Annotated in this window: 53 protein-coding genes and 3 pseudogenes (1 of these 56 cut by a window edge); 31 read left to right on the plus strand and 25 right to left on the minus strand. The window is 67.6% G+C overall.

Annotated features, from left to right (window positions below; all coding sequences use genetic code 11):
* Positions 1-25: 25 nt before the first annotated feature.
* The 3 genes from DIE15_RS12970 to DIE15_RS12980 all read right to left on the minus strand — a co-directional run bounded on the left by DIE15_RS12970 (position 26) and on the right by DIE15_RS12980 (position 3419).
* Positions 26-1498, minus strand: coding sequence for a benzaldehyde dehydrogenase (locus tag DIE15_RS12970; RefSeq protein WP_124833434.1), 1473 nt, complete (start codon positions 1496-1498; stop codon positions 26-28).
* A gap of 457 nt (positions 1499-1955) precedes the next feature.
* Positions 1956-2381, minus strand: a complete 426-nt coding sequence (locus DIE15_RS12975) for a heme-binding protein (protein ID WP_124833435.1) — start codon at positions 2379-2381, stop codon at positions 1956-1958.
* A gap of 24 nt (positions 2382-2405) precedes the next feature.
* Entirely contained in the window at positions 2406-3419 is a 1014-nt protein-coding gene (locus DIE15_RS12980; RefSeq protein ID WP_124833436.1) for a zinc-binding alcohol dehydrogenase family protein, read from the minus strand.
* 97 nt (positions 3420-3516) lie between these two features.
* On the opposite strand from DIE15_RS12980, the pseudogene DIE15_RS12985 reads away from it, so the two are divergent.
* The 9 genes and pseudogenes from DIE15_RS12985 (at position 3517) to DIE15_RS13030 (ending at position 11752) form a co-directional block, all read left to right on the plus strand.
* Positions 3517-4454: pseudogene (locus DIE15_RS12985) on the plus strand (LysR family transcriptional regulator).
* Positions 4455-4959: 505 nt separating this feature from the next.
* Positions 4960-6096: a muconate/chloromuconate family cycloisomerase gene (locus DIE15_RS12995; protein ID WP_124833437.1), complete on the plus strand. Its 1137-nt coding sequence runs from the start codon at positions 4960-4962 to the stop codon at positions 6094-6096.
* 35 nt (positions 6097-6131) lie between these two features.
* Entirely contained in the window at positions 6132-6422 is a 291-nt protein-coding gene (catC, locus tag DIE15_RS13000) for a muconolactone Delta-isomerase (RefSeq protein WP_124833438.1), read from the plus strand.
* A 74-nt stretch (positions 6423-6496) separates the two neighbouring features.
* A complete protein-coding gene (catA, locus tag DIE15_RS13005; protein ID WP_057927024.1) occupies positions 6497-7441 on the plus strand; it encodes a catechol 1,2-dioxygenase in 945 nt (314 codons plus the stop codon).
* A 116-nt stretch (positions 7442-7557) separates the two neighbouring features.
* Positions 7558-8916 (plus strand): Rieske 2Fe-2S domain-containing protein, encoded by a 1359-nt coding sequence (locus DIE15_RS13010; protein ID WP_124833439.1) that lies wholly within the window; start codon positions 7558-7560, stop codon positions 8914-8916.
* Positions 8913-9401, plus strand: coding sequence for a benzoate 1,2-dioxygenase small subunit (benB, locus tag DIE15_RS13015; RefSeq protein WP_057927022.1), 489 nt, complete (start codon positions 8913-8915; stop codon positions 9399-9401). The genes DIE15_RS13010 and benB overlap by 4 nt, the downstream gene beginning before the upstream one ends.
* A 39-nt stretch (positions 9402-9440) precedes the next feature.
* Entirely contained in the window at positions 9441-10463 is a 1023-nt protein-coding gene (benC, locus tag DIE15_RS13020; protein WP_124833440.1) for a benzoate 1,2-dioxygenase electron transfer component BenC, read from the plus strand.
* Positions 10460-11236 carry a benzoate diol dehydrogenase BenD gene (gene benD, locus DIE15_RS13025; protein WP_057927020.1) on the plus strand — a complete coding sequence of 259 codons (777 nt, stop codon included), beginning with the start codon at positions 10460-10462 and terminating at the stop codon, positions 11234-11236. Before benC ends, benD begins: the two co-directional genes overlap by 4 nt.
* A gap of 123 nt (positions 11237-11359) precedes the next feature.
* Positions 11360-11752 carry a RidA family protein gene (locus DIE15_RS13030; protein WP_124833441.1) on the plus strand — a complete coding sequence of 131 codons (393 nt, stop codon included), beginning with the start codon at positions 11360-11362 and terminating at the stop codon, positions 11750-11752.
* Between the two features lie 122 nt (positions 11753-11874).
* On the opposite strand, the gene DIE15_RS13035 is transcribed toward DIE15_RS13030, so the two are convergent.
* The 4 genes from DIE15_RS13035 to DIE15_RS13050 form a co-directional block, all read right to left on the minus strand.
* Entirely contained in the window at positions 11875-12681 is an 807-nt protein-coding gene (locus DIE15_RS13035) for an oxidoreductase (protein WP_124833442.1), read from the minus strand.
* A gap of 35 nt (positions 12682-12716) precedes the next feature.
* Positions 12717-15854 carry an efflux RND transporter permease subunit gene (locus DIE15_RS13040; protein ID WP_124833443.1) on the minus strand — a complete coding sequence of 1046 codons (3138 nt, stop codon included), beginning with the start codon at positions 15852-15854 and terminating at the stop codon, positions 12717-12719.
* The gene (locus tag DIE15_RS13045) at positions 15851-16960 is read right to left on the minus strand and encodes an efflux RND transporter periplasmic adaptor subunit (RefSeq protein ID WP_124833444.1); all 1110 of its coding nucleotides are present in this window, start codon (positions 16958-16960) and stop codon (positions 15851-15853) included. Before DIE15_RS13045 ends, DIE15_RS13040 begins: the two co-directional genes overlap by 4 nt.
* A gap of 82 nt (positions 16961-17042) precedes the next feature.
* On the minus strand, positions 17043-17660 hold the full coding sequence (locus tag DIE15_RS13050) for a TetR/AcrR family transcriptional regulator (RefSeq protein WP_124833445.1): 618 nt from the start codon (positions 17658-17660) through the stop codon (positions 17043-17045).
* Positions 17661-17737: 77 nt separating this feature from the next.
* On the opposite strand from DIE15_RS13050, the gene DIE15_RS13055 reads away from it, so the two are divergent.
* The 3 genes from DIE15_RS13055 to DIE15_RS13065 all read left to right on the plus strand — a co-directional run bounded on the left by DIE15_RS13055 (position 17738) and on the right by DIE15_RS13065 (position 20016).
* Entirely contained in the window at positions 17738-19198 is a 1461-nt protein-coding gene (locus DIE15_RS13055; RefSeq protein WP_124833446.1) for an efflux transporter outer membrane subunit, read from the plus strand.
* Between the two features lie 153 nt (positions 19199-19351).
* Positions 19352-19648, plus strand: a complete 297-nt coding sequence (locus DIE15_RS13060; protein WP_185734453.1) for a type II toxin-antitoxin system RelE/ParE family toxin — start codon at positions 19352-19354, stop codon at positions 19646-19648.
* Positions 19649-19650: 2 nt separating this feature from the next.
* Positions 19651-20016 carry an addiction module antidote protein gene (locus DIE15_RS13065; protein ID WP_124833448.1) on the plus strand — a complete coding sequence of 122 codons (366 nt, stop codon included), beginning with the start codon at positions 19651-19653 and terminating at the stop codon, positions 20014-20016.
* A gap of 67 nt (positions 20017-20083) precedes the next feature.
* On the opposite strand, the gene DIE15_RS13070 is transcribed toward DIE15_RS13065, so the two are convergent.
* Genes DIE15_RS13070 through coxB form a run of 4 tightly spaced genes read right to left on the minus strand, consistent with a single transcriptional unit; the run spans position 20084 to position 25758 of the window.
* Complete coding sequence (locus DIE15_RS13070) at positions 20084-21667, minus strand: cytochrome c (protein WP_124833449.1); 1584 nt, start codon at positions 21665-21667, stop codon at positions 20084-20086.
* Complete coding sequence (locus tag DIE15_RS13075) at positions 21658-22059, minus strand: cytochrome C oxidase subunit I (protein WP_124833450.1); 402 nt, start codon at positions 22057-22059, stop codon at positions 21658-21660. The genes DIE15_RS13070 and DIE15_RS13075 overlap by 10 nt, the downstream gene beginning before the upstream one ends.
* Positions 22056-24695: a cytochrome c oxidase subunit I gene (gene ctaD, locus DIE15_RS13080; RefSeq protein WP_124833451.1), complete on the minus strand. Its 2640-nt coding sequence runs from the start codon at positions 24693-24695 to the stop codon at positions 22056-22058. Before ctaD ends, DIE15_RS13075 begins: the two co-directional genes overlap by 4 nt.
* A gap of 16 nt (positions 24696-24711) precedes the next feature.
* A complete protein-coding gene (coxB, locus tag DIE15_RS13085; protein WP_124833452.1) occupies positions 24712-25758 on the minus strand; it encodes a cytochrome c oxidase subunit II in 1047 nt (348 codons plus the stop codon).
* 247 nt (positions 25759-26005) lie between these two features.
* On the opposite strand from coxB, the gene DIE15_RS13090 reads away from it, so the two are divergent.
* Positions 26006-26989: an SDR family oxidoreductase gene (locus tag DIE15_RS13090; RefSeq protein WP_124833453.1), complete on the plus strand. Its 984-nt coding sequence runs from the start codon at positions 26006-26008 to the stop codon at positions 26987-26989.
* A 5-nt stretch (positions 26990-26994) separates the two neighbouring features.
* On the plus strand, positions 26995-28773 hold the full coding sequence (locus DIE15_RS13095) for a glycoside hydrolase family 15 protein (RefSeq protein ID WP_124833454.1): 1779 nt from the start codon (positions 26995-26997) through the stop codon (positions 28771-28773).
* A 69-nt stretch (positions 28774-28842) separates the two neighbouring features.
* On the opposite strand, the gene DIE15_RS13100 is transcribed toward DIE15_RS13095, so the two are convergent.
* Entirely contained in the window at positions 28843-30669 is a 1827-nt protein-coding gene (locus DIE15_RS13100; RefSeq protein ID WP_124833455.1) for a thiamine pyrophosphate-requiring protein, read from the minus strand.
* A 167-nt stretch (positions 30670-30836) separates the two neighbouring features.
* On the opposite strand from DIE15_RS13100, the gene DIE15_RS13105 reads away from it, so the two are divergent.
* The 5 genes from DIE15_RS13105 to DIE15_RS13125 are packed head-to-tail and all read left to right on the plus strand — an operon-like array spanning position 30837 to position 35612.
* On the plus strand, positions 30837-31937 hold the full coding sequence (locus tag DIE15_RS13105; protein ID WP_124833456.1) for an enolase C-terminal domain-like protein: 1101 nt from the start codon (positions 30837-30839) through the stop codon (positions 31935-31937).
* Between the two features lie 49 nt (positions 31938-31986).
* A complete protein-coding gene (locus tag DIE15_RS13110) occupies positions 31987-32838 on the plus strand; it encodes a hypothetical protein (RefSeq protein WP_124833457.1) in 852 nt (283 codons plus the stop codon).
* Positions 32835-33494 (plus strand): gluconate 2-dehydrogenase subunit 3 family protein, encoded by a 660-nt coding sequence (locus tag DIE15_RS13115; protein WP_124833458.1) that lies wholly within the window; start codon positions 32835-32837, stop codon positions 33492-33494. Before DIE15_RS13110 ends, DIE15_RS13115 begins: the two co-directional genes overlap by 4 nt.
* The gene (locus DIE15_RS13120) at positions 33484-35154 is read left to right on the plus strand and encodes a GMC family oxidoreductase (RefSeq protein ID WP_124833459.1); all 1671 of its coding nucleotides are present in this window, start codon (positions 33484-33486) and stop codon (positions 35152-35154) included. The genes DIE15_RS13115 and DIE15_RS13120 overlap by 11 nt, the downstream gene beginning before the upstream one ends.
* Before the next feature lie 59 nt (positions 35155-35213).
* Positions 35214-35612, plus strand: a complete 399-nt coding sequence (locus DIE15_RS13125) for a DUF305 domain-containing protein (RefSeq protein ID WP_124833460.1) — start codon at positions 35214-35216, stop codon at positions 35610-35612.
* Positions 35613-35921: 309 nt separating this feature from the next.
* On the opposite strand, the gene DIE15_RS13130 is transcribed toward DIE15_RS13125, so the two are convergent.
* Positions 35922-36185: a hypothetical protein gene (locus DIE15_RS13130; protein ID WP_124833461.1), complete on the minus strand. Its 264-nt coding sequence runs from the start codon at positions 36183-36185 to the stop codon at positions 35922-35924.
* A gap of 637 nt (positions 36186-36822) precedes the next feature.
* Between DIE15_RS13130 and DIE15_RS13135 the strand changes: the two are divergent.
* Positions 36823-37140: pseudogene (locus DIE15_RS13135) on the plus strand (TolC family protein); the annotation flags it as partial.
* 33 nt (positions 37141-37173) lie between these two features.
* Here DIE15_RS13135 and DIE15_RS13140 read toward each other — a convergent pair.
* The 3 genes from DIE15_RS13140 to DIE15_RS13150 form a co-directional block, all read right to left on the minus strand.
* Positions 37174-37728, minus strand: coding sequence for a GNAT family N-acetyltransferase (locus DIE15_RS13140; protein ID WP_242431826.1), 555 nt, complete (start codon positions 37726-37728; stop codon positions 37174-37176).
* Between the two features lie 351 nt (positions 37729-38079).
* Positions 38080-38301 carry a hypothetical protein gene (locus tag DIE15_RS13145; RefSeq protein ID WP_057927012.1) on the minus strand — a complete coding sequence of 74 codons (222 nt, stop codon included), beginning with the start codon at positions 38299-38301 and terminating at the stop codon, positions 38080-38082.
* A 65-nt stretch (positions 38302-38366) separates the two neighbouring features.
* Positions 38367-38735: an HPr family phosphocarrier protein gene (locus DIE15_RS13150; protein WP_242431825.1), complete on the minus strand. Its 369-nt coding sequence runs from the start codon at positions 38733-38735 to the stop codon at positions 38367-38369.
* A 261-nt stretch (positions 38736-38996) separates the two neighbouring features.
* Between DIE15_RS13150 and DIE15_RS13155 the strand changes: the two genes are divergently transcribed.
* Together DIE15_RS13155 and DIE15_RS13160 are read left to right on the plus strand one after the other, a co-directional pair.
* On the plus strand, positions 38997-39341 hold the full coding sequence (locus tag DIE15_RS13155) for a zinc ribbon domain-containing protein YjdM (protein ID WP_044843445.1): 345 nt from the start codon (positions 38997-38999) through the stop codon (positions 39339-39341).
* A 46-nt stretch (positions 39342-39387) separates the two neighbouring features.
* Positions 39388-40224: a hypothetical protein gene (locus tag DIE15_RS13160; RefSeq protein ID WP_057927011.1), complete on the plus strand. Its 837-nt coding sequence runs from the start codon at positions 39388-39390 to the stop codon at positions 40222-40224.
* A 23-nt stretch (positions 40225-40247) separates the two neighbouring features.
* On the opposite strand, the gene DIE15_RS13165 is transcribed toward DIE15_RS13160, so the two are convergent.
* Positions 40248-40433 carry a ribbon-helix-helix protein, CopG family gene (locus tag DIE15_RS13165; RefSeq protein WP_057927010.1) on the minus strand — a complete coding sequence of 62 codons (186 nt, stop codon included), beginning with the start codon at positions 40431-40433 and terminating at the stop codon, positions 40248-40250.
* A 377-nt stretch (positions 40434-40810) separates the two neighbouring features.
* On the opposite strand from DIE15_RS13165, the gene DIE15_RS13170 reads away from it, so the two are divergent.
* Together DIE15_RS13170 and DIE15_RS13175 are read left to right on the plus strand one after the other, a co-directional pair.
* Entirely contained in the window at positions 40811-41161 is a 351-nt protein-coding gene (locus DIE15_RS13170) for a hypothetical protein (RefSeq protein ID WP_057927009.1), read from the plus strand.
* On the plus strand, positions 41158-41370 hold the full coding sequence (locus DIE15_RS13175) for a DUF2909 domain-containing protein (RefSeq protein WP_044843449.1): 213 nt from the start codon (positions 41158-41160) through the stop codon (positions 41368-41370). Before DIE15_RS13170 ends, DIE15_RS13175 begins: the two co-directional genes overlap by 4 nt.
* Before the next feature lie 175 nt (positions 41371-41545).
* Here the strand turns inward: DIE15_RS13175 and DIE15_RS13180 are convergent, their stop codons facing one another.
* The 7 genes from DIE15_RS13180 to hyfB all read right to left on the minus strand — a co-directional run bounded on the left by DIE15_RS13180 (position 41546) and on the right by hyfB (position 49087).
* A complete protein-coding gene (locus tag DIE15_RS13180; RefSeq protein ID WP_124833462.1) occupies positions 41546-41743 on the minus strand; it encodes a DUF2970 domain-containing protein in 198 nt (65 codons plus the stop codon).
* Between the two features lie 196 nt (positions 41744-41939).
* A complete protein-coding gene (locus DIE15_RS13185) occupies positions 41940-42455 on the minus strand; it encodes an NADH-quinone oxidoreductase subunit B family protein (protein ID WP_057927007.1) in 516 nt (171 codons plus the stop codon).
* Positions 42455-44017: an NADH-quinone oxidoreductase subunit C gene (locus DIE15_RS13190; RefSeq protein ID WP_124833463.1), complete on the minus strand. Its 1563-nt coding sequence runs from the start codon at positions 44015-44017 to the stop codon at positions 42455-42457. Before DIE15_RS13190 ends, DIE15_RS13185 begins: the two co-directional genes overlap by 1 nt.
* Positions 44018-44020: 3 nt before the next feature.
* Complete coding sequence (locus tag DIE15_RS13195; RefSeq protein WP_124833464.1) at positions 44021-45484, minus strand: hydrogenase 4 subunit F; 1464 nt, start codon at positions 45482-45484, stop codon at positions 44021-44023.
* A complete protein-coding gene (locus DIE15_RS13200) occupies positions 45477-46136 on the minus strand; it encodes a formate hydrogenlyase (protein ID WP_124833465.1) in 660 nt (219 codons plus the stop codon). The genes DIE15_RS13195 and DIE15_RS13200 overlap by 8 nt, the downstream gene beginning before the upstream one ends.
* Entirely contained in the window at positions 46137-47087 is a 951-nt protein-coding gene (locus DIE15_RS13205; RefSeq protein ID WP_057927003.1) for a respiratory chain complex I subunit 1 family protein, read from the minus strand.
* A complete protein-coding gene (hyfB, locus tag DIE15_RS13210) occupies positions 47081-49087 on the minus strand; it encodes a hydrogenase 4 subunit B (protein WP_124833466.1) in 2007 nt (668 codons plus the stop codon). Before hyfB ends, DIE15_RS13205 begins: the two co-directional genes overlap by 7 nt.
* Positions 49088-49332: 245 nt before the next feature.
* Here hyfB and DIE15_RS13215 point away from each other — a divergent pair, with 245 nt between their 5' ends.
* The 4 genes and pseudogenes from DIE15_RS13215 to DIE15_RS38045 all read left to right on the plus strand — a co-directional run.
* Positions 49333-50100, plus strand: a complete 768-nt coding sequence (locus DIE15_RS13215; RefSeq protein WP_057927001.1) for a YoaK family protein — start codon at positions 49333-49335, stop codon at positions 50098-50100.
* A 169-nt stretch (positions 50101-50269) separates the two neighbouring features.
* The gene (locus tag DIE15_RS13220) at positions 50270-50467 is read left to right on the plus strand and encodes a ribbon-helix-helix protein, CopG family (RefSeq protein WP_124833467.1); all 198 of its coding nucleotides are present in this window, start codon (positions 50270-50272) and stop codon (positions 50465-50467) included.
* A gap of 376 nt (positions 50468-50843) precedes the next feature.
* Entirely contained in the window at positions 50844-51266 is a 423-nt protein-coding gene (locus DIE15_RS13230) for an amino acid-binding protein (RefSeq protein WP_124833468.1), read from the plus strand.
* 54 nt (positions 51267-51320) lie between these two features.
* Positions 51321-51422 (plus strand): annotated as a pseudogene (locus DIE15_RS38045) (OsmC family peroxiredoxin); the annotation flags it as partial.
* Positions 51423-51852: 430 nt separating this feature from the next.
* On the opposite strand, the gene DIE15_RS13240 reads toward DIE15_RS38045, so the two are convergent.
* Entirely contained in the window at positions 51853-52812 is a 960-nt protein-coding gene (locus tag DIE15_RS13240; RefSeq protein ID WP_057926998.1) for a LysR family transcriptional regulator, read from the minus strand.
* Between the two features lie 153 nt (positions 52813-52965).
* On the opposite strand from DIE15_RS13240, the gene DIE15_RS13245 reads away from it, so the two are divergent.
* From DIE15_RS13245 to DIE15_RS13255, 3 genes are all read left to right on the plus strand, one after another.
* Positions 52966-54171, plus strand: coding sequence for a fumarylacetoacetate hydrolase family protein (locus DIE15_RS13245; protein WP_124833469.1), 1206 nt, complete (start codon positions 52966-52968; stop codon positions 54169-54171).
* Between the two features lie 101 nt (positions 54172-54272).
* Positions 54273-55604 (plus strand): MFS transporter, encoded by a 1332-nt coding sequence (locus DIE15_RS13250; protein WP_124833470.1) that lies wholly within the window; start codon positions 54273-54275, stop codon positions 55602-55604.
* Between the two features lie 37 nt (positions 55605-55641).
* Positions 55642-55657 carry the 5' portion of an aldehyde dehydrogenase (NADP(+)) gene (locus DIE15_RS13255; RefSeq protein ID WP_124833471.1) on the plus strand. 1586 nt of this gene lie beyond the right edge of the window, so the window shows 16 of its 1602 coding nt (coding positions 1-16); it begins with the start codon at positions 55642-55644; the stop codon falls past the right edge of the window.

Genomic DNA, 55657 nt, shown 5'->3' on the forward strand with positions numbered 1-55657 from the left:
GTCGGTCTCCTTGTTAAAGCCTTCGTTAAAGCGGATACAACGGCGCGTCGCCCTTGATGGTCAGCCACTGCCACTGCGTGAATTCTTCCCAGTTCGCGCTGCCGCCGATGCTCGAGCCGTTGCCCGATGCGCCGACACCGCCGAACGGGTTGATCACTTCATCGTTGACCGTCTGGTCGTTGATGTGCAGCAGGCCGGTGTTCAACCGCTCGCCGATCCTGAGCGCGCGGCCGACGTCGGCGGACAGGATCGCCATCGACAACCCGTATTCGGTCTGGTTCGCGAGCGCGATCGCCTCTTCGTCGGTATCGAACGGCACGACGATCGCGACCGGCCCGAAGATCTCCTCGTCGAACGCCGGATTGCCCGGCGCGACGCCGCTCAGCACGGTCGGCTCGAAGAACAGGCCGCGATGGCCGCCGCCCGTCTCGACGCGTGCGCCCGCGCGACGGGCCGCGTCGACCAGGTTCGCCGCATGGTCGCGTTGCGCGGCATTGATCAGCGGGCCGAGGCCGACGTCCGCGGTCGCTGGATCGCCGACGCGCAGGCCTTGCGCCTTCTCGACGAGCTTCGCGACGAAGCGGTCGTGAATCGCGCGCTGCACGAGCACGCGGCCCGTGGCCATGCAGATCTGGCCTTGATGCAGATACGCGCCCCAGGCGGTGTTGGCGACGGCGCGGTCGAGATCGGCGTCGTCGAGCACGATCAGCGAGTTCTTGCCGCCGAGTTCGAGCGACACCTTCTTCAGGTAGCGGCCCGCCGCTTCGCCGACCTTGCGTCCGGCCGCGGTGGAGCCGGTGAACTGGATCATCGCGACGTGCGGATCGGCGACCAGCGCCGCACCGGCCGCGCCGTCGCCGGGCAGCACGTGCAGCACGCCTTGCGGCAAGCCGGCGAGCTCGAACACGCGCGCGATCGCGACGCCGCCGCACACGGCGGTGCGCGGATCGGGTTTCAGCACGACCGCGTTGCCGAGCGCGAGCGCCGGCGCGACCGCGCGCACCGCGAGGTACAGCGGGAAGTTGAACGGCGAGATCACGCCGACCACGCCGCGCGGGCGGCGCCGCGCGAGCGACAGCCGGCCGGGCGTCGACGGCAGCACTTCGCCGGCTGCGCGCGATGGCAACCCGGCCGCCTCGTGCAGGGCCTTGATCGTGACGGCGGTTTCGAACGACGCCTTCGCGCGCGTCGAGCCGCTTTCGCGCACGAGCCAGTCGACGATCGCATCGAAGTGCGTTTCGGCGACGGCCGCCGCGCGACGCAGGACCGCCGCGCGCTCGTCGTACGGCAGGCCGAACCACGCAGGCTGCGCGCGCTGCGCGGCGGCCGACGCGTCGGCGATGGCCGCGCTATCCGCGAGGCCGATGCGGCCGAGCGTGTTGCCGGTCGCCGGTTCGATCACGTCGGCCGCGTGCGGGCTCGCGTGCCAGTGCCCGGTGAAAGTCTTGCCGCGCCAGACGTCGGCGTCGAACAGTGCCGTGTTGCTGCTGCTATCCATGTACGCTCCTGAGGAAATTTCGGTCGGCCGGATCGGGCGTTGCTTGGCGCTTTGGTGTCGACCGGCATGCGCGCGAGGGTAGGCGGGGGCGGGGAAACGGGGCTATCCGGGTTTCTTCCCACCCGCCGCGCCCGCGCCGATCGTGGGGCGTTCGCGGTCATGTGTACGGAAACTGGACAGTCGTTGCGCGGATTGTTGCCGCACGCCGGCTGATGACACTGCGGGGATTGCTGGTGTAGCAGTGCCTGCGCCGTGTCTGACGAGGCTCAACGCGTAAACCTGTGCTCAGACCTACGCTCACGCTTCTCGGGATTCGCAGTTATCGACCCGAAGCCGTCGTTCGAGCCGCCAGAGCTTCAACGACAATTATCGGAGTGATCCGACCGTCCGGGCCGGTCCCTCACGCGCAACGGTTCCGCCTTTGTGGAACGTTTGTCGATTGACGGCAAGGCGATCGTTACTGGTTAAACCCGGCGTGGCGCAGCGCTTCCTCAGCGGCCTCGTGGTCTTGAGCCGATGTTCCGCCAGAAACACCGATGCCCCCGACCAGACGCCCTTCGTAAAAGATCGGTACGCCACCGCCGACCGGCATCAGCCGCGGATGGTGCGCCAGCGGGGCAACGGCAGGTTCGGCCATGTACTGATTCCATTGGTGCGTGGCCATGCCGAATGACGCGGCGGTCCATGCCTTGTCGATGGCGACGTCGACAGTCAGGAACGGGGCGGTATCGGCGCGCTCGAAAGCGCGCAGGTGACCGCCTGCATCGGTAATCGCAATTGTCGCGGCGAATCCTCGTGCGGCGCACGCGCGGCGCGCTTCGGCAATCAATGCTTGCGCGGCTTCCAGGCTGATCGTTGTCGTGCTGATGATTGGCGATGTCATGTTGATGTCCGTTATCAGAAGGGTTCAATGGTTGGCGACGACGACCTTGCCGATCATGTTGCCGGCCTCGACCAGCGCGTGCGCTTCGATGAGACCTGCGGCGTTGATGCCGTCAATGCGTCGGGTCAGGGTGTGCTTGAGGCGGCTCTGGTCAACCAGCTGCGCCGCGCGGCGCAGCAACGCGTGTTGCCGTGCGAGGGTGTCGGTGGTGAACATCGCGCGGGTAAACATCAGTTCCCAGTGAATCGAGATGGATTTCCCCTTGAACGGCCCGATGTCGAGACCCACCGGATCGTCGATGAGGGCGAACTGGCCTTCCGGGCGCAGCACGGCGGCGATTTGAGCCACATAGGCAGCGCTGTTGTTCAACCCGGCAACATGGGTGACGTGCTCGATACCGAGCGCGGCCAACTGGGTTGCCCAGGGTTGATGGTGATCGAGGACGTAGTGCGCGCCATGAGCCAGCACCCATTCGCGGGTTTCCGGTCGCGAGGCCGTGCCGATGACGGTCATACCGGTCAGCTCACGTGCCAGTTGGGTCAGAATCGAGCCGACGCCGCCCGCCGCTCCGATCACGAGCAGCACGTTGTGCTTGGCCGGGTCCGCTGCCTGAACACGCAGACGGTCGAACAGCAGCTCCCACGCGGTGATCGTGGTCAGCGGCAATGAAGCGGCCTCTGCGAAATCCAGTGATGTCGGCATGGGTCCGACGATGCGTTCGTCCACGGCGTGCAGTTCGCTGTTGCTGCCGGGTCGCTTGATGTCGCCCGCGTACCAGACACGGTCGCCTGCCTTGAAGCGCGTGGCCAGCGGACCGGTCGCGCGGACGATTCCCGCCGCGTCCCAGCCGGCGATGCGGGCACCGCCTTCAGGAATATCTCCACTGCGCCGAATTTTGGTATCGACCGGGTTGACCGATACCGCCTTTACTTCCACCAACAGATCGTGGTCGCGCAGTTCCGGCGTGGGCAGCTCGATATCCTGCAGCGCGTGCGGGTGGCTGACGGGATGGTTCTGATAGAAGCCGATGGCTTTCATACACGTGGTCTCCAAGGGTGATTGAGACCATGCTATCTTTCGTCGATATGCGGATAAATATCCGGCGAGCCCAAACACTTTCGTCATTTCAATGAAAATGATTCGACTCGATGACGTCCAGATCTTCGTGCACACGGTGGATTACGGCAGCTTCTCGGAGGCGGCGCGCCAGCTGAATATCGCGCCGGCACACGCGAGTGCATCGGTGCAGCGGCTTGAGAAGGTGCTGGACACGCGCTTGTTCACGCGGTCCACGCGAAGCATGCAATTGTCGGAGGCTGGAGAGCGTTACCTGCCGCATGCGCGGGTCATGATTGGTGCGCTGGAGCAAGGCCAGCAGGCCCTGGCAAACAGCCGGGGGCACTGTCCGGCCCGCTGCGGCTGTCCGCTCCGTCTGACTTTGGTCGAAACCTGCTGTTGCCGTGGCTGGATGACTTTCAGCACCGGCACCCTGGCTTGTCGCTGCACCTGAAAATGAGCGACCGTGCGGCCGACCTGATCCGCCAGCCGCTGGATGCAGTCGTGCGCTACGGAGCGCTGCCGGATTCGTCGCTTTTGGCCATGAAACTGGTCGACAACAACCGGCGCGCATTGTGTGCCGCGCCGTCCTACCTCGAACGGCATGGCGCACCGACCAAAATTGAGGATCTGCGGCGGCACAACTGCCTTCGGTACGTATGGAGCGAGCAGATACATGAACGCTGGCGCTTTACCCCGCGAGGCGGCGAGCGCACCGTGGCCGTGACAGGTAATCGCATCAGCGACGATGCCGATGCCGTTCGTCGCTGGGCCGTAGCCGGGGAAGGCATTGTTTACAAGTCGCGACTGGACCTCATCGACGATCTGAAGGCAGGTCGACTGGTGGAGTTATTTCCCCCGGAGGACTGCGAGCCTGCGCCGCTGCACTTGATTTGTGCTCACCGTGCGCAACTGTCGCCGGCGATTAACGCGTTGCATGCTTTCTTGCGGGAGCGCTGCGCTGCATGGCTTGCCAGCCACCCATCGGGGGGCACTCAGGCTGTACTCGCGATTTAAATGGCCGCCTCCAGGGCGCAACGGACGTCTGAATGTCCGAACCCCGTTGCCCGCGAAGGTCGTCTGTTGGCCGATAGCCACCATCGGCTTCTGATAGACGTGGCGCATCGGCGACGAGCCGATATCCACATACCGACCTCCATCCGGTCGTTCGCAGAAACCGACGCCGAAGCCGAAGACCGACGGCCAACCCCACCGTTTTGCCCTCAGGAAAACCCTGATCGATTCAGGCAGGCCACCCGTTTCAGCCGGTTTTCCCACTGCCGAAAGTAGCCGCATCGCACCTCCGCGCAAGCGATACCCCGACCACGCGCGACCACGCTCCAGCAAGCCTCTCCGCCCGCATACCTAGCCAAAAAAGGTATGGCGCGCCGCAATATCCCGGGTCTCGAGTCGTATTTCAATACCCTCCAGGTATCAAAAAACTCGCCCAAAAGTATTGGACGCCCCATTTCCCCGCCGCGTATAAATCCGTTCCATGAACTTCCCACACGCAGCGTGCCCCATGTCCTCAGTCACCATCGAACGCATTGAAACCCGCCTCGTCGACCTGCCGACGATCCGTCCGCACAAGTTGTCGGTCGCCACGATGCACGGGCAGACGCTGATGCTGGTGAAGGTGACCTGCAGCGACGGCGTGACGGGCCTCGGCGAAGGCACGACGATCGCCGGGATGGCCTACGGCCCGGAAAGCCCGGAAGCGATGAAGCTTGCGATCGACGCGTACCTCGCGCCGGCGATCATGGGCAAGGACGCGACGCGCATCCAGACGCTGATGGCGTTCCTCGGCAAGCTCGCGAAGGTCAATCACTTCGCGAAGAGCGCGCTCGAAACCGCGCTGCTCGACGCGCACGGCAAGCGCCTTGGCGTGCCGGTCAGCGAACTGCTCGGCGGTCGCCGGCGCGATCGCCTGCCGGTCGCGTGGACGCTCGCATCGGGCAACACGGCGACCGATATCGCGGAAGCCGAACGGATGCTCGACCTGCGCCGCCACAACGTGTTCAAACTGAAGATCGGCGCGAAGGCGCTCGCCGAGGACGTCCGGCACGTGGCCGAGATCAAGCGGGCACTCGGCGAGCGCGCATCGGTGCGCGTCGACGTGAACATGGCCTGGAGCGAGACGCAGGCGGCGCGCGCGATTCCGGCGCTGGCCGATGCCGGTTGCGAACTGGTCGAGCAGCCGGTCGCGTCGGCCGCGGCGCTCGCGCGGCTGATGCGCCGCTTCCCGGTCGCGCTGATGGCCGATGAAATCCTGCAGGGCCCGGACAGCGCGTTCGAGATCGCGAAGCATCACGGCGCGGACGTGTTCGCGATCAAGATCGAGCAGAGCGGCGGCCTCTTTGCCGCGCAGCGCGTCGCGGCGATCGCGGATGCGGCCGGCATCGAGCTGTACGGCGGCACGATGCTCGAAGGCGCGTTCAGCACCGTTGCATCCGCGCATCTGTTCGCGAGCTTCGCGAACCTGCAGTGGGGCACCGAACTGTTCGGACCGCTACTGATCACCGAGGAAATCCTCACGGCCCCGCTCGACTACAGCGATTTCGAACTGACCGTGCCGAGCGGCCCGGGCCTCGGCATCGAGCTCGACGAAGCGAAGGTCGCGCGCTTCACCCGCGACGGGCTGACGAAAGTCTCCCGCTAACTTGCGCCAACCCGATTACGTATCAGGACATCACGATGCTTTTCCACGTACGCATGGACGTCAACCTCCCGGCCGACATGCCGGCCGGGGTGGCCGACGAGATCAAGACCCGCGAGAAAGCGTATTCGCAGGACCTGCAGCGCAGCGGCAAGTGGCGCCATATCTGGCGCATCGCCGGCGAATACGCGAATTTCAGCGTGTTCGACGTGTCGGGCAACGCCGAGCTGCACGAGATCCTGACCGGCCTGCCGCTGTTCCCGTACATGAAGATTTCGGTGACGCCGTTGTGTCGCCACCCGTCGTCGATACACGACGGCGACGTTTGAGCCACGGAGCCGCCTCTGCTGCGACAGCGAGCACCCCGGGTCACTTTTCCCCTAATACACGTGGAGACACCATCATGAGCGTCAAAGTTTTCGATACGAAGGAAGTGCAGGATCTGCTGAAGGCCGCGTCGAACGCGGGCGCCAATGGCACCAACGGCGGCGACGCGCGCACGCAGCAGATCGTGCTGCGGCTGCTCGGCGACCTGTTCAAGGCGATCGACGATCTCGACATCACGCCCGACGAAGTGTGGGCTGGCGTGAACTACCTGAACAAGCTCGGCCAGGACGGCGAAGCGGCGCTGCTCGCCGCCGGCCTCGGCCTCGAGAAGTATCTCGACATCCGGATGGACGCCGAGGACGAGGCGATCGGCCTCGACGGCGGCACGCCGCGGACGATCGAAGGCCCGCTGTATGTCGCCGGTGCGCCGGTGCGCGACGGCGTCGCGAAGATCGACCTCGACGCGGACGAAGCCGCGGGCCCGCTCGTGATCCACGGCACGGTCACGGGTCTCGACGGCAAGCCGGTGGCCGGCGCGCTGGTCGAGTGCTGGCACGCGAATTCGCACGGCTTCTATTCGCACTTCGACCCGACCGGCAAGCAGAGCGATTTCAACCTGCGCGGCGCGGTGAAGACGGGCGCGGACGGCCAGTACGAATTCCGCACGCTGATGCCGGTCGGCTACGGCTGCCCGCCGCAGGGCGCGACGCAGCAGCTGCTGGATCGCCTCGGCCGCCATGGCAACCGCCCGGCGCACGTGCACTTCTTCGTGACCAGCGACGGCCACCGCAAGCTCACGACGCAGTTCAACATCGACGGCGACCCGCTGATCTGGGATGACTTCGCGTATGCGACGCGCGAGGAGCTGATTCCGCCCGTCACCGGCAAGACCGGCGGCGCCGCCCTTGGGCTGAAGGCCGACGCGTACCAGGACATCGAGTTCAACTTCGTCCTGACGCCGCGCGTCGAGGGCAAGGACAACCAGATCGTCGAACGCCTGCGCGCTTCCGCCACGGCATAACCACCCGACGGCGCGGCGGCGCGCCTGCGCCGCCGCCGGCCGGGTCCCCGCGAGATTCAATCGATACCGATGCGAGCGTGCTTGCAGGACCCGGCACGCGCACAGGAGGAACCAACATGTCCGCCACGATCGACCCCACCACCGAACTGGACCACCTGCTCGCCACCGCGGTGCAGGACGACAAGGAGGCCGGCGTCTTCCGCTGCCGCCGCGACATCTTCACGAACGAGGCGCTGTACGAGCTCGAGATGAAGCACATCTTCGAGCGCAACTGGGTGTACCTCGCGCACGAGAGCCAGATCCCGAACAACAACGATTACTACACGACGTGGATCGGCCGCCAGCCGGTCGTCATCACGCGCGACAAGACCGGCGAGCTGCACGCCGTGATCAATGCATGCGCGCACAAGGGCGCGATGCTGTGCCGCCGCAAGCACGGCAACAAGGGCAGCTTCACGTGCCCGTTCCACGGCTGGACCTTCTCGAACACCGGCAAGCTGCTGAAGGTGAAGGACGAGAAGACGACCGAGTATCCGGTGCAGTTCAACACGCACGGCTCGCACGACCTGAAGAAGGTCGCGCGCTTCCAGAACTATCGCGGCTTCCTGTTCGGCAGCCTGAGCGACGACGTGCTGCCGCTCGAGGACTACCTCGGCGAGGCGCGCGTGATCATCGACCAGATCGTCGACCAGGCGCCGAACGGCCTCGAAGTGCTGCGCGGCAATTCCTCCTACATCTACGAAGGCAACTGGAAGATGCAGATGGAGAACGGCTGCGACGGCTATCACGTGAGCACCGTGCACTGGAACTACGCGGCGACGATGGGCCGCCGCAAGGAGGACGGCACCAAGGCCGTCGACGCGAACAGCTGGAGCAAGTCGGTCGCGGGCGTGTACGGCTTCGACAACGGCCACATCCTGCTGTGGACCCAGACGATGAACCCGGAAGTGCGGCCCGTGTACCAGCACCGCGACGAGATCAAGGCGCGCGTCGGCGACGTGCAGGCCGACTTCATCGTGAACCAGACCCGCAACCTGTGCGTGTACCCGAACGTGTTCCTGATGGACCAGTTCAGCACGCAGATCCGCGTGGTGCGCCCGCTCGGCGTCGACAAGACCGAAGTCAGCATCTTCTGCTTCGCGCCGAAGGGCGAGAGCGAAGCCGACCGCACGACGCGCATTCGCCAGTACGAGGATTTCTTCAACGTGACCGGGATGGGCACGGCCGACGACCTCGAGGAATTCCGCGCATGCCAGGCCGGCTACGCGGGCATCACGGCGATGTGGAACGACTTGTCGCGCGGCGCGCCGCTGTGGATCGACGGGCCGGACGAGAACGCGAAAAAGATGGGGCTGAACCCGCGCATTTCGGGCGAGCGCAGCGAGGACGAAGGGCTGTTCGTGTGCCAGCACGAACACTGGGTGCACGTGATGCGCGATGCGCTGAAGAAGGAACGCGGGGAGGTGGAGGCATGAACATCGATTACCGGACCATTTGCGCGGCGCTGTATCGCGAAGCGCGCCTGCTCGACGATCGCGAGTGGGACGCGTGGCTGACCTGCTACACGGAGGACGTCACGTACTGGATGCCCGCGTGGGACGACGACGACCGGCCGACCGACGATCCGCAAAGCCAGATCTCGCTGATGTACTACCCGGATCGCGGCGGCCTCGAGGATCGCGTGTTCCGGATCAAGACCGAGCGCAGCGGTGCGTCGACGCCCGAGCCGCGCACCAGCCACAACGTGACGAACGTCGAGGTGCTGGCCGAGCGCGAAGGCGAGGTGGACGTGCGCTACAACTTCGACACGCTCAACCATCGCTACCGCGTGACCGATCACTACTTCGGCACGATGTTCGTCACGCTGCGCCAGGTGGGCGACGCGCTGCTGATTTCGAACAAGAAGATCGTGCTGAAGAACGACTACATCCGGCAGGTGCTCGACGTGTACCACGTCTGACGCCGATTGTTTCGACACGTAACACAGGGAGACGAGGTCATGTCCACCTACAAGATTGCACTGAACTTCGAGGACGGGGTCACCCGCTTCATCGACTGCAAGGCCGGCGAGAAGGTGCTCGACGCCGCGTTTCGCGCGAAGATCAACCTGCCGATGGACTGTTCCGACGGCGTGTGCGGCACCTGCAAGTGCCGCGCGGAAAGCGGCAGCTACGACCTCGGCGACGACTACATCGACGACGCGCTCACCGAGGACGAGAAGGACGGCGGCCTCGTGCTGACGTGCCAGATGGTGCCGCAAAGCGATTGCGTGATCGCGGTGCCGACGTCGTCGGTCGCGTGCAAGACCGGCCACAGCGCATTCGCCGCGACCGTGACGAAGGTCGAGCAGCACAACGACGCGGCGATCGTGCTCGAACTCGACGTCGACGCGGCCGCGCCGGCGTTCCTGCCGGGCCAGTACGTGAACATCGGCGTGCCGGGCAGCGGCCAGCACCGGTCGTACTCGTTCTCGTCCGCGCCGGGCGACACGAAGGTCGGCTTCCTGATCAAGAAGATCCCGGGCGGCGTGATGAGCACGTGGCTCGAATCGGCGAAACCCGGCGACACCCTCGAGCTGAACGGGCCGCTCGGCAGCTTCTACCTGCGCGACGTGGCGCGGCCGCTGCTGTTCCTCGCGGGCGGCACGGGCCTCGCGCCGTTCCTGTCGATGCTGGAGGTGCTCGCGCGCAGCGGCTCGCAGCAGAAGGTGCACCTGATCTACGGCGTGACGCGCGATCTCGACCTGGTGCTGGTCGACGCGATCGAAGCGGTTGCGGCGAAGCTGCCGAACTTCAGCTACGCGACGGTGGTCGCCGATGCTGCGTCGAGCCACGCGCGCAAGGGCTGGGTCACGCAGCACATTCCGGCCGATGCGCTGAACGACGGCGACGTGGACGTCTATCTGTGCGGCCCGCCGCCGATGGTCGACGCGGTGCGCCAGTACTTCGACGATCAAGGCGTGAAGCCCAACAGCTTCCACTACGAGAAGTTCACGCCGAACGTGACGGCAAAGGCGGCATGACCATGCAACGATTCTCCGGAAAGGTGGTCGTCGTCACCGGCGCGGCGCAGGGCATCGGACGCGGCGTCGCGCTGCGCGCGGCGGCCGAGGGCGGCAAGGTGCTGTTGGTCGATCGCGCGGAGTTCGTGGCCGAGGTGGCCGCCGAAGCGCCGGGCGGCAACACGGCCGGCTTCGTCGCCGATCTCGAGACCTACGACGGCGCGCATGCGGCGATGGCGTGCGCGGTCGCGACGTTCGGTCGGATCGACGTGCTGATCAACGGCGTCGGCGGCGCGATCCGGATGCGGCCGTTCGCCGAGTTCGAGCCCGCGCAGATCGACGCGGAAATCCGCCGCTCGCTGATGCCTACACTCTACAGCTGCCACGCGGTGCTGCCGCACCTGCTGGCCGCGGGCGGCGGCACGATCGTCAACGTGTCGTCGAACGCGACGCGCGGGATTCGCCGCGTGCCGTACTCGGCCGCGAAAGGCGGTGTCAATGCGCTGACGGCGGCACTCGCGATGGAATACGCGGAGCACAACATCCGCGTGGTCGCGACCGCGCCGGGCGGCACCACGGCGCCGCCGCGCCGCGTGCCGCGCAATGCGGCCGGCGACAACGCGCAGGAACAGGCGTGGATGGCCGAAGCGGTGCGGCAGGTGACCGACTCGACGTTCTTCAAGCGCTACGGCAGCCTCGACGAGCAGATCGCGCCGATCCTGTTCCTCGCGTCGGACGAGGCGAGCTACATCACCGGCACGGTGCTGCCGGTCGCGGGCGGCGATACGGGTTGAGCCGCGGCGGCTCGCCGAACCTGATGCCTCGGGCGTGCACGCGCCGCAGCCGCGCGTGCGCGCCATTCGACAATCACATGAACATGATCGGCCGGCGCCGCGCGCCCGGCCATGGAGACACTCATGCGCAAACGCGAAGCGATCATCCCGGCCGGCATGGAAGCCGTGTACGAAAAAATCGGCTATGCGCCGGCGATCAAGGTCGGCGATACCGTCTACGTGTCCGGCCAGATCGGCCGCGACGCGGCGATGCAACTGGTGGAAGACCGCGAAGCGCAGATCGTGCAGGCGTTCGAGAACCTGAAGCGCGTGCTGGAGGCGGGCGGCGCTTCGCTCGGCGACGTCGTCGACCTGACGACCTTCCATACCGACATGCGCGACCTGCCGCTGTTCATGCAGGTGCGCGATCGCTATTTGCATGCGCATCCGCGGCCCGCGTGGACCGCGGTCGGCGCGCACATGCTCGGCGGCTCGCCCGGCTATATCGTCGAGATCAAGGCGGTGGCGGTGCTGTGACGGTGATCGCTCCGCATCGCGACGGGCGATGCGGGCGGAATGCGGTACCTGAGGCGTTACGCCGATGCCGCCGGTTCCGATGACGCACGCGTGGTTCGAAGTCGTGTCACCGCCCCGCCGCGTTACGCGAGCCGGAATTTTTTCCGCAGGCTCGAATCGACCGGGCCGGCCGGCATGAAGCGCCGCAACGTGCGCAAAAGCGACGCCTCGCCGGTCGGCGTGCGGCGCATCCGCCAGGTGCCCAGCGCCGCCTCGACGATGGTGGCCGCCACGCCGTCGGGTGCGGGCGCGGCTTTCACGCCGTTGGCGACGGCCTGCGATGCCGCCGCGCGCTCGCGATCGTAGTCGGCGATCCTCGCGCTCGCGTGCGGCGCATTGACGTCCAGGTTGGTCCGCGTAAACGACGGTTCGACCAGCGTAGCGCGGATGCCGAACTGGCGCACCTCGTGATCGAGCGTTTCGGTCAGCCCCTCGACCGCATGCTTCGACGCCGAATAGAGACCCATGTACGGCGCCGGCAAAAACCCAAGCACCGAACTGACATTGACGATGCGTCCGCCGCGTTGTTTCCGCATATGAGGCAGCACCGCCTGCACCGTGCGCACGATGCTGAAGACGTTGCTGTCGAACAAGGCCGCCGCTTCGTCCACCGAGGTTTCTTCCACCGCGCCGATCAGGCTCGCGCCGGCATTGTTGACGAGCACGTCGATACGCGCGGCGCGCTCGACGATCGTATGGATTCCGGATCGAATGGACGCATCGTCGCGAACGTCCATCTCGATCAGCTCGACACCGGCGACGGGCGCCGTGCGCGCGATACTGCGCACGGTGCCGAACACGCGGCACCCGCGCTTGGCGAACTTCTCGGCGGCGGCGCGCCCGATGCCCGACGACACGCCGGTCACGACGACAACGGTGGGGTTCGACATGGCTGTTTCCTTCGATACGATGAACGGGGTGGGTATCAATCGCGCGCGTCGAGCGCGGGTGCAAGTGTAGGTGCGGCAGGCGACGCCTCGTGCCCGCCGCGGCGCGAACCGGCGGCATGGCCGGGCCGGATTCGATACCAGATTGCATACATCGCCGGCAGGAACACCAGCGTGAGGACCGTGCCGGCGAACGTGCCGCCGATCAGCGTGTACGCGAGCGTTCCCCAGAACACCGAATGGGTGAGCGGAATGAACGCGAGCACGGCGGCCATCGCGGTCAGGATGACCGGGCGGGCCCGCTGCACGGTCGCTTCGACGACCGCATGGAACGGGTCCAGCCCCGCGTGTTCGTTCTGATGGATCTGCCCGATCAGGATCAGCGTGTTGCGCATCAGGATCCCCGACAGCGCAATCAGCCCGACCAGCGCGTTGATGCCGAACGGCTGCCCGAACAGGATCAGCGTCGGCACCACGCCGATCAACCCGAGCGGGCTCGTCAGGAACACCATCACCATCGCGGAGATCGAGCGCACCTGGAAGATGATGATGACGAGCGTGATCGCCAGCATGATCGGGAACAGCGGCAGCATCGCCGTCGTCGCCTTGCCCGATTCCTCGATGGAGCCGGCCTGCTCGATCCGATAACCGCTCGGCAGCTTGTCGACGATCGGTTGCAGCGCCTTCGTGATGGCGGCCGATACGTCAGGCGGCTGCAAGTCATCGGCGATGTCGCCGCGCACCGTGACGGTCGGCACGCGATCGCGCCAGCGCATGATCGGCTCCTCCATTCGCACGTCGACCTTGCCGACCTGCGACAGCGGAATGCGCTGGCCGTTCGCGCCGACGAGCGTGAAGTCGTCGAGCCGCGCCGGGTCGAGCCGCGTAGCGCCGCCCGAACGCGCGATCACCTGTACGGTTCGAATATCCTCGCGCACCGCCGTGACGGGCACCCCCGTGAGCAGAAACTGCAGCTGCTGCGCGACCGCGCCCGACGTCAAGCCGACTGCCTGCAGGCGATCCTGCTGCAACGTGAAGTGCAGCGTCGGCGCGCGCGTGCCCCAGTCGGCATTGACCGTGCGCATCATCGGGCTGCCGGCCATCACGCGCTCGACGTTGGCCGCGATGCCGCGCAGCGTGTCCGGATCGGGGCCCGTGATCCGGTAGGCCACCGGGAACGGCGAATACGGACCGAACACGAGGTGCGTCACGCGCACGCGTGCTTCGGGCGCGAGGCCGTCGGCGATGGCTTTCCGCAGTCGTGCCTTCAATGCATCACGCTCGTCCTGACTGTCCGTGCGGATCACGATCTTCGCGAACGACGGGTCGGGCAGCTCGGGCCCCATCGCCAGGAAAAAGCGCGGCGCGCCCTGGCCGACGTACGCGGTGACGATCCTCGCTTCCTTCTGCTTCGCGAGCCACGCTTCGACCTTCGAGGTGGCGGCGCTCGTTTGCGAAATCGACGTGCCGTACGGCATCTGCACCTCGATCAGTACCTCGGGGCGATCGGAGATGGGGAAAAACTGCTTCTTGACGATCGCCATGCCGAGAATCGCGAACACGAACAGCGCGATGACCGAACCAGCGACGAGCCATTTGCGGGCGATCACGCGCGTCAGCAATTGCCGGAAGCGGTTGTAGCGGGGCGTGTCGTAGATCGCATCGTGACCGCCTTCGAACTTCCTGAAGTCCGGCAGCATCTTCACGCCGAGGTAGGGCGTGAAGGCCACTGCGACGACCCACGATGCGATCAGCGCGATCCCCACGATCCAGAACATGTTGCTCGTGTATTCGCCCGCGGTAGAGCGCGCGAAGCCGTTCGGCATGAAGCCGACCGCGGTCACCAGGGTGCCGGCCAGCATCGGCGCGGCCGTATGGCTCCACGCGTAAGCCGATGCGGCCACGCGGTCGTAGCCTTCCTCCATTTTCACGACCATCATTTCGATCGCGATGATCGCGTCGTCGACGAGCAGGCCGAGCGCGAGGATCAGCGAGCCGAGGGTAATGCGGTCGAAGTTCTTGCCGGTCGCGGCCATCACGACGAACACGATCGCGAGCGTGAGCGGCACGGCCGCAGCAACGACGAGCCCCACGCGCCAGCCCATGCTGACGAAGCTCACCAGCATCACGACGAGCAGCGCGGCGAAGAACTTGACCATGAACTCGTCGACGGACGAGCTGATGTTCACGGACTGGTCGGTGACCTTGGTCAGGCTCATGCCGAGCGGCAGCTCCGCGTTGATTGCGCCGACTTCCCGGTCCAGCGCACGGCCGAGGTCGAGCCCGTTCCAGCCGTCGCGCATCACGACACCCAGCAGCAGCGCGGGTTCGCCGTTGCTGCGGATCATGAACGTCGACGGGTCTTCGTAACCGCGCTCGACGGTGGCGATGTCCGACAGTTTCAGCGTGCGGCCCTGCGCGACGATCGGCGTGTCGCGAATCTTCTGCAGCTTGTCGAATGCGCCGTCCATGCGAATGAAGATCTCCGGCCCGCGCGTCTCGACGGAGCCGGCCGGCGTCAGCGCGTTTTGTCCGTTGAGCGCGGCGAACACGTCCTGCGGGCTCACGCCGAGCGTCGCGAGCCGGTCGTGCGACAGCTGCACGTAGATGCGCTCCGCCTGTTCGCCGATGATGTCGACCTTCTTCACGCCCGGCACATGCAGCAGGCGCTGACGCTGTGTCTCCGCATCGCGCACCAGCAGGCGCTGCGGTTCGCCCTTGGCCTTCAGCGCGAACAGCGCAAACGTGACGTCCGCGTATTCGTCGTTGACCATCGGCCCGATCACGCCGGCCGGCAGATCGTTCGCCACGTCGCCGATTTTCTTGCGCGCCTGATAGAACTGCTCCTGCACCTCGGACGGCGGCGTGCTGTCGAGCAACGTCAGCGTCGTGAACGCCAGGCCGGGGCGCGTGTAGGTTTCGCTGCGGTCGTACCAGCGCAGCTCCTGCATGCGCTTTTCGATCTTTTCGGCGACCTGGTCGTGCATTTCCTGCGCGGTCGCGCCCGGCCAGGCGGTGACGATGGTCATCACCTTGACCGTGAACGCCGGATCTTCCGCGCGGCCGAGCTTGAAGAACGACACGAGCCCGGCGAGCGAAATCAGGCAGATCAGGAACAGCGTGACCGCGCGTTCGCGCACGGCGAGCGCCGACAGGTTGAAGCGGCGTTCGCTCACGGCCGTGCTCCTTCGCTTGCGAGCGCGATGGCCTGCGGCGACACGCGGACCGTTTCGCCTTCGCGCAGCAAGTGGGCGCCGAGTGCGACGACGCGCTCGCCTTGCTTCAGCGTGCCGGACACGCGGGCGTTGTCGTCGTCCAGATGCGCGAGCGTGACCGGCCGCCACGCCACCTTGGCCGGATCGCCGGCGACGACCCACACGCCGGGCCCCTTGCCTGCATCGAGCAGCGCGCCGATCGGCACCTGCAGGCCGGCTTGCGGCGTGCCGTCCGCGATCCGGATCGTCACGGTCGCACCCAGCGGTGCGCTGGCCAACGCACCCTGCAGCACATAGCGCGCTTCGAACGTGCGCGTTCTGGCATCCGCAGTATCGGAGAGCTGGCGCAGCGTCGCGGGAACGCTCGCGTCCTGCTTGCCGAACAGCTCGGCCTGCGCGCTCGACCCGATCGCCGGGCGCAGGGTTTCGGGCAGCTGGATCACGGCCTCGCGGCTGCCGGCGTGCGCGAGCCGCACCACCGGCTGGCCGGCGCTGACCACCTGACCGGGCTCGGCGAGGGTTTCCATCACGACGCCGTCGCCGTCCGCGACGAGTTCCGCATAGCCCGTCGCATTGCGCGACACGTTCGCGTCGGCCTCGGCGGCGCTCAGTTGCGCCTTGGCGGCATCGGCCGCCGCCTTGATCTGGTCATAGGCCGATGCCGATATCGCTCCGGTGCCGCGCAGGTCGCGGTAGCGGGCTTCATCCTCGGCGGTCTGCCGCGCGCGGGCCCGCGCGGCGGCCACGGCTTCGTCGCGTGCGCGCGCCGCGAGCTTCAGGTCGACGGGGTCGAGCCGCATCAGCGGCTGGCCGCGCCTGACGGTTTGACCGGCGTCGACGAGCCGCTCCTGCACCTTGCCGGACACCCGGAAGCCGAGGTCGCTCTGCACGCGGGCCGCGACGGTGCCGGTAAACGCGCGGGACGCGGGAACGGCCGCCTGCACGAGGGCGGTACGCACGAGCGGCGCTTCCGTGCGCGGATCGGAAGGCGCTTTTCCGCTGCACGCGGCTAGCGCGAGCGGCAGTGCGGAAGCGACTGCGAGGTGAGCGAGGCGACGCCTGACCATGAAAGACCCAATGACGAAGTGTTCGGGGCTTTCATTGTGGATCTAGTGACTAAAATAGTCAATGGTCACAAACGGTGACGTATCACGGAGCCAGGCTGCGCAGAACGAGGTTCGACAACTGGGCGGGCGCGGCGTCGGTCGTGTCGAGGTTGTATTGCAGCAGCAGCGGATTCAGGTACGGGCGCATCACCAGGTAGATCGCCATCGCGGTTTCGTCCAGTGGCGTCTTGCGCTCGAACTCGCCGTTCTGCCGGCCTGCCTGAAGCACGTCCTGCAGCAGTTTCTGCACGCGCCCTTCGTAGGCCTGCACCGACTGCCAGTTCCCGGTGGCGGCCGAGGCGGCGATGTCGTACAGCTTGCGGTCGCGGAAGAACAGCCGCAGGCTCGCTTCGGTAAAGACCTTGAACATCCGCCGCAGCTTTTCGGTGGGCAGTTCGGCCTCGGCAACGGCCGCGCGCACCTCGGTTTCGATCTCGTGCAGGCAGTTCGCGCAGATCATTTCGCCGATCGCCTGTTTCGATTCGAAGAACTTGTAGATATAGGCCTTCGAGAAGCCGATCGCCTTCGCGAGATCGGACACGGTCGTTTTCTCATAGCCGTACCGGCTGAAATGCTCGGTGGCGGCAACGACGATCTGGTCCCGGACGTCATGGTCGGCCGGCCCCCGCGCGGGGGCCGGGGAGGAAGCGGTTTTTTTCATGGGCTGCAGCCGACAGGATGGACAACGAGTGACTATTTGGTATTATAGTCACTATCGAATTCTTGCGAAAAACCGTCATGCTACCCAAACCCGTCGTTGCCGCGGTTCTTGTTGCCGTCCTGTTGGCGGGTTGCGTCGTCGGTCCCGACTACATGCGCCCGGACGTCGCGATGCCGCAGCGGTTCCTGGGCCAGGCCGCCATGGACCAGCGGCACGCGGCCGCCGATGCCGACCTCGCGACGTGGTGGACGGGGTTCGGCGATCCGCAACTGACGCGCTACGTCACGCTGGCTCTGGCGCAGAACCTCGATCTCGTGCAGGCCGCGGCACGCGTCGCGCAGGCGCGCGCGGCGGTGGGGGCGGCGAATGCGGCGCTGCTGCCTTCGGGCAATGTGACCGGCCAGGCGGCGCGCGTCTACCAGTCGGTCGAAACGCCGTTGGGACGCGTGCTGAACTCAGCGCCGGGTTTCGACCGTCACGGCAGCGACTATGAGGCCGACTTCAACGCGAGCTGGGAGCTGGACGTGTTCGGCGGGTTGCGCCGCGGCCGCGAAGCGGCGCTCGCCGACTATCAGGCGTCGGAAGCCGGTGCGGTGGCGACGCGCCTTGCCGTCGCCGCGCAAACCGCGGACATCTACATCACGATTCGCGGGTTGCAGGGCCGGCTGAAGGTCGCGCGGCACCAGGTGCAGACCGAGCAGGATCTGCTGTCCACCATCAATCTGCTGTATGGCAAGGGGCTCGCGGCGGAGCTTCAGGTCAGGCAGGCCGAAGGCGCGCTCGCGCAGGTTCGCGCCACGGTGCCGGTGCTCGAAGCGGCGCTGGACACGGCGATGAACGCGCTCGACGTGATGCTCGGTTCGCAGCCCGGCACGCATCGGGCGGAATTGCTCGACGGCGGCGACGTGCCGGTTGCGCCGCGCATCGCGGCGACGGGAACGCCCGGTGAACTGCTGAGGCGGCGGCCCGACCTGATCGTGGCCGAGCGGCGCGTGGCGGCGGCGAACGCGCGCATCGGCGTGGCCATCGCCGAGTATTACCCGAAGTTCTCGTTGAGCGGATTGATCGGTAGCGCGACGACGATGGGCGCGGGCAACCTGTTTACCGGCGGCGCCAACCAGGCGGCGGGCGTGCTCGGCCTGCGCTGGCGCCTGTTCGACTTCGGCCGGATCAATGCGCAGATCGCGCAGGCCAAAGGGCAGGATGCCGAAATGCTGGCCGCGTATCGGCTTGCGGCGCTGCACGCGACCGAGGACGTCGAAAACGCGTTCTCGGCGCTCGTCAAGCGCGACGAGCAGGCGGCCGTTCTCGCCGGCGGCGTGGATTCGCTGGGCCGGGCGAGAGCTGCGTCGTTCGCGGCGTACCAGAAAGGCGTCGTCAGCCTGATCGAGGTGCTGCAGGCCGACGAAAACCTGCTGCGCGCGTCCGACCAACGCGTGCATGCGCAAACCGAATTCGCACGCGCGGCGGTCGCCGCGTTCAAGGCGCTCGGCGGCGGATGGCAGGCACCGGAAGCCGAGGCCGTCGCGAGTCGGTAGCGGTGTCGTGGAACCGCTGATCGGTCGGGCCCGACGCACGCCGAATGCAGATGGCGTCGAGCGCCTTGCTTCAGGTGCGCCCGCAGCGCCTGCGGCTCCGACGAGCAGGGCGGAGCGATAGCGAAATTGTCCCCTATGGGTTACAATCGCTCGATGTTCAGAGTCCTGACCACCCCCCAATTCGACAAATGGCTCGACGGCCTTCGCGACCCGGTCGGGAGCGCCGCGATCAACCTGCGCCTCGAGCGGGCAAAGCTCGGCAACCTTGGCCAGTGGCGGGCGATCGGCGACGGCGTCAACGAAATGAAGATCGATGTAGGGCCGGGGTATCGGGCCTACTTCGTGCGGCGCGGAAAGATAATCGTCGTGGTGTTGTGTGGCGGGGACAAGTCGACGCAGAAGAAGGATATCAAGACGGCGAAGCAAATCGCCGCCGAACTGGAGGATTGAATATGAAAATCAGCGAACTGGCCGAATTCGATGGCTCGAAGTACCTGAAGGATGACGAAGCGATTCGTCACTACCTGGCACAGGCGTTCGAAGACGGGGATCCTCGACTGATCCAGGCCGCGCTCGGGAACGTCGCGAAAGCGCGTGGCATGACCGCGTTGGCGCGCGAGTCCGGCGTCAAGCGTGAAGCGCTCTACCGTGCGCTGTCGGAAGGCGGGAACGCGGAGTTTGCGACGGTGATGAAGGTCGTCGCAGCGCTGGGATTGCATCTGACCGTTGCACCGACCACGCCCGCGGCCGAATTGGCTCCGGCGCCCAAACCGGCCCCGCGCTCGCGTTCGCACGCACGTGCGGCGGCCCATGGATGATGCCGTCAGCGGTCGACCGTATTGATCCGCGCCGGATTGCGCGGGACGACCAGCGCACAGCCCGCCGCTACCGATGTATCGCCCCGCGCAACCGCCTCACCTCCTGCTCCGACACCGGCGCGGCGCGATTGCCCCACGCGCCGCGCACGTAGCTGACCACAGCGGCGATCTCGCTGCTCGTCAGCGCGCCGCGCATCGCGGGCATTCGCTGCACGGGGCCGTTCGTGCCGGGCGCCGGCCGCGCGCCTTCGACGACGATCCGGATCGCGCTCGTCGGATCGGCCGCGAGCACGGCCGAATTGCCCGCGAGCGGCGGCCCGTGATCGCGCACGCCCGTGCCGTCCGCACCGTGGCAACGCGCGCAGAACCCCGCATACATGCCGGCGCCCGGCGCCTGCTGACCGCCTTCCGGCCGCGGCCCGGCGGCCGTCAGCCGCGGGACGCCGATGCCCAGCGGGCTCGTCGCGGCAGTCGGTTGCGCGGGCAACGATTTCAGGTACACGGCGATTGCGTGACGATCGTCGTCGCTGAGCAGCGCGGTGCTCTCTTCGACGACCGGCGCCATCGCGCCGAACACCGCGCCGCGCACCGCATGGCCGCTGCGCAGGAAGGCGGCGAGGTCGTCGATCGTCCAGCGGCCGAGGCCGTCCGCATCCGCGCCGGTCAGGTTCGGCGCGAACCAGTGATCGTTGATGCCGCCGGTCAGGAACGCCGGGCTGTGCTCGTCGTAGCCGCGCTCGTTGTAGGCCGGCCCGCGCGACGTATGGCACGCGCCGCAGTGGCCGAGCCCCTGCACGAGATACGCGCCGCGATTCCATTGCGCCGATTGCGACGGTTGCGGCACGAACCGGTCGCGGTTCGCGAACGCGAGGCTCCATAGCCCGAGCGCCCAGCGCTGGTTGAACGGAAACGGCAGCCGCGTGCGCTTTGCCGCGTTCGCGGACGGCGCGACGCCGCGCATGAAATACGCATAGAGCGCGCGCACGTCGGCGTCGGTCATGCGCGCGAACGACGGGTAGGGCATCGCCGGATACAGCCAGCTGCCGTCCGCGCGCACGCCGCGCCGCAACGCGTCGTCGAACTGCTGCAGCGTGTAGTGGCCGATTCCGTGCGCCGGATCCGGCGTGATGTTCGGCGCATAGATCGGCCCAAACGGCGAATTTACCGGCTGGCCGCCCGCGTACGGCGTGTGATCGGGCGCGTCGTGACAGGCCGCGCAGTCGCCGGCGAGCGCGAGGTAGCGGCCGCGCGTGATCGTCGCGGCGTCGGCGTCCGCGGCGGCAGCGGCGACCATCGGGCGTCGGGCCGCCTTGGCCGATGCCGCGTCCGACGGCGCGGCGGGCGATGAGGCCGACACTGCCGACGCAGCCGACGCCGGCGCGGCAGGCTGCCCGGAAAGCCTGCGATCTTCTTTCGCGCGAGCCGACATCGACGCACCGGCATCGGCCGCCGACGCACCGATCCGCACGAAGCGCCAGCCCGACGCGGGCTCGGGTGCTTCCGCCGCCGACGCGGCGTCGGCCGTATCGCTGGCGGACGCAGGATGGTCGTCGTGCTGCATGTCGCATGCAGCGAGCGCGACGCACGCGGCGAGTACGGCGCCGATCGCGCGCCCTGGAAAGCGGAACGAAGCGATCGAGATCAGCGCCATGGACTGCACGGCCCCACGAAAGCCGTCACGATCCCGGTGAACACGAGACCGATCACGAACCCGAGCGCGGCGAGCATCCCGCAGCGCGCGAGAAAGCGCGTGCTGTCGTCACGCGTCGCGGCCTGGACATTGGCGTCATGCCTGCGTTGCCACGTGCGCACGAGCCACGTGGCAAAGACGGCCGCCAGCGCGAACGCGCACGCGGCGATCAGTGCGAGCCACACGCCCACGTGCGCCCAGCGCGGCACGGCCTGCGCGACGCCGAGCGGATAGCACGCGGTCGACGCGAGCGTCTCGGACGCGAGCATCTGCGCGAACCACAGCGCGGGCGCGCCGACCAGGCCGGCCGCGATCGCCAGCAACGGGGACCACGAGCGTCGCGTGCCGTTCATCCCGATCTCCTGAGCCAGTACGGGGACACGTACAGCGCGGTGAAGATGAACAGCCACACGATGTCGACGAAGTGCCAGTAGAGCCCGCCGACCGTCAGCGCGACGGACCGCTCGCGGCCGAAGAAGCCGGCGGCCGTCCACCCGGCGAGCAGCGCGAGGATGACGAGGCCGGCCACCACGTGCGCGAGGTGGAAGCCGGTGATCGTGAAGTACAGGCTGCCGTACAGGTGCGTGGTCGGGCCGTACGGATGAGCGCGCCACTCGTGCAGCTGAACGAGCGCGAACGCGACGCCGAGCACCAGCGCGCCGGCGAGCGCAGCCACTGCACGCGGCCGCTTGCCGGCCCGCACCGCGCGCTCGGCGAGCCATACGAACCCGCTGCTCGACAGCAGCACGACCGTGTTGCCGGCCGCGAGGCCGATCTTCGGCATCCCTTCGGGCGGCCACGGCGCGGCCGATTGCGACTGCAGGTAGAAGTAGCAGAACAGCAGGTAGCCGAACAGCCCGGCCTCGGTCACGATCAGCGTGACGACACCCCACCAGCCGCCGGCGCGCTCGCCGCAGCTGCCGACGGGCAGCGGTTCGACGCACGCGGCCGGCGCGCCCGGCAACACCGTCGCCGACGGCGGTTCGTCCGGATGAAGCCCGGCGGCGGCCGCGGGCACCTGCGTGCTGTCGCGGGCCGGCAGGCGCGCGCGCTGCCCCAGCGCACGGCGCGGCCACAGCCATACGGCGGTCCCGATCGCGCAACCGGCGATGGCCGTGCAGCCGAGCGTCGGCGAGCGCGCCAGCATTGCCGCAAACACGGCGGTCGCGAGCAGCGCGAGCACGAACGGCACGCAGCTGTCTTCCGGCATCTTCAGGATCGCGCTCGGCGTTGCCGCGAGCGGCGTGACCGCGAGCGCCTCGCGGCCGTCGGCGAGCCGGTAGCCGATCCGCATGCTGGTGCGCTTCGCGTCGTCGCGCGTTTCCCACAGCGGGTGCCGCGACGCGACCAGCGGCAGCACCGCGAAGTTGTACGCGGGCGTTGGCGACGCGACCGACCACTCGAGCCCGGCCGCGCCCCACGGATTCTCGCCGGCGCGTGTGCCGCGCCGTGCGCTGACGAGCGCGTTGACGACGAACATCACGATCCCGATGCCAAAGACGAACGAGCCGATCGTGGTCAGCAGGTTCGACGTGTCCCAGCCCATCCCGGACGGATAGGTATAAATGCGGCGCGGCATCCCGAGCAGCCCGGAGACGTGCATCGGGAAGAAGCCGAGGTTGAAGCCGACGAGCACGACCCAGAACGTCAGGCGCCCGAAGCGCTCGTTCATCATCCGCCCGGTGAATTTCGGGAACCAGTACGTGATGCCGCCGAGCACGGGGAACACGTTGATGCCGAGCAGCACGTAGTGCAGGTGCGCGACGACGAAGTACGTGTCGGTCAGCTGCCAGTCGAGCGGCACGGCGGCCGTCATCACGCCGGACACGCCGCCGATCACGAACATCAGCACGAAGCCCGCGAAATACAGGAACGGCGTGCGAAACACGGGGCGGCCGGTCCAGATCGTCGCGAGCCATGCGAACACCGCGACCGCGCTCGGGATCGAGATCAGCATGCTCGCTGCGCCGAAGAATGCGAGCGCGAGCGGCGCGATGCCGGTCGCGAACATGTGGTGAACCCACACCTCGAAGCCGATCAGCATCGTCGCCACCGTCGACACCGCGACGGCCTCGTATGCGACGAGCGGCCGGCGGCAGAAGGTCGGCAGCGCGTCCGACACGATGCCCATCGCCGGCAGCACGACCACGTACACCCACGGGTGCGCGAACATCCAGAACAGGTGCTGCCACAGCAGCGGCCGCCCGCCGGTCGCGACGTCGAAGAAGTGCGTGCCGGCATTGCGGTCGAGCCACAGCAGCAGGAACGCGAGGCTCACCGACGGCACCGCGACGAGGTTGGCGACCGACGCGGTCAGCGTGCCCCATACGATGATCGGCAGCCGGTCGATCGACATCCCGTGCGCGCGCATGCGCAGCAGCGTGACGACGAAGTTCGCGGCGCCGCCGGTCGTCGAGATCCCGAGCAGGATCATCCCGAGCGCGTAGATGTCGATGTTCGCGCCGGCGCTGTAGTCGAGCGACGTGAGCGGCACGTAGTTGAACCAGCCGCCGTCCGGCACCGCGCCGAGCGGAAAGCTTGCATAGAGGAACAGCCCGGCGAACAGGAACGCCCAGTACGAGAACGCGTTGAGCCGCGGAAACGCCATGTCGCGCGAGCCGAGCATCAGCGGCCACAGGTAGTTCGCGAAGCCGGACAGCACCGGCAGCGCGTACAGGAAGATCATCGTGACGCCGTGCATCGTGAACAGCGAGTCGTATTGCGCGGGCGTGAGCAGCGTCGCGTTCGGCCGCGCGAGCTGGATCCGCATCACGAGCGCCTCGACGCCGCCGAGCAGCAGGAACGCGAACGCCGTGACGATGTAGCGCAGCCCGATGCGCTTGTGGTCGACCGTGCCGAGCCAGCCGCGCCAGCCCGGCTCCGATTCCCACAGCTCGGCGAGCGCGCGCTCGTGCGCGGAGCCCGGCGGCGCTTCGCCGAGGTCGGGCACGCGGCTGAGCGGCGTGGGCGTGTCGCGGGCAACGGCCATCGTCGTCTTCCTCCGTTCAGTGCAGCGTTGCGAGATACGCGGCGAGATCGTCGGCGTCGCGCGGCGCGAGCGCGAACGACGGCATCAGCGTCTGCGGCTTGACCTGCTGCGCATGTTCGATCCAGCGCCGCAGGTTCTCGGGCGTGTTGTCGAGCGTGCCGGCCGCGAGCAGCCGGCGCGACCCGAGATGCGACAGGTCGGGGCCCGCATCGCCTGCCGCATCGGTGCCGCGCACCGCGTGGCAGCCCGCGCAGCGCGCGGCGAACACGTGCCGGCCACGCTGCTCGGCGCCGGCCGCGGGCGCGCTCGCCGGCTGCCGCTGCGCGGCCAGCCACGCGCGAAACGCGTCGGGCGGCTCGGCGACGACCTCGAACGCCATGTGCGCATGCTGCGCGCCGCAATACTGCGAGCACTGTCCGCGATAGACGCCCGGCCGGTCCGCCTGCAGCCACTGGTGATTCGTCTGGCCGGGGATCGTCTGCGTCTTGCCGGCCAGTTGCGGGACCCAGAACGCGTGGATCACGTCCGCGCTTTTCAGCTCGATCGCGACGGGTTCGCCCACCGGGATGTGGATCTCGTTCGCGGTGACGAACGCGGCGCCGCTCGCGTCATCCGGATAGCGGACGGCCCACCACCAGTCGTGCGCGGTGACGACGATCGTCAGCGCAGGCGGACGCGGCGGCGACGCCACCGCACCGAGCACGCGCAGCATGTATACGAGTGCACCGAACAGCAGCACGATCGAGATCGCGGAGCCGACCGTCACGATCGCCAGCCCGCCGCCGGGGCTGTCGCCTGGCTGCGCGCGGTGGCGAAACATCGCGACCAGCAGCAGTACCGCGATCGCCATGCAGACGAGCATGCACAACGCGAGCAATGCCCACCCGAGCACGAATACCGGCCCCGCGGCCGGGCCGGCTGCATGGGCGACGTACGCGAGCGGCAGCGGCCCGGCGGGGGAGGCGGGCGCGTCGGCCGCACGTGCGGCCGCCGACGCGGCGACGCACGCACCAGCGGCGAGGCACGCGATTCGGCGCGCTTTGACGAACAGCGGAACGACCAACGCGACTCCTTGCCGGATTCGGCGGCATGGCGACAGGCCGTTCGCGGCAGAGCAATTCCCGTGCGTGCGCGGCGCGCTGACGGTCGGCCCGGCTATTGCGGACGCAACGGCCCGCGCGTTACAGCCGGCTTGTAAATTTGGCGACCGTTCACGGTGCGCACCCGGATCGCACGGCTTGCGTGGTGCGCGGCACGCCGCTTGCTACGCCGATTGCCGGCCACCATGAAAAAAACGGGAGGAATCAATCGTGAAGACCGTCGCGATCACCGGCGCGAGCGCCGGCGTCGGCCGCGCGACCGCCCACGCGTTTGCGCGGCGCGGCGTGAACGTCGCGCTGCTCGCACGCGATCCGCACGCGCTGCACGACACCGCGTGCGAAGTGCGCGTCTATGGCGTCGAAGCGCTGCCGATCGCCGTGGACGTCAGCGACGCCGCCGCGCTCGATGCGGCGGCCGAACGCATCGAGAACGAACTCGGCCCGCTCGACGTGTGGGTCAACAACGCGATGGTGACCGTGTTCGCGCCGTTCGACGAGATTGCGCCGGAAGACTATGCGCGCGTGACCGCGGTCACCTACCTCGGCTGCGTGTACGGCACGCGCGCAGCGCTTGCGCGGATGGCGCCGCGCAATCGCGGCACGATCGTGCAGGTCGGCTCCGCGCTCGCGTACCGGTCGATCCCGTTGCAGGCGCCGTACTGCGGCGCGAAGCACGCGATCCGCGGCTTCACCGACGCGCTGCGCTGCGAGCTGCTGCATGCGCGCAGCCGCGTGCGCGTGACGATGGTGCAGTTGCCGGCGATCGACACGCCGCAGTTCGATTGGGCCGAATCCCTGTTGCCGAATGCGCCGCGTCCGGTCGCGCCCGTCTATGCACCGGAGGTGGCGGCAGAGGCGATCGTCGAGGCCGCGCGCCATCCGTGCCGCGAGCGCTGGGTCGGCTGGTCGTCGCTGGCCGCGATCGTCGCGAACGCGCTCGCGCCCGGCTGCTTCGACCGTTATCTCGCGCATTCGGCTGTGCGCGGCCAGCAACGCAAGACGCCCGCCGGCCCGCGCGAATCGAACCTGTGGCACACCGTGCCGGGCCGCCATGCGACGCGCGGCGCGTTCGGCGTCGAAGCGCACCGCACCGGTGCCGAGGCAGGGCTCGGCACGTCGCGCGCGCTCGCGTACGGCGCGGTGTTCGCGATGCTCGCGGCCGCCTTCGTCGCCGCGCGCAAGCTCGACCGGTGAGCGCGATGCGAATCGAGGACTACGCGTTGATCGGCGACGGCCGCAGCGCCGCGCTCGTCGCGTGCGACGGCAGCATCGACTGGCTGTGCTGGCCCGACTTCGACTCGCCGCCATGTTTCGCCGCACTCGTCGGCACGCCCGACAACGGGCGCTTCCGCGTCGCGCCGCGCGAGCCGGATGCGCGCGCGACGCGCCGCTACCTGCCCGGCACCGCGGTGCTCGAAACGGCGTTCGAGACGTCATCGGGTTGCGCGGTCATGATCGACTGGATGAGCTGGGCCGCGCCCGACCCGTGCCTGATCCGCAGCGTGCGTGGCGAGCGCGGCACGATCGAGTTCGACGTCGATCTCGGCGTGCGTTTCGACTACGGCAACGCGTTGCCGTGGTGCCGCCGTTTCGGCCGGCGCTGGCGGATGATGACGGGCGGCGATGCGATGTGGCTCGATGCCGACACGCGCCTCGACGTGCGGGACGACCGGCTCGTCGGCACGCAGCGCATCGCGGCGGGCGAGCGCGCGGATTTCTGCATCAGCTACGCGCGCTCGTACGACCGGCCGCCGGCCGTGCCGGATCCGTACGCGTCGCTGCGCGACACACAGGCGTTCTGGCGCGCCTGGTCGAAGTGCAACGCGGCGCAAGGCCCGTATCGCGACGCGATCGAGCGCGCGCTGATCACGGTGAAGCTGCTGTCGAGCGTGCGCACCGGCGGCATCGTCGCGGCGCCGACGAGCTCGCTGCCGGAACGCTTCGGCGGCGCGCGCAATTGGGATTACCGGTTCTGCTGGCTGCGCGACGCGAGCTTCACGCTGCGCGCGCTGGTGCGCTGCGGCTACCGCGAGGAGGCGGCGCGCTGGCGCGACTGGCTGGTGCGCGCGATCGCCGATCACCCGGCGCAACTGCAGGTGCTGTACGCGGCGGATGGCGGCCGGCGCGCGGACGAATGGGAAGCCGCTCACCTGGCCGGCTACGAAGGGGCGCAGCCGGTGCGCTTCGGCAACGCGGCGGCCGAACAGCTGCAGCTCGACGTGTACGGCGAGGTGCTGGCCGCGCTGTACCAGGCGCGTCGCCACGGGTTGCCGCCCGACGACGACGCGTGGACGCTCGAGCGGCGTCTGCTCGAGCATCTGGCGACGATCTGGCGCGAGCCCGACGAAGGGATCTGGGAAGTGCGCAGCGGCCGGCACCAGTTCACGTCGTCGAAGGTGATGGTGTGGGCGGCCGTCGAAAGCGCGTACCGTTCCGCGCGCGCGTTCGGCCATCATGCGCCGCTCGACGAATGGCGGCGCTGGGCCGATACCGTGCATGCGGACGTGCTCTCGCGCGGCTATCACGAGAAGCTCGGCCGCTTCGTCGAGCGCTACGACGGCGACGGGCTCGACGTGAGCCTGCTGCTGATTCCGCTGACGGGGATGCTCGATGCGGCCGACCCGCGCGTCGCCGCGACGGTGGCCGCCATCGAGCGAGATCTGGTCGAGGATGGCCTGCCGTTCCGTTATCACCCTCCGCGTTTCAATGATGGTTGCGAGGGCAACGAGGGTGCGTTCGTCGCGGCCGGGTTCTGGCTCGCGCAGGTGTACCGGATGCAGGGGCGCGAAGACGATGCGCATGCGCTGTTCAAGCGGCTGCTGGGCCTGCGCAACGACGTCGGTCTGCTGGCCGAGGAATACGACGTGAAGGCGCAGCGCATGTGCGGGAATTTTCCGTTCACGCTCGCGCAGGTCGGACTGGTCAACGCGGCGCTCGCGCTGCAGGGTGACGGACCCGACGACGTCGATATCGGTTGACGCGCCGCACCGCACCGTGCGGGGCAGGTCGGCACCGCGAACGCGCCGTGCCGCCCCACCCGTCATCCGCTACGACTCGTGCCTGCCTCCCTTGCCGCCATGATCGCCGTTGCCCGGCAACACGGCCGACAGCACCTGCCGCGCGGTCTCGACGATCACGTTCGCTTCGCGCGCGTCGCCCTTGACCAGCGTTTCGGCGAAATGCTTCGCCTGCTGCAGCGTCACGTGCGGCGGCAGCGGCGGCACTTCCGGATCGCTCTTCACCTCGAGCACGACCGGACGGTCGGACGCGAGCGCCTCGTCCCACGCGGCGCCGAGCTGTTCAGGATCGTCGACGTAGATGCCCTTCAACCCGAGCAGCGTCGCGAAGCGGTAGTACGGCACGTTCGGAATCTGCTGCGACGCGTCGAACTTCGGATCGCCTTCCATCACGCGCTGCTCCCACGTGACCTGGTTCAGGTCCTCGTTGTTCAGCACCATGCAGATCCAGCGCGGATCGGGCCATTGCCGCCAGTACTTCGCGACGGTGATCAGCTCGGCCATGTTGTTCATCTGCATCGCGCCGTCGCCGACCATCGCGATCACCGGGCGCACCGGATACGCGAACTTCGCGGCGATCGCGTAGGGCACCGCCGCGCCCATCGACGCGAGTCCGCCGGACAGCGAGCCCATCATCCCGCGGCGGATCATCAGGTCCCGCGCATACCAGTTTGCGCAGGACCCCGAATCGCTCGTCAGGATCACGTCGTCGGGCAGCCGCGGCGACAGCTCCGTGAAGGCGCGCTGCGGATTCACGCCGCGCCCCGGGCTAGCCTTCGCGGCCGCGCGCGCGGCCAGTGTTTCGTGCCAGTCCGCATTCCATTTCGCGATCCGGTCGCGCCAGCCGGTGTCGCTGCGCGCCTTCAGCAGCGGCAGCAGCGCGCGCAGCGTCTCGGCGCTGTCGCCGACGAGGTTCACCTCCATCGGGTAGCGCAGGCTCAGCATGTCGGCCTTCAGGTCGATCTGCACGCCGCGCGCCTGGCTTTCCTTCGGCAGGAATTCGGAATACGGGAAGCCCGAGCCGACGACGAACAGCGTGTCGCATTCGGTCATCAACGCGTAGCTCGGCTTGGTGCCGAGCAGCCCGATCGAGCCGGTCACCCACGACAGATCGTCCGGCAGCGCGGCCTTGCCGAGCAGCGCCTTCGCGGCGCCCGCGCCGAGCCGGTCGGCCACCGCGATCACCTCGTCGGTCGCGCGCAGCGCGCCGGCGCCGATCAGCATCGCGACCTTCGAGCCCGCGTTCAGCACGTCGGCGGCGCGCTGCAGGTCGTCGGCGTACGGCACCACCTTCGGCGGCGTGTAGCCGACGCCTGAATGCACGGTACCGTGCGCGCGCTTCGGCGACACGTAGTCCAGTTCCTGCAGGTCGTTCGGCAGCACCAGCGCGGTGACCGTGCGCGCGCCGAGCGCGATGCGCACCGCACGGTCGACCAGGTGGCGCACCTGGCCGGGCACCACCGCAAGCTGCACGAAAGCGCCCGCCACGTCCTTGTACAGCGCCGGCAGATCGACTTCCTGCTGATAGTGGCCGCCGAGCGCCGCGCGCGCCTGCTGGCCGACGATCGCGAGCACCGGCATGTGATCGAGCCGCGCGTCGTACAGGCCGGTCACGAGGTGCGCGGCGCCGGGGCCCGAGGTCGCGACGCATACGCCGAGCTCGCCTGTAAATTTTGCATGCGCGGATGCCATGAAGGCCGCCATCTCCTCGTGGCGCGCCTGGATGAACTCGATCTTGACTTCGGCCCGGCTGAGCGCGCCGAAGAAGCCATTGATGCCGTCGCCCGGGTAGCCGTATATGCGGCGCACGCCCCAGTCGTACAGCCGCTCGACGATGAAATCCGCCACTGTCGCCATGCCGTTTCTCCTTGGTTCGGGATGAGCCGATAAGCCGCGCACAGACCGTCGGCTTGCGCGGCGTTGCCGGGCGTCGCGCAAGGCGCGTGCCGTGCGAAGGCGCCGGGCACGGGCGTTGCACGCGGGTGCTGCAGGCAAAAAGCAAGCAATCCGGAGCGCAACCAACGATGGCACTTTCCGACGCACCGGCGATCGACGACGTGCGCGCCCGCGCGTACCGCGTGCCGACCGACCGGCCCGAAGCCGACGGCACCTATGCATGGCATGCGACGACGATCGTCGTCGTCGAGATCGACGCGGGGCCCGTGACGGGGCTCGGCTATACGTACACCGATGCGAGCGCCGCGCCGCTCGCGATGTCGCTGCTGGCCGACGTGTTGCGCAACCGGCCGCTCGTCGACATCCCGGCTGCCGTCGATGCGCTGTGGCGCGCGGTGCGCAACGTCGGGCGTGCCGGCCTCGCGGCGACCGCCATTTCCGCGCTCGACGTCGCGCTGTGGGACGCGAAGGCGAAGCTCGCCGGCGTGCCGCTCGCGATCCTGCTCGGCCGCCTGCGCGAACGCGTGCCCGTATACGGCAGCGGCGGCTTCACGACCTACGACGACGCGACGCTCGCTGCGCAACTCGACGGCTGGCGCGGCGAACGCATCGGCGCATGCAAGATCAAGATCGGCGTGCAGGATGCGCGCGATCCGTCGCGCGTGCGCGTCGCGCGCGACGCGCTCGGCCCGGACGTCGAGCTGTTCGTCGATGCGAACGGCGCGTATGCGCCGCGCACCGCACTCGCGTTCGCGGCGGCGGTGGGCGATTGCGCGATCCGCTGGTTCGAGGAACCGGTCAGCAGCGACGACGTCGACGGCCTGCGGTTCGTGCGCGAGCACGTCGGTGCGAGGGTCGATGTCGCGGCCGGCGAGTACGCGTATACGCCCGACGATTTCCGGCGCCTGCTCGAAGGCCGCGCGGTCGACGTGCTGCAGGCCGACGCGACGCGCTGCGGTGGCGTGAGCGGCTTTCTCGCGGCCGCCGCGCTCGCCGATGCGCATCACGTCGACCTGTCCGCGCATTGCGCGCCGGCGCTGCACCGGCACGTCGGCTGCGTCGCGCCGCGCATGCGCCACGTCGAGTGGTTTCACGATCACGTGCGGATCGAGCGAATGATGTTCGACGGCGCGCCGACGCTCGTCGACGGCGCACTGGAAATCGACGCCGCGCGCCCCGGGCTCGGCCTCGAATTGCGCTCGCCTGACGTCGCGGAATTCGCGCTTTGAATCCGGGGCCCGGTACGACCGCTACGTCCGTCACGACGAAGGAGGCACGATGCGACACCCCCGACACCGCGCGGCCGAGCACGACACGTTGCTGGCCGATGCCGCACGCCTGCTGAACCGCAGCGCGCTGCTGCTCGCCGGCTCGGTGCTCGCCGACAGCGGCGTCGAGCACTATCGCGGCACGATCCACAACCGCGCGATGATCGCGCCGCTGGTGTCGTCGACGCTGTCGGTGCTCGCGAGCGTGCACGGCCACGCGGACGACACGCCCGAGCGCCATCGGTTGCGCGACGCGGTGCACGTGGCGTCGGCCGCGGTAGGCATCGCCGGATCCGCGTTCCACGTGTACAACGTGACGAAGCGGCCGGGCGGGTTCAGCTGGCACAACCTGTTCTACGGTGCGCCACTCGGCGCGCCATTCGCGCTGCTGCTGTCGGGCCTGCTCGGCGCGGCCGGCGAGCGGCTGCGCGCGTGTCCGGCCGACGCGCCGCGCCTTGCCGGGCTGCCGGCCGGCCGCGCGCTGGCCGCGCTGGTCGCCGCGGGGCTCGTCGGCACGCTCGGCGAAGTCGGGTTGCTGCACTTTCGCGGCGCGTTCCAGCATCGCGCGATGTTCGTGCCGCTCGTCGTGCCGCCGGCGGCTGCATTGACGGCCGCGCAGCTCGCGCTGTCGCGCCCGTCCGCCGACCGGCGCGTCTGCCGCTGGTGGATGCGCGCGACGGCTGTGCTCGGCTTCGTCGGCGTCGCGTTCCACGCGCGCGGCGTTGCACGGCAGATGGGCGGCTGGCGCAACTGGTCGCAGAACGTGCTGTCGGGGCCACCGCTGCCGGCACCGCCGAGCTTCACGGCACTCGCGATCGCCGGCCTCGCCGCGACCGCGCTCGCCGAACGGGAGGCGCGATGAAGCATCCGAACGACAAGCCGGTCGCGCTGCCCAGCTATTCCGGATACGACGTGCTCGCGAAGCGCGATACGCCGTCGTGGAACGACGCGACGCGCAGCGCGATCGACGCACGGCTGCGCGTCGCCGCGAGCGCGCCGCGTCATCTCGATGCCGAACAGTTCGTGACCCTCGGTGCGCTATGCGAGCGGATCGTCCCCCAGCGGAAGGGCGTCGTCGGGTCGGTGCCCACTGCGGCGCTGCTCGACGCACGGCTCGCGACCGACGAAGGTGACGGCTTTCGCGATGCGCGGCTGCCGCCGCTGCGTGCGGCGTGGCACACGGGCCTCGCCGCGCTCGACGCGATGGCGCGCCATGCGCACGATCGCCCGTTCGCGTCGCTCGACGCGCAAGACGCCGATGCGCTGCTCGATGCGGTCCAGCACGGCAGGATCGACAGGGCCGTCGAATCCGCGTGGGCCGGCATGGACCCGCGCACGTTCTTCGCGAAGCGCGTGCTGATGGACCTTTGCGCCGCGTACTACAGCCACCCGTTCGCATGGAACGAGATCGGGTTCGGCGGACCGGCGAGCCCGCGCGGCTATGTGCGCATGGATTTCAACCGGCGCGATCCGTGGGAAGCGCAGGTGGACGGGGAGGGCGATCGCGATGGCCGCTGACGATCCGCTATCCGCCGGCAAGCCGCGCGGTTGCGACGGCCGTGCGCCCGACCCGCTGCGCGTCGGCGGCTGGTCGCCGATGCGGATGTTCCGCGCCGACGACCCGGTCGACTTCGTGATTGTCGGCACCGGCGCGGGCGGCGGCACGCTGGCGTGCCGGCTTGCCGAACACGGTTTCTCGGTCGTCGCGCTCGATGCGGGCGCCTGGTGGCGGCCGCTCGAGGAATTCGCGTCCGACGAAGCGCACCAGCACAAGCTGTTCTGGACCGAAGAGCGGATCTGCGACGGCGAGAATCCGCTGACCCTCGGCAGCAACAACAGCGGGCGCGCGGTCGGCGGCAGCACCGTGCATTTCGCGATGGTGTCGCTGCGTTTCCGGCCCGAGTGGTTTCGCTCGCGCACGGCGCTCGGCTATGGCGTCGACTGGCCGCTCGACTGGCGCGAGATGTGGCGTTACTACCGCGAGGTCGAGCAGGCGTTGAAGATCAGCGGGCCGGTCCATTACCCGTGGGGGCCGCCGCGCCCGCGCTATCCGTACCGTGCGCACGAACTGAACGCGGCCGCGCTCGTGCTCGCGCGCGGTGCCGAGGCGCTCGGCATCGACTGGACGCCGACGCCGCTCGCGACGCTGTCCGCCCCGCGCGGCCGCGCGCATCCGTGCGTGTATCGCGGCTTCTGCATCTCCGGTTGCGCGACCAACGCGAAGCAGAGCGCGCTCGTCACGTGGATTCCGCGCGCGGTCGCGGCCGGCGCCGAAGTGCGCGATCTCGCGATGGCGCTGCGGATCGAGGCCGAAGGCGACCGTGTGACCGGCGTGCATTTCCGGCGCGACGGCCGCACGCATTTCCAGCGCGCGCGCAACGTCGTCGTCGCCGGTTACGCGATCGAGACGCCGCGGCTCCTGCTGCTGTCCGCGAATGGACGCCATCCGCAGGGGCTCGCCAACAGCACGGGCCTCGTCGGCCGCTACATGATGGCGCAGCTGAACCAGGCGTCGTGGGGGACGATGGACGACGAAGTGCGTTGGTACAAGGGTCCGCCGTCGCTGTCGATCACCGAGCACTGGAACTACGCGGACGAAGGCAAGGACTTCTTCGGCGGCTATTGCTGGATGAGCCAGGGGCCACTGCCGATCGAGTGGGCGAGGAAGCTCGCCGGGCGCGGGCTGTGGGGCGACGCGCTCAAGCGCGAGATGGCGCGCTACAACTTTCAGGCCGGGCTGAAGATCGTCGGCGAGACGCTGCCGCGCGTGGAGAACCGCGTGACGCTCGCCGACGAGCGCGACGCGTTCGGGTTGCCGATCGCGCGCGTCACCTATTCGTACGACGACAACGACCGCCGGATGATGCGTCACGCGTTCGCGCAGATGGGGTACTCGCTCGAAGCCGCCGGCGCGCGCGACATCTGGCACGAACAGGACGACACGTGTCACCTCGCGGGCACCGCGCGCATGGGCGACGACCCGGCGACGAGCGTCGTCGATGCCGACTGTCGCAGCTGGGACATCCCGAACCTGTGGGTCTGCGACGGCTCGGTGTTTCCGACCGTCGGCGGCGTGAACCCGTCGCTGACGATCCAGGCGATCGCGTGCCGCACGGCCGATCGCATCCGCGCGCTGGTGGCGCGCGGCGACGCGCAGGCGCGCGCGCGGTGGCGGTGAACGCCGGCCGCCGCGCGACATGTGCCGCCCCTGTCTTTCATTCATCGAGGAGCCTCGACATGCATCCATTCACTCGTCGCCCGGCGCGCGCGAACCGCCACTGTGCCGCGTACGCGCTGCTGGCCGCGACCGTCGCGGCAGCCGTAGCGCCGGCCTTGGGCCAGCTTCGCCCGCCCGACGCCGCGATCGTTCCCGATACATCGACGCAAGCGTACAAGCGCGCCGACCGCAGGATGATGGACGCGATGGAGGGCGCGCGCTACACGGGTGACGCCGATCGCGATTTCGTGTCGCACATGGCGCCGCACCATCAGGGCGCGATCGACATGGCGCAGGTCGAGCTGAAATACGGAAAGGATCCGATGCTGCGCAAGCTCGCGAGCCGGATCGTTGCCGCGCAGCGCGACGAGATCGCGCTGATGGAGCGCTGGCAGAAGGCGCACGGCGCGACGCCGTGAGCGCAGGGCATGACGCGGTGTGCGCGCTGCCGTCGGTTACGTTGCGGCGGCTGCGCTCGTGCAGGCGGTGCGGACAGCGAACCGCCGCGCGTCGGGATTTCCGGCGGGCATTCCGGATTTCGGCGCAATCTCAAAATCGCAACTAACGGTCAGCCGCATTCCCGCCCACGACACGGACACGCACGTGCTGGGGTAGCACACATCGCGCAACGTCGATGTGTAAACCCGCTTGCAGAAGGCGAGTTCCGTACCGCACTGTTCGCGCGGCGGCGGCGGCGGCGACGCACGCATCCGCTTTCACGCCCGGCGTCATTCGTTGCCGACGGAGTTCGCCGCTCCCGAAATTTTCAAGCGCTTGTCATTTCGTTCGCGCGCCGGCGTCCGGTGTGGCCGTTCGTCGGGTCGAGGCGCCGACGCGTCGTCGTCGGAGGGGGCCGGCTTGCCTTCGGCGGGGTCGTGCGCGCTGCGCGGCGGCGGCGTGTCCGTGCCGTGGCGCTTGCCTTCGGGGCCGGGCGTGCTGTCGCCGCGGTCCTGTCCTTGCGAGTCGGTGTCGAGGGAGGTCGCTTGTGTCATCGGGGCCGGTCATCCTTGATGATCGGATCCACGCCGCGCATTGCGCGTGCCGGCGGCATCCGTCGTACGACACGTCGGCCGGGCGCGTCGTTTGCTTGTGTACACGCTCGAGGCAGGCGCGTGCAATGCCGCACGCGAGTGCCGCCTTGAGCGATATCTCATGCCTGAAGCGATCCTGTTTCCGTTGTCCGTTGACGAGCGATCGCGCGTCGGGTTCCGGCGCGCGCTCACACCGGGACGACGCGGCACGCCGGCGTGGTCGACCGGTTTCCCGGCGCCATACGCGAACGCTGCGTCGTCTATGATCGGGCCATCGACCGGGCTTGTATCCCCGACCGTCTACCGCGCCGGCAACGGCGGCAACCGTGGGCACACCGGAGAGGGTCGCCACGGCGAACTCGACACGGACGCGCCGGGCGGCGGCGGAGGCGACGGCCATCCGCACGACGATCGCGGCGGCCGCACCGGTGGCGATGGCGGCGGCGACAACGGAAAAGGCAAGCGCGAACGCTGGTGGCCCGGCAGGAAACCGTTGATCATCGTCGGCGCGGTGGTGTTCGCGCTGGTGACCGCAGGACTCGCGTGGTGGCTCGCGACGCGCGACCAGGTAGGCGCCGACTACGCAAATACCGGCGGCAACGCGCTGGCCGTCTACCGCACCGACCAGACGCGCGCGGCCGCGCTCGATGACGCGGTGAAGGCCGAGCAGGGTGCGCTGGAACTCGCGCGCGATCGTTACCGGAAGGGGCTGTCACCGTTCCTCGACGTGCTCGACGCCGAGCGGCAATGGTCGGAGGGGCAGCAGGCGGTGCAGGGTGCGTTGCAGACGACGACCGATCTCGTCGCGCTGTGCAACGCGCTGGGCGGCGGATGGCAGACGGCCGGCGCGGCGGCAGGGGCTGCTACGGTTGGTGCGACGCCGCCTCCTCAAGGAGAGACGACCCGCGCACGCTAGCCGCGGCGCTGCTGCCGGAGCGCGGTATCGCGCTTACCGGCACACGCGCGAAAACAGCAGCGAATCGGCGTCGTTGAAGCGGATCCGCACCGGATCGGCATACCCGGCCTTCTCCGCGACGCGGATCGACGCGACGTTGGTCGGTGCGATCAGGCACACGCTGCGTTCGAACCGGTTCTGTGCATCGAGCCAGCCGAGCGCATGCGACAGCGCTTCGGTCGCATAGCCCTTGCCGTGCGCCCAGCTCGCGAGCGCCCAGCCGGCTTCCGGCACGCCGCGAATCGACGGCTCGACCGCGCGGTGGAAGTCGGCGAAGCCGAGATCGCCGACGTAGCGGCCCGATGCCTTCTCGCGAATTGCCCAATAGCCGTAGCCGAGCAGCGGCCACAGCCCGCGATACGCGAGCAGCCGCATCCACGAGTCGCGCGGCGCCGACGGCTTGCCGTTGAAGATGTGCGCGACGACGTCCGGCTCGGCCCACATCGCGGCGAGCGCGTCGAAGTCGCCGAGCGGATGGCCTGCGAGGATCAGGCGAGGGGTGTCGAGCACGGGCGGGGACGTGACGGGCGGCAGGGCGCTGGATGTCATCGGGCGTTCCATGGGGAAAGGAAGGCGAGGGCGGCGCTGTGCGCCGCCCTCGGGCCCCGTACGATACCGCGGAAACCCGGCGCGGCCGCAAATCCCCGTGTACCTCGGGGATTGCGATCGCGTGCGAGTGGATGATCGCCGTGAACGTCCGACGGCGCAGGCACGGCCGAGCGACCGCATGACGACCTCGCGGCCTGAGCGTGGCGCCGGGCGCTCAACGAATGCGGGGCATTCGGCGGCAGCGTGTTTCGGAAGTCACGCGCGGCGGACTGTTGGCGAGCTTCTTCCCGGAGAACATGGGCGCGCTCGCGCGCTTCGCATGAAGCGGCATCGCGCCCGTGCCGGCGATGCCTACTTCCGGCTCTTCAGGAAGTTGCGCCCGTGCGCGGTGATCGACGCGCCGGAGCGGCCATTCGTGGCATGGCTGACGAAGCCCGCGCCGACGAGTTCCTGCGCGACCGACCAGCCGAGCGCCGGCGCATCGCGACCGTAGCGCACATCGGCGAGACGCTCGAGCGCCCAGATTGCGGAGGCCGACAGGTTGGGGGTGCTGGACATGACGTTGTCGTTCATCGCTTCCTCGGAGAGTGGTGATTCAGGGTGAACGGCACGAGGCCGTGGGATCGGGCGACGCGGTGTCAGCCCGCCTGGAGCAAAGGCAGCAGCGCCTGGAGCGCGGCTTCCTCGTCGGGGCCGGTGGCGAGCACCTGCGCGGACGTGCCGCCATGCATCTGCAGCGCCGCGATGGCCGTTGCGTCCTTCGCGCTGCCGCTGAGCCCGTTGGCGAGCAGCAGGATGTCGCTTTCGAAGCGGTGTGCCGCCGCGACGATCGCGTCGCGCGACGTCATCGCGCGGCTGCGGTTCCACGCGGCGCCGATTTCAACGTAGACAACGGTTGCCACGATGCGGATCAGCCTCGGGGAAAGTTGCCGGAACGGCGTGCAATGGCCGGCCGGCAGCACGGCGGGCGTGCGCGGAATGCGGCTTCCCGACAGGGCGCCGGGCATTGCGCGCCCGGCGCCGGGGCATCATTCATCTCGAACATGTCGACATCCTCAGTGAAACCGCCATCAAGTCCGGCGAATGATCGAAAGTGGGTGATTATAATACGGCAGCCGGTTTATGTGTATTGCATTATAATGTTGTGTGCGTGATGCGCGGCCCGTCGGTCTGTCGACGGCTGCGCGGCACGCGCAGCCCGGGCCGCGCGCTTGCATGCCCGGCATTTTTTATCGATTGACCCGAACTCCCACTGAATGGAAGCTGCAATGAACGCCGCCCCCGCCTGCCCGCAATGCGCGATGGAAAACACCTACCCGGACGGCACGCTGTACGTGTGCGCGGACTGCGGTCATGAATGGTCGGCCGGCGCCGGCGCCGAAGCGGGTGACGAACCGGCGGGCGACGTCGTCAAGGACGCGAACGGCAACGTGCTGTCGGACGGCGATTCGGTCGTGCTGATCAAGGACTTGCGCGTGAAGGGTTCGTCGATCACGCTGAAGATGGGCACCAAGGTCAAGAGCATCCGTCTCGTCGGCGGCGATCACGAAGTCGATTGCAAGACCGACATGGGCGGCTTCATGCTGAAGGCCTGCTATCTGAAGAAGGTATGACCGCACGCGGTACGAACGACTCTCCGATCAACCGGGCCTGCCGAGCATGAGCGAGGATCGAATTTCCTATGACGCGTTCCTGCGGTTCCTGGCGATGCCGTTGAACGACGGCCGTCCGTTCGTGCTCGAGACGAAACACGCGGTGTCGCTGCACTTCGACCACTTCGGCACGCAGAGCTTCATGTCGCTGAAGGATCCGGTCAGGCTCGAACTTGGCTATACGCGCGTGATGATGGGTTTCCTGCTGCTGCAGCCGGTGCCCGCGCGCATCTGCATGATCGGGCTCGGCGGCGGATCGCTCGCGAAATACTGCTATCGGCAACTGCCCGGCGCGGCGATCGACGCGGTCGAGATCAACCCGGAGGTGATCGCGCTGCGCGACGTGTTCAGGATTCCGCAAGACGACGCGCGCTTCGCGGTGGTCTGCGCGGACGGCGCCGACTACGTGGCAAGGCCGGAGGTTCGGGCGGACGTGATCCTGCACGACGCGTTCGTCGCCGACGGCATGCGGGGCCGCTGCACGGGCACCGCCTTTCTCGATGCGTGTCGTGCACGGTTGAGCGAAACGGGCGTGCTCGCGATCAATTTCATGGACGACGATCCGGCGTTGCCGCGGCATCTCGAGCAACTGCGCACGGTGTTCGACGATTCATACGCACTGGTGCCGTGCGGCGACGACAACAACTTCATCGCGTTCGCCTGGAAGAACGGCAATCCGCTGCCGTCGCTGCGGATCCTGCTCGAGCGCGCACTGGGGTTCGGATCGGCCGGCGAGCTCAAGCTGTCGGCCACCGCCCGGCGCATGAAGGCAGGGGAATGCATTGATCCCGAACGGCTCGTCTGGCGCGCGCGTGAACATGCCCGATGGGAAATCTGCGCGTGACGGCGCCGTGGGTTCGACCGCGCTTACTTCACCCGCTTGCCGAGCGCGCTCTTGGTCTTGTACGTGACGCCGTGTTTGTCGAGATACTCGCGGATCAACTGCCGCACGACTTGCGACGGCGTCAGATCCTGCTCCGCGCAGAGCATGTCGAACGCTTCTTTCTTGGCAGGGTCGATCAGGACGGTCAGGCGGGCGGTTTTCGTTTCCATCGTGAGGCAGGGGTGGTCGATATGTTAATCAAATTATAATCCATCCGCTTTCGGTGTCATGTCCGAATGCGCCATTGCGGTGCGCGCGGATTCAACACCGGCGTTCGCGTCACGCGAACCGGTCGTCGATCACGGGCATGGCCGCGAGCGTCACGCCGCGCGGTCCGTCCGCCCAAGGCACCGGGTGCTCGCATCATCCGCAAAATGTGATAACGAGATTATCATGCTCTGTTAGTCGCTTTAAGTACAATGTCGGCCGGCACGGCCGGCCCCGGCTTGTCCGAGCGGCTACGTCGTCCGCGCGACCGGTTGTCCTGCTTCCGGCTCCACACGGGCCGCGTGTGCCGCTACTTCGCCGCTACTTCGATATCCGCCTCATGACTCCGATCAAGTTCGTTCTTCGCTACACGGCGATTCCCTTCGCAGCCATCGTGGCCGTCGTGGTGTGGGCCGTCGTGCCGTCGTCGAAAGAGATCGACGCGCGGCAATATGCGGCGCTGTCGCGCGGATACGCGAGCTTTCCGCTACCGTTTCGGCATGAGATATCGGAAGCGATGGAGCAGGGCAGGATCAGCGACCGGCGTTACCAGACGCTCGTGCGCGATTCGCTGGGTAATGGCGTGGCGCTGGACTGGCCGGCGTCGGGCGTCGCCGACGTCGCTGCCGAGCGGCAAGGGCTGGCCGAACTGCTGAAGGCCGATTCGGGTCTGGAGGAACACAAACAATGAAGATTGCGCTGGTTTCGGCGGCTTTCGTGATGATTATCGGAAGCCTGGTTTTCGCGTTGTATTTCATGAATCACGACCGCGGCGGGAGCAAGCGGATGGCATGGTCGCTGGCGGCGCGCGTCGGATTGTCGATCACGCTGTTCCTGTCGCTGTTGATCGCGTACCGGCTCGGGTGGATCGAACCGACGGGGCTGCCGATCGGGCGGTGATGCGCGGCATTCGCGCGAGCGACGAACGGCGCGCCGCGCACCCTGCCGCGTGAATGTGCGTGCGGCTGCCGGCAGACCGAAGCGGCCGATGCTCACGCCGCGCGCGCGTTCGGGTTCGGCGGATACGGAAGCCCGAGATGCGCGCGCGGCGTCGCCCATTCGTTGCGGCGAACCGTCAACCGACGACCCAATGAACGACTAACAACAGCAGCGCAATGAATGCGCCAAGCGCAACGAATGCGGCAATGACGACAGCGAAGGGGTTGAGCTGCGTTGCATCCGCTTCGAGATTTTTTCGTTTGTTGACGCCGAGAAACGCCAGGAAGACCGCGCGGAACGCACGAACGATCTGGTCTTTACCTTTTTCAGCCATACAGTTTTTCCTTCGCCTCAATAAAAGTTGCAGGGATACCGCGCGGCGCGAAGCGTGTGGGCATCCCGTTTCCGTTCGCGCGCGGATCGTTCTGTCGCTTTGCGCCGGGACCGGCTTGCGTTCGAACAAGACGACGTCATGGCTCCGGATATCCGGGCCTCATCGCCCGACTGAAGGATTGCCACGGGCATCCGCTTCAATCCTCGCGTGATCGGCAAGCGGTCAAAATGCCGCGCAGCAAATCGATCGGAGGGGGCGGGCATCCGGGGATGGTTACATCGACCGGCAGGACCGACGAAACGGGACCGCACACCGCATAGCTGTCGGCAAAGATGCCGCCCGTGCACGCGCACTCGCCGGCTGCGACGACCAGTTTCGGTGCCGGCGTGGCGTCGTACGCGGCGAGCACGGCGGCCTTCATGTTCAGCGTGACGGGTCCGGTCACGAGCAGCAGGTCCGCATGGCGCGGGCTGGCGACGAATTTGATCCCGAGCCCTTCGATGTTGTAGTACGGGTTGTTCAGCGCGTGGATCTCCAGTTCGCAACCGTTGCACGAACCCGCGTCGATCTGCCGGATGCACAATGCGCGGCCGAGGAGGTCGAGAATGTCCTGACGAATCTGCTGCGCCTCGTGTCGCCAGGCGGCTTCGGTGGCCGGCACGGGTTCGTCGGGAAATTCAGTGCGCGCGAATTGACGGATGAGTTGCCACATCAGAGATCGTGCCCCGCGTAGTTCAGGTTGAACGATTTATTGATCAGCGGGAAATCGGGAACGATGTTGCCGATGATCGCGTGCTCGAGCGCCGGCCAGTTCTGCCAGGACGGATCGTGGCAATGGCAGCGCGCGATGGCATCGCCCGCGGCTGTCTCGAGCGCGACGAATACATCGCCGCGCCAACCCTCCACCCAGCCGACTCCCGTGGATGGTGCCGCCGCGGGCGTGACGCCGCTGGCGATCGGCCCTTCCGGAAGATTCGCCAGCAGGTCAGCCATCAGGCGCAGCGATTCGTCGATTTCGGCAAATCGGACGGCGACCCGCGCGGCAACGTCGCCGCGCGCATCGCTTGCCGCCTTGACGGCCAGGTCGTGGTAAGGGGCCGGCCGCAGGTTCGCGCGCACGTCGAATGTCTGGCCGCTGGCGCGGGCGGCCAGGCCGCGCACGCCGAAATGCGCGACAACGTCGGCATTCAATCGGCCGGTGCCGAGAAACCGGTCCTGCAGCCCGGACTGGTCCTCGTAGATCTTCCGCATCACGTGCACGTCGCGCGCGATGCGTTCGCACTGTTCGGTGAGGACGGCCGCGTCCTCCGGATCAATGTCGACGGCCAGCCCGCCCGGCACGATCCGGTCCATCAGGTAGCGATGCCCGAAGACGCCGTCGTTGGCCCGTATCCAGTTCTCCTTGAGCCGCGAGAACTGCGCGAGACCGAACGCGAATCCGGCGTCGTTGCCGAGCGCGCCGAGGTCGCCGAGGTGATTGGCGATGCGCTCGCGCTCGAGCAGCAGTGCGCGCAGCACCAGCGCACGCGCCGGCACGGCCGTGCCGCATGCCTGCTCGAGCGCCATGCAATAGGCCCACGAGAACGCGACAGTCGAGTCGCCGGCGATCCGGCCCGCAACGCGATGACCGTTCGAGGCGGCCGTCCGTTCGAACAACCGTTCGACGCCGCGATGCACATAGCCGAGTCGTTCCTCGAGCCGCAGCACCTTCTCGCCGACGACGGAGAACCGGAAATGGCCCGGCTCGATGGTGCCGGCGTGAATCGGCCCGACCGCGATTTCGTGCACACCGTCGCCGGCAACCTGCACGAACGGATAATCCGCTTCGCTCGATTCGAATCGCTCGATTCCGGTTGCCTGCTTCTGCAGCGGAAAGTAGTCGCCGGGCCAGTTGCCGTGATTGAGCCACGGGCGCGTGTCGCGCGCATCGCGCTCGCGCAGGCCGGTCAGGTCGAAAATGGCGCGCTGCATGCGGGTTGCGGCGGGAAACACGCCCGCGAGATCGGGATAGTCGCCGTCGGCGCGTGGTTCCTGCCCTGTCGCGAGACGGACCCACAGGACGCCGTCGTCGCATTCGTACGCCGCGTTGACCGAACATGCGCGCTCGGGCGTTTCGCCGCCCCACATCGCAACGAGCCGGCTTCCCGCCATCCGGGCGGTATGCGCGATGTCGAGCCAGCGCGGTTCGTCGACATCCACCACGGTAGCCGGAACCTGGCCTGCCTCGTGCCGGATGCGAGCCGAGCCGTTCGCCTGAATCAAGTCGAGTCGCATCGTTTATCCTGCCAGCATCGTTGCAGCCTGGCGATACCACGTCGCCAGATAGGGCGGCACGTACAGGCCCAGCATCAGGCCGAGTCCCAGGTGCACGAACACCGGCAGCAGCGCCGGCCGGTGTTCGAGCGGCGTCGCCGTCGTCGTTTCGCCGAACACCATCCGCTGCACGCGCGCGAAGATCGCCGCGAACGCGACGGCGAGCCCGAGCAGCAGCAACGGCGCGCTCCACGGGAGCGTGTTCATGGCCGTCGTCAGGATCAGGAATTCGCTCGCGAACACGCCGAACGGCGGCAGGCCGAGAATCGCAAGCGCGCCGAGCATCATTGCCCAGCCGACCGTCGGGCTGACCTGCAGCAGCCCGCGAATGCCGTCGATCGCCTGCGTGCCGGCCTTCTGCGCGGCATGGCCGACCGCGAAGAAGATCGCCGACTTGACGAGGGAATGGACCGTCATGTGCAGCAGCCCGGCGAACGTCGCGATCGGGCCGCCGAGCCCGAACGCGAACGTCATCAAGCCCATATGCTCGATCGACGAGTACGAGAACAGGCGCTTCACGTCCTTCTGCCGGAACAGCGAGAACGACGCGATCAGGACCGACACGAGCCCGAAACCGATCAGCAACCGTCCCGGCAGGCCATTGCCGAGCGCGCCGTCGGCCAGCACCTTGCAGCGCAGCACCGCATACAGCGCGACGTTCAGCAGCAGGCCGGACAGCACCGCCGAAATCGGCGTCGGACCTTCGGCATGCGCGTCCGGCAGCCAGCTATGCATCGGCACGAGGCCGACCTTGGTCCCGTAGCCGACCAGCAGGAACACGAAGGCGATCGACACGATCGTCGGGTCGAGCTGCGTCCTGACCGCGGCCAGGCTCGTCCACAGCAACGCGTCGCCGTCGGTCAGTTGCCGGCTCGCGGCGAGATACAACAGGATCGTGCCGAACAGCGCCTGGGCGATGCCCACGCCGCACAGGATGAAGTACTTCCATGCGGCTTCGAGGCTCGCGGCGGTACGGTACACGCTGACGAGCAACACGGTGGCGAGCGTGGCGGCTTCCATGGCAACCCACAGCACGCCGACGTTGTCGGTCAGCAGCGCGAGCAGCATCGCGAACATGAAGAGCTGATACATGCTGTGATAGAGCCGCATCCGCGCGGCTGTCATCCGGCCGCGGGCCTCCTCGATCTGCATGTAGGGCCGGGAAAACAGCGATGTCGTCCAGCCGACGAACGCCGTGAGCGCAACGAGATAGACATTGAGCGGATCGACGAAAAACGCGCGTCCGAATGCGAACGACGGGCCGTGCTCGACGGTGCGCGCGGCAAGCATCCATGTTGCCGCGAACGTCAGGAAGCTGAAGCCGATGTTCAGATGGCGCGCGACCCGGCTCGATCGCACGCAGGCCAGGCACGCGGCGCCCGCGAGCGGCAGGCCGAGCACGGCGAGCACGACGTGGGCGTCATTCATCTTTGAGTTTCTCGAGGTGATGGATGTCCAGGCTGTCGAACTGCTCGCGAATCTGGAACATGAAGACGCCCAGAATCAGGATGCCGATCAGCACGTCGAGCCCGATGCCGAGTTCGACGATCATCGGCATGCCGTTGGTCGCGGCCGCCGCTGCGAAGAACAACCCGTTTTCCATCGACAGAAAGCCGATCACCTGCGGAATGGCCTTTGCGCGCGTGATCATCGCCATGAACGACAGCAGCACGCACGCGAGCGCAATGCCGAGCGTGCCGCGTGCGACGGATGTCGCGAGCTGGCTGATCGGCGCGGCGACATTGAACGCGACGATCACGAGGACGATGCCGATCAGCAGCGTGGTCGGAATATTGATGAGCGGCTCGACGTCGGTCTTGACGTCGAGCCTGCGAACGAGCCGATACAGGAACCACGGGATCACGCCGACCTTCAGCACGAGTGTCAGCCCGGCGGACACATACAGGTGCACGTCGTCCGTGACGAAGCCGAGGATCAGGTTCGCCGACACGAGTGCGACGCCCTGCAGCGTATAGAGATGGATCAGGGACAGGATCCGGCGCTGGCTCAGCATCGCGAACGACAGCATCAGCAGCACGGCCGCGAGGAAATTGATCAGTTGTGTCGCATAGGCGTGCATTCATGCCCCCAGCAGCAGGTGGACGAGCATGCCGATCACGGCCAGCAGGAAGGCGGTCGCCAGGAATTCCGGTACCCGGAAGATGCGCATCTTCGCGTTGGCCGTTTCGACCACGGCGAGCGCGACACCGCCTGCCGTCAGTTTGATGAAGAGCACCGGCACCGCCAGCAGCAGCGCAACCGGATCGCCCGCATTCGCGATGCCCCAAGGCACGAACAACGCGAGACCGATGCACGAATAGGCGAACAGCTTGAGGCTTGCCGCCCACTCCATCAACGCAAGGTGCCGTCCCGAGTATTCGAGGATCAGCGCCTCGTGGATCATCGTGAGCTCGAGGTGAGTGGTCGGATTGTCGACAGGCAGCCGTGCATTTTCGGCCAGCGCGACCAGCGTGAACGCGATGCCGGCGAACGCCAGGCTCGGATAGATCGTGAGCTCGCCGCGACCGAGCGTCGCGACGATGCTCGTCAGCAGCGTCGACTGCGTAATCAGCGAGGCCGACAGGAGCACCATCAGCAGTGCCGGCTCCGCGAGGAAGCCGATCAGCATTTCGCGGCGGGCGCCGAGCGTGCCGAACGCCGTGCCGACGTCCATCGCCGCGAGCGACAGCGTGACGCGCGCGAGCGCAAACAGGCCGACGAGCGCGATCGCATCGGCGGCGGGCGACAGCGGCAACTCGGTCGACAGTGTCGGCACGATCGCGCACGCGAGCGTCATGGCGGCCCAGACGACATAGGGCGCGCCGCGGAACACGGGGCTCGCGCCGTGCGCGATGACCGATTCCTTGTTGAACAGCTTGTGGAGCATCCGGTAGGGCTGCCAGATGGACGGCGCGCGCCGGTTCTGAAGCCAGGCGCGGCATTGGTTGACCCAGCCCGTGAGCAATGGCGCGGCCGCGATCGCTATCACGATTTCGAGAGTCTGCGAGATGACGCCGGACAGGGTTACCATCGTCTCACCAACATCAGCAGCACGATCAGCACGACGAAACTGTATGTCAGGTAAACCGCGATCTTGCCTGTCTGCAGGCGACCCGCCCAGTCGGCGGTGCGTTGCGTGAGTGCCGCGATGCGCGCGTAGAGTGCGGACCAGGTGCGATCGGTCACCGACACCCGGTAGGCCGGCTGTGCGTCGAATGGCGACGGCAATTGCCGCTCGATGTGCAGCAGCGGTGCGAAGATTTCGCGGATCGGCTGCCCGAAGCCTTCCGCCGTATCCTGCATTCGCGCGGTCGTGAACGGGAAGCCGCAGCCCCACGGCGCCGCGCGGCGCAGCCGGCCGTGATAGAAACGCCGCACCAGCACCCATGCGAGCCCGCAGCATGCAATGAAGAACAGCATGAACGCCGCCGGCATGTAGCTCGCGCGAGCGGCCGACACGGGCGCGAACAGCAGCCAGCCATGATTGTCCGCGCCGACGCCGGCGCCGACCAGCGCGTGCGTGACGCGATCCAGCAATTTGACGAACTGCGCGGGCATCAGCCCGAGCAGCACGCTGGCGGCCGCGAACCAGCAGAACGCAAGCCGTTCCCACGTGTTCGCGTCGCGGGCGCGGTTCAGCTTCGCTTCTCTCGGTTGCCCGAGGAACACGATGCCGAAGAACTTGACCATCGTGTAGCCGGCCAGTGCGGCCGACATGGCGATCAGCGCGGCGGCGATCGGCACTGTCATGGCGAGTACCGAATCCGGCAACTGCGGTGCGAACAGAAAGCCCTGCAGCAACAGCCACTCGGCCACGAATCCGCTGAGCGGTGGCAGGCCCGCGCTGGCCGCGACACCCACGAGCACAGCCCACGCGGTCCACGGCATGAAGCGAATCAGTCCGCCGAGCCTGCCGAGATTGCGCTCGCCGGTGGCGTGGAGCACGGCGCCCGTACCCAGGAACAGCAAGCTCTTGAATGCCGCATGCGCGACGACCTGGTAGAGCATCGCGGTCAGCGCGAGCGCGGACAGGCTCGTCATCCCGTACGCGCGAAACAGCACCGCGAGACCCAGCGCGACGATCATCAGGCCGACGTTGTCGATCGACGAATAGGCGAGCAGGCGCTTCATGTCGACCTGGATGGTGCTGAACACCACGCCGAGCAGCGCGGTGCCGACGCCGATCATGATCAGCAGCACGCCCCACCACGCGATCTGCACGTGCAATAGGTCGAACAGGACGCGAAGCAAGCCGTACAGGCCGACTTTCAGCACGAATCCGCTTAGAAGTGCCGAGACCGGCGACGGCGCCGCGGGGTGGGCCTCCGGCAGCCACACATGCAGCGGGAAGATCCCGGCCTTCGCGCCGAACCCGACGAGCGCGAACAGGAAGGCGAACGACGCGGGGAAGGCATCCAGCGACTGCGCGCGCAGGTTGGCGAAGGTGTAGTCGCCGGTGCGCGCCTGCAGAATGCCGAAGCAGAGCAGCAGCGCGAGCGCGCCGACGTGCGAGATCAGGAAATACAGATAAGCGGCCCGGCGAATCTCGCCGATCCGGTGGTTGGTCATGACGAGAAACGTCGCGGACAGCGTCAGCATCTCCCAGGCGACCATGAACACGTATGCGTCGTCCGCGATCAACACCAGTGCGATGCTCGCGACGCAGGCGTGGTATTCGAAGCAGATCAGCCCGGGCGGGGATCCTTCACCCTTGCGGAAGTAGCCGGCTGAAAAGGCACCAATCCCCGTGCTGACGAGGCCGAGCACGAACAGGAAATAGCCGGACAAGCGATCGAGACGAAGATGAAAGGGCAAGCCGGGAAGCCCGATCGGCAGCACCGCGACAGACGGTTCGGCAAAGATGCCGGCGAGGCCCGCCGCGCCGACGAGCAGTCCGACCAATGCGCCGAGCGGGAAAAGGCCGTGGGCCACCAGTCGCGTGCGACGCAGCGCCCCGAACCCCAGCGTGCCGACCGCGAGCCACGCGGCCACGGCCAGCAGGACGAAATGGACGACCGGCACGGATGCCATCCGGAATGTCTCCAGTACGCTCGGGTTGGACGAGTGGGTTGGAATAGCCGCATCCCCCGCGACGTATTCCTGGTCGCATTATGACACCGAAAGACCAATCCGGATAACAAGGTATGATAATGCCGTTATCATGAAAATCTCATAAATCTCCAGATGGAACGGGCGGCCGTGGCGGTTTGTTGCGGCGCGCTGAGCGCTGCTCAGGGCGTCGTTGCCCCCGATCCGGGCGAATGGGGAAAGATCCTATGCCAGCGCAGTACTTCCGAAGCCTGACGGGAAAACACCGCAGCGCGGCCGCGAACCGCCAGCTCGGGTTTTCGCTTGCCTTTGTCGCCGGCGCAACCAATGCCGGCGGTTTCCTCGCGGTCAAGCAATACACGTCCCACATGAGCGGGATCGTGTCGGCGATTGCGGATCAGACGGCGCTGGGCGACATCCGGCTCGTGCTGGCCGGAGTGGGTTCGCTCGCGTCGTTCCTGGTGGGCGCCGGCTGCTCGGCGGTGCTCGTCAACTGGGGGCGCCGCCGCGGCCTGCAGAGCCAGTATGTGCTGCCGCTGCTGGTCGAAGCCGCGCTCCTGCTCCTGTTCGGGCTGCTCGGCAGCCATCTCGCGCTGTGGGAAGCGTTCTTCATGCCGGTCACGGTCATCTTGCTGTGCTTCATCATGGGGCTGCAAAACGCAATGATCACGAAGCTGTCGGGGGCGGAAATCCGCACGACGCACATGACGGGCATCGTGACGGACCTCGGCATCGAACTCGGCAAACTCTTTTACTGGAATCGCTCGAATGCGGATATGCACGCGCAGGCGGTGATCGCGAACCGCGCGAAGCTCAGGATTCACGCAACGATGCTGGCGTCGTTCTTCGTCGGAGGGCTGGCCGGCGCAATCGGCTTCAAGCATGTCGGCTACGTGTCGACCGTGCCGCTTGCCGCGGCGCTCGTCACGCTGGCGATCGTGCCCGTTGTCGACGACGTGCTCGACTATCTCTATCGGCTTGACCGCAGGTCATGAGCCCGCATAAGGTGGAGCGAAACCCGACTTCGCCGTGTCGGCGGCGGATCCTGCCTGAGGTGCTGTCGCCGAGCCTGATCAACACGCGTGTGCCGAATGCCTTCCGGCGCTGTACGCAAGGGCCGATGCATTACAATCAAATTAACATATTTACCGACTCCGTCCTGCAATGGAAACGAAAACCGCACGCTTGACCATCCTGATCGATCCCGCCAAGAAAGAGGCGTTCGACATGCTCTGCGCGGAGCAGGACCTGACGCCGTCGCAAGTCGTGCGGCAGTTGATTCGCGAGTATCTCGAGCAACACGGCGTGAGCTACAAGACAAAAAGCGCGCTCGGCAAGCAGACAAAGCGTAGCGCGGGCTGAGTTCGCAAGACGTCCAGACGTCGATTTCCCGGTGTGCATGTCCCTGTGCATGCCAGATCAGCCGCCTTGAATCGAGGCGCTCTCCCTCCTTCATGCGCCGAGCGGTCGACGACAGTTTGAGTTCGACGGCAAACGCAAACGAGAGCATGCGTTCGAACAGAACTCGCGTCGATGGCAAGCAAAGCGGCCCTTTCCAGACGACGAGCTGCTTCAATGGCCGCATCGGCAGGCGGTCATGCTCGGCTTGCGCCCCCCGTCGGAGAAATCATCGGATTCCTGGACGCGCTTGCATACCACCCCTCGCGCAAGCGGACTTGCTCGCCGGTCATACGCGACATAGATTGTCTTCATCGAGGTCCGATTTTTCGGAGGGGTCATGGAACTGCTCGTGGAACGCGTTGACGTCTGGGCGGCTACCATCGAGGACAAGCCGGGCGGTCTTGCACACGTGTTGAACGCGCTGCGGGATGCGGGCGCGGATTTGCAATTCGTTGTCGCCCGGCGCGCACCGGAGGCACCAGGCAAAGGGGTGGTATTCGTCGCGCCGCTGCAGGGAGAGCAAGAGATCCGTGCTGCCACCCAGGTGGGATTCAATCCTACCGCGAGCCTGCACTCCATTCGTGTGATGGGGCTGGACCAGCTCGGGATCATCGCGGAGCTGACCCAGAAACTGTCGGACGGCGGAATTAATCTCCGTGGCGTATCCGCTGCCGTGCTCGGCTCGCAGTTCATTGCTTATCTCGCGCTCGACTCGCTGGCCGACGCCGAGCAGGCGACAGACATTTTGCAAAGGGCCTGAATGGTCGTTTCAGTCGACTACCGGATGAGCTGGCACGCGTTCGACGGTTGAATCTTGCGGGCGCTGCATCAGGCGGTCGACGCGGTCTGCCCGATCTTCAACCTGCTGAGGCTGCCGCAGCGTATCGACGGCAAATTGCGACATACGCGCGGATGACGCGTCGGAGCAGCACTTCGTTCGCGCGTTTCGCTGCATGCGTCAGCTGTCTTCCCGTGTCTTTGCGTGCTTTTGCGTGCCTTCGCGTTTCGTCATGCCGAGCCCGGCAAATACCGGGTCGCGGGCAGGAGGGGGCGCGTTGCCCGGTGTATTTGTTCACGGTCGAGTTTTGAATGAAAATCGGTGCATTGTGATAAGAATACTTATCTTATCGGATTCGCTTCCGGCCTGTTGACTGCTGCGTGTTCTGTTCGTTCGGATCGGTTCGGTGCCCGCCGCAACAGCAACACGACACCTGCCACCTCGGCTGCCCGCCCACCTGCCGAAGCAAATTCAACAGCGGTGATTCACCGTGAGAATTCCGACGCTGTTCGGACGCACCAACCGCGGTCGACAGATTCGACCGACGCCCGACGATCTTCCGCGGCGATCAATCCTCCTGTTCCGCCTTGCGGCCAACGGCCCGGCGAAGCGCGTCAATAAACGCAGCCATTGGCTCCGACGGCCGCTCGCCCTTGCGCGTCACGACGCCATATCGGCTCATCGACCGGCGGATCGGCACCGGCAACTGGCCAAGCAGCCCTTCGGCGACGTATTTCTCGACCGCGGCGCGCGGTTGCAGCGACAGCGTGTCGCTCGACTGCAGCAGTTGCAGCGTCGAGAAAATCGACGACGTCTCGATCATCCCGGCCACCGAGCGGATGCCCGCAGCGGCAATGGTTTCCTCGAACAGCTGACGGATCGCGGTAGCCGGCGGGTAGAGCACCCATGGCCATGCGGCGAGATCCGCGAACTCCGGCCGCGCGTGCGCGAGCAGCGGATGGTGCCGGCCGCAGACCACCCACACCGGCTCGGCCGCCAATGCCTCGAAATCGAAGATCGCCTGGTGACGTGGCTCGGTCAGCCGGCCGACCATGATGTCGATCTTCTTCTCTTCGAGCCAGGCGGCCAGTTGATCGCTGCTCTGCTCGACCAGCTTGACCACGAGGCGCGGCCGCTCGCGCAGGATGTCGCGGATGCCGTCGGCCACGACCTGCGCCGCCGACGCGGAAATCGCGCCGATCGTCAGGTGACCGTGTCCGCCCGCGCGCAGCGTGTCGAACTCACCGGCGAACCGGCCGAGATCGGCGACGGCGGCGCTCGCGTAGCGGATCGCGAACAGGCCCAGCTCGGTCGGGCGCATCTCGCGCGGCAGGCGGGTGAACAGCGGCGTTTCCAGCATGTCCTCGATGTCGCCGAGGATCTTGGTGGCGGCCGGCTGCGTGATGTGCATCTGCTCGGCGGCGATGCGCAGGTTGCGGGTGCGCCCGAGCACATCGAGCAACTGCAGGTGGCGGAAACGCAGGCGGACAAGGAGGGTCGAGGGCGGCGGGACGGTCGTGGGGCGCATCAGGTAAACCCGGTCATATCGATAACTGATCGGAATCGATTCTACTGAATAAGCGATTGGATTGTTATGGCAATCGTCCCTAAAGTGGCTGACATTCGCTTTGCTCGCCGCGACGCCGGCCGGCGTGCCCTGACAACGATCCTGGAGACGACGATGACCCTGCCGCTTGCCCTGACCGCCCGCAACACGCTCCCCGAGGACGGCGCCGCCGGCACGCTCGTCGGGCGCGCATGGCTGCCGGCCACCGCGTCCACGCCCGCCGGGCCGGCGCTCGTCGCCGTGCGGGAAGATGGTGTGTTCGACCTGTCCGATGTCGCGCCGACGATGAGCGACCTGCTCGAGCGCGACGACCCGGTTGCCGTCGTGCGCGGCATGCCGGGGCGGTGGATCGGCACGCTCGACAGTCTGCTGGCGAACGCGCCGGCCGACACAGGAGACGCCGGCGCCGCGCACTTGCTCGCGCCATGCGACCTGCAGGTGATCAAGGCGGCGGGCGTCACGTTCGCCGGCAGCCTGATCGAGCGCGTGATCGAGGAGCGGACCAAGGGCGATCCGCACGGCGCCGCGCAGTTGCGCGAGGAGATCCAGTCGCTGGTCGGAGACCGTCTCGCGACGCTGCGGCCCGGCTCAGCGCAAGCGCAGGAACTGAAGCAACTGCTGATCGCGCGCGGCATGTGGTCCCAGTACCTGGAAGTCGGCATCGGCCCGGACGCGGAGATTTTCACGAAGGCGCCGGTGCTGTCGTCGCTGGGGTCGGGCACGGCAATCGGCGTGCATCCGGGCTCCGTCTGGAACAACCCGGAGCCGGAGATCGTGCTCGCGATCGACAGCCGCGGCCGCGTGCGCGGCGCGACGCTGGGCAACGACGTGAACCTGCGCGATTTCGAAGGGCGAAGCGCGCTGCTCCTGGGCAAGGCCAAGGACAACAACGGCTCGTGCGCGATCGGCCCGTTCGTGCGGCTGTTCGACGAAAGCTTCTCGATCGACGACGTGCGGCGCGCGACGGTGGCGCTGCGTGTCGGAGGGGAGGATGGCTTCGTGCTGCACGGCACGAGCTCGATGGACCAGATCACCCGCGATCCGCTCGATCTCGTCGCGCAGGCGATCGGCGCGACGCACCAGTACCCGGACGGCGCGATGCTGTTCCTCGGCACGCTGTTCGCGCCGGTCGAGGATCGCGACACGGCGGGCGGCGGCTTCACCCACAAGGCCGGCGATATCGTGACGATCTCGAGCCGCCTGCTCGGCACGCTGGTCAACCGCGTCGGCACGAGCGAGCGCATCGCACCTTGGACATTCGGCGTGCGCGCGCTGATGGCCAACCTAGCCGCGCGCGGCCTGCTCGGCGCGTCGCGCTGAGCGACACCCCCGTTGCGACCCGGCACGCCGACGAGAAGGCCGGGCGCGTTCGACACCAGATGTGGGCCGCCAACGTGGCGGCCCGCCACCGGAGACACCTCATGCAGACCCAAGCCGTTCATCCCGATCCGCTCGCCAGCGCCGTGCACAAGGCCCGCCTGCGGCTGGTCCCGTTCCTCGCGCTGATGTTTGCGCTGTCGATGCTCGACCGCTCGAACGTCGGCTTCGTGAAGCAGGCCCTGATGGTCGATTCGAACATCGGCAACGCCGCCTATGCGCTCGGCGCTGGCATCTTCTTCATCGGCTATGCAGTGTTCGAGATCCCAAGCAACCTGATCCTGCACCGGGTCGGCGCGCGGGTCTGGCTGAGCCGCATCATGGTGACCTGGGGTCTCGCGTCGGCCGCGATGATGTTCGCGCACGACGAGACGTCGTTCTACGTACTGCGTTTCATCCTGGGCGTCGCCGAGGCGGGCTTCTCGCCCGGCGTGATCCTCTATTCGACCTACTGGTTCCCGGCAAGCCAGCGCGGCAAGGCGCTCGGCGTGTACTACTTCGGCCTGCCGGTCGCGCTCGTGCTGGGCAGTCCGCTGTCCGGCCTGCTGCTCGACGTGATGGGCGGCCAGCTCGGGCTGCGCAACTGGCAGTGGATGTTCATCATCGAAGGCCTCGCGGCGTCGCTGGTAGGCGTGATCGCGTTCTTCTACCTCGTGAGCAAGCCGCGCGACGCGAAATGGCTCGATGCCGCCGAAAAGGCCGCGCTCGAAGCCGCGATCGCCGCCGAGGACCAGCACAAGGTCACCCACGGCCCGCGCTCGGCGCTCGGCGCGCTCGGCAACTTGCAGGTACTGCGCTTCGTCGCGATCTACTTCGCGATCCAGGTCAGCGTGTACGGCGTGATCTTCTACCTGCCGACGCGAATCTCGGAGCTGACCGGCACCGCCATCGGCGCGAAGGTCGGCCTGCTGACCGCGATCCCGTGGCTGTGCGCGCTGCTGGCGCTGCGTCCGGTCACCGGCATGGCCGACGCGCGCGGCCGGCATCGCCAGTTCGCGATCGCCATGCTGGCGATGGCGGCCGCTGGCATCGCGCTGTCGACGCTCGGCCATGCGCTCGCGCCGGTCCTGCTCGCGTTCTGCTGCGCGACGATCGGCTTCGTTGTCGTCCAGCCGCTGTTCTGGACGCTGCCGACCGCGTACCTGAGCGGCACCGCGGCCGCCAGCGGCATCGCGCTGATCGGCGCGCTCGGCAACCTCGGCGGCTTCATCGCGCCGACCCTCAAGACGGCGGTCGAGACGGCCTTCCACAGCCGGCAGGCGGGCATGCTCGCGCTCGCGATAGCGGGCGGGGTCGGCGTGCTGCTGCTGATGAGCATCGGCGCGCAGGCCCGCCGTGCACGCACGGCGACGCTCGGTTCGTCCGAGGCGGCGTGACACCCACTCTGTTCTTCCTGCACTTCGGACCCTACTCATGAGCCTTTCCGGAC

Source organism: Burkholderia sp. Bp9031 (assembly GCF_003857965.1).
Taxonomy (GTDB): domain Bacteria; phylum Pseudomonadota; class Gammaproteobacteria; order Burkholderiales; family Burkholderiaceae; genus Burkholderia; species Burkholderia ambifaria_A.

Bases quoted from the DNA above. Each gene is read 5' to 3' on its own strand.
- DIE15_RS13160 (WP_057927011.1), top strand. From the start codon at position 39,388: ATGAGCGAGGATCGAATTTCCTATGACGCGTTCCTGCGGTTCCTGGCG.
- DIE15_RS13185 (WP_057927007.1), bottom strand. From the start codon at position 42,455: ATGTGGCAACTCATCCGTCAATTCGCGCGCACTGAATTTCCCGACGAA.
- DIE15_RS13060 (WP_185734453.1), top strand. From the start codon at position 19,352: ATGTTCAGAGTCCTGACCACCCCCCAATTCGACAAATGGCTCGACGGC.
- DIE15_RS12995 (WP_124833437.1), top strand. From the start codon at position 4,960: ATGTCCTCAGTCACCATCGAACGCATTGAAACCCGCCTCGTCGACCTG.
- DIE15_RS13145 (WP_057927012.1), bottom strand. From the start codon at position 38,301: ATGAACGACAACGTCATGTCCAGCACCCCCAACCTGTCGGCCTCCGCA.
- DIE15_RS13030 (WP_124833441.1), top strand. From the start codon at position 11,360: ATGCGCAAACGCGAAGCGATCATCCCGGCCGGCATGGAAGCCGTGTAC.
- DIE15_RS13105 (WP_124833456.1), top strand. From the start codon at position 30,837: ATGGCACTTTCCGACGCACCGGCGATCGACGACGTGCGCGCCCGCGCG.
- DIE15_RS13055 (WP_124833446.1), top strand. From the start codon at position 17,738: ATGCTACCCAAACCCGTCGTTGCCGCGGTTCTTGTTGCCGTCCTGTTG.
- DIE15_RS13155 (WP_044843445.1), top strand. From the start codon at position 38,997: ATGAACGCCGCCCCCGCCTGCCCGCAATGCGCGATGGAAAACACCTAC.
- DIE15_RS13070 (WP_124833449.1), bottom strand. From the start codon at position 21,667: ATGGCGCTGATCTCGATCGCTTCGTTCCGCTTTCCAGGGCGCGCGATC.
- DIE15_RS13190 (WP_124833463.1), bottom strand. From the start codon at position 44,017: ATGCGACTCGACTTGATTCAGGCGAACGGCTCGGCTCGCATCCGGCAC.
- DIE15_RS12970 (WP_124833434.1), bottom strand. From the start codon at position 1,498: ATGGATAGCAGCAGCAACACGGCACTGTTCGACGCCGACGTCTGGCGC.
- DIE15_RS13245 (WP_124833469.1), top strand. From the start codon at position 52,966: ATGACCCTGCCGCTTGCCCTGACCGCCCGCAACACGCTCCCCGAGGAC.
- DIE15_RS13250 (WP_124833470.1), top strand. From the start codon at position 54,273: ATGCAGACCCAAGCCGTTCATCCCGATCCGCTCGCCAGCGCCGTGCAC.
- DIE15_RS12975 (WP_124833435.1), bottom strand. From the start codon at position 2,381: ATGACATCGCCAATCATCAGCACGACAACGATCAGCCTGGAAGCCGCG.
- DIE15_RS13130 (WP_124833461.1), bottom strand. From the start codon at position 36,185: ATGACACAAGCGACCTCCCTCGACACCGACTCGCAAGGACAGGACCGC.
- benC (WP_124833440.1), top strand. From the start codon at position 9,441: ATGTCCACCTACAAGATTGCACTGAACTTCGAGGACGGGGTCACCCGC.
- DIE15_RS13205 (WP_057927003.1), bottom strand. From the start codon at position 47,087: ATGGTAACCCTGTCCGGCGTCATCTCGCAGACTCTCGAAATCGTGATA.
- DIE15_RS13200 (WP_124833465.1), bottom strand. From the start codon at position 46,136: ATGCACGCCTATGCGACACAACTGATCAATTTCCTCGCGGCCGTGCTG.
- benD (WP_057927020.1), top strand. From the start codon at position 10,460: ATGACCATGCAACGATTCTCCGGAAAGGTGGTCGTCGTCACCGGCGCG.
- DIE15_RS13125 (WP_124833460.1), top strand. From the start codon at position 35,214: ATGCATCCATTCACTCGTCGCCCGGCGCGCGCGAACCGCCACTGTGCC.
- DIE15_RS13095 (WP_124833454.1), top strand. From the start codon at position 26,995: ATGCGAATCGAGGACTACGCGTTGATCGGCGACGGCCGCAGCGCCGCG.
- DIE15_RS13120 (WP_124833459.1), top strand. From the start codon at position 33,484: ATGGCCGCTGACGATCCGCTATCCGCCGGCAAGCCGCGCGGTTGCGAC.
- ctaD (WP_124833451.1), bottom strand. From the start codon at position 24,695: ATGGCCGTTGCCCGCGACACGCCCACGCCGCTCAGCCGCGTGCCCGAC.
- DIE15_RS13110 (WP_124833457.1), top strand. From the start codon at position 31,987: ATGCGACACCCCCGACACCGCGCGGCCGAGCACGACACGTTGCTGGCC.
- DIE15_RS13050 (WP_124833445.1), bottom strand. From the start codon at position 17,660: ATGAAAAAAACCGCTTCCTCCCCGGCCCCCGCGCGGGGGCCGGCCGAC.
- DIE15_RS13230 (WP_124833468.1), top strand. From the start codon at position 50,844: ATGGAACTGCTCGTGGAACGCGTTGACGTCTGGGCGGCTACCATCGAG.
- DIE15_RS13065 (WP_124833448.1), top strand. From the start codon at position 19,651: ATGAAAATCAGCGAACTGGCCGAATTCGATGGCTCGAAGTACCTGAAG.
- DIE15_RS13165 (WP_057927010.1), bottom strand. From the start codon at position 40,433: ATGGAAACGAAAACCGCCCGCCTGACCGTCCTGATCGACCCTGCCAAG.
- DIE15_RS13010 (WP_124833439.1), top strand. From the start codon at position 7,558: ATGTCCGCCACGATCGACCCCACCACCGAACTGGACCACCTGCTCGCC.
- DIE15_RS13175 (WP_044843449.1), top strand. From the start codon at position 41,158: ATGAAGATTGCGCTGGTTTCGGCGGCTTTCGTGATGATTATCGGAAGC.
- DIE15_RS13100 (WP_124833455.1), bottom strand. From the start codon at position 30,669: ATGGCGACAGTGGCGGATTTCATCGTCGAGCGGCTGTACGACTGGGGC.
- DIE15_RS13075 (WP_124833450.1), bottom strand. From the start codon at position 22,059: ATGAACGGCACGCGACGCTCGTGGTCCCCGTTGCTGGCGATCGCGGCC.
- DIE15_RS13195 (WP_124833464.1), bottom strand. From the start codon at position 45,484: ATGAATGACGCCCACGTCGTGCTCGCCGTGCTCGGCCTGCCGCTCGCG.
- DIE15_RS13215 (WP_057927001.1), top strand. From the start codon at position 49,333: ATGCCAGCGCAGTACTTCCGAAGCCTGACGGGAAAACACCGCAGCGCG.
- DIE15_RS13220 (WP_124833467.1), top strand. From the start codon at position 50,270: ATGGAAACGAAAACCGCACGCTTGACCATCCTGATCGATCCCGCCAAG.
- DIE15_RS13180 (WP_124833462.1), bottom strand. From the start codon at position 41,743: ATGGCTGAAAAAGGTAAAGACCAGATCGTTCGTGCGTTCCGCGCGGTC.
- DIE15_RS12980 (WP_124833436.1), bottom strand. From the start codon at position 3,419: ATGAAAGCCATCGGCTTCTATCAGAACCATCCCGTCAGCCACCCGCAC.
- DIE15_RS13150 (WP_242431825.1), bottom strand. From the start codon at position 38,735: ATGCCCGGCGCCCTGTCGGGAAGCCGCATTCCGCGCACGCCCGCCGTG.
- DIE15_RS13045 (WP_124833444.1), bottom strand. From the start codon at position 16,960: ATGGTCAGGCGTCGCCTCGCTCACCTCGCAGTCGCTTCCGCACTGCCG.
- DIE15_RS13140 (WP_242431826.1), bottom strand. From the start codon at position 37,728: ATGACATCCAGCGCCCTGCCGCCCGTCACGTCCCCGCCCGTGCTCGAC.
- DIE15_RS13115 (WP_124833458.1), top strand. From the start codon at position 32,835: ATGAAGCATCCGAACGACAAGCCGGTCGCGCTGCCCAGCTATTCCGGA.
- DIE15_RS13170 (WP_057927009.1), top strand. From the start codon at position 40,811: ATGACTCCGATCAAGTTCGTTCTTCGCTACACGGCGATTCCCTTCGCA.
- catC (WP_124833438.1), top strand. From the start codon at position 6,132: ATGCTTTTCCACGTACGCATGGACGTCAACCTCCCGGCCGACATGCCG.
- benB (WP_057927022.1), top strand. From the start codon at position 8,913: ATGAACATCGATTACCGGACCATTTGCGCGGCGCTGTATCGCGAAGCG.
- catA (WP_057927024.1), top strand. From the start codon at position 6,497: ATGAGCGTCAAAGTTTTCGATACGAAGGAAGTGCAGGATCTGCTGAAG.
- DIE15_RS13035 (WP_124833442.1), bottom strand. From the start codon at position 12,681: ATGTCGAACCCCACCGTTGTCGTCGTGACCGGCGTGTCGTCGGGCATC.
- hyfB (WP_124833466.1), bottom strand. From the start codon at position 49,087: ATGGCATCCGTGCCGGTCGTCCATTTCGTCCTGCTGGCCGTGGCCGCG.
- DIE15_RS13240 (WP_057926998.1), bottom strand. From the start codon at position 52,812: ATGCGCCCCACGACCGTCCCGCCGCCCTCGACCCTCCTTGTCCGCCTG.